Source organism: Streptomyces sp. NPDC026206, from assembly GCF_040638465.1.
GTDB lineage: Bacteria > Actinomycetota > Actinomycetes > Streptomycetales > Streptomycetaceae > Streptomyces.
Genome location: NZ_JBEZYL010000004.1, coordinates 177,164 through 234,068, shown reverse-complemented (window position 1 = coordinate 234,068; position 56,905 = coordinate 177,164). Strand labels below are relative to the sequence as shown.

Below are 56,905 nucleotides of genomic sequence, written 5' to 3'. Positions count from 1 at the left end.
CGACGGCGGGCCCGAGGGGGTAGGTGCGGTTCGCGGGCCACGGCAGCCGCCGGCGCAGGTCGCGCATCGCCTCGTGCTCGTCGGCGCCGCGCACCATGTCGGTGTCCGTCCAGCTCAGGTACGCGACGCCGACCCGTACGCCCTTGTGGGCGACCTCGGCGCGCAGGCTGTGCGCGTACGCCTCGACGCCCGCCTTGGACGCGCAGTACGCGCTCATCATGGGCGCCGGGGTGATCGCGGCGAGGGAGGCGATCTGGAGCAGGTAGCCCCGGCTGCCGGTCAGTGCGGGCAGGAAGGCGCGGCCGGTGACGGCGCTGCCGATGAGGTTGACCTCGATGACGCGCCGCCACGCGTCCGGGTCGGAGCCGGCCAGGGGGCCGCCGGTGGCGACGCCGGCGTTGGCGACGACGATGTCCACCTTGCCGAACCGCGCCTCGACCTCGCCCGCCACGCGGGTCATCTCCTCGTGGTCGGTGACGTCGGCGTCCCAGCAGGCGGCATCCGTGCGCAGCGCGCCGGCGACGCGACGCAGTTCGCCGGGCTCCAGCCCCACCAGGGCCACGCCCGCCCCGCGGGCGGCCAGTTCGCGGGCCAGCGACTCCCCCACCCCGCGTGCGGCTCCCGTGACGACGGCGACCTGGCCGTCGAGGGGGGTGCGGGATCTCATCGCACGGCCTCCGCCCGCGCGGCCGTCCGGCGTGTGTGGCCCGGCGGGCGCAGCACCTGGTACTCGCAGAGGTCGACGCGCCGGGTCACCTTGCGGAACTCGGCCGTGGTGCCGGGCCAGGCGGTGGTGTTGCGGCCGGCCGCGTCCAGGTACCAGCTGTCGCAGCCGGTGTTCCAGACGGTGCGGGACATGCGCTGCTGGAGTTTGCGGTTCCAGGCGCGTACGGCGGAGGGGCGGGCGTCGAGCGCGGCCCTGCCGCCGAGGGTGCCGAGCTGGCGCATGAAGTCGGCGAGGTAGTTCAGCTGGGCCTCGATGATGAGGATCATCGAGCTGTTCCCCAGGCCGGTGTTGGGGCCGATGACGGTGAGGAAGTTGGGGAAGCCGGCGGCGCTGGCGCCGCGCAGGGCCGCCATGCCGTCCTTCCACTCCTCCGCCAGCGTCGTGCCGCCGGCGCCGGTGACCCGCTGGGCGATCGGCATGTCGGTGACCCGGAACCCGGTGCCGAAGACGATCGCGTCGGCCTCCGTCTGCGTGCCGTCGGTGGCCACGAGCGTGGAGCCGCGCACCTCGGCGAGGCCGGAGGCGACGAGGTCCACGTTGGGGCGGGTGAGGGCCGGGTAGTAGTCGTTGGACAGCAGGATGCGCTTGCAACCGATGCGGTAGTCCGGCAGGAGCTTGGCGCGCAGCGCCGGGTCCTTGACGGCCCTGCGCATGTGGGCGGCGGCGAGGCGCTCCACGAGTTCGAGCCGGTCCGGCCGTTTCGTGAAGAGGCCGACCTGCAGCTCCCGTACGCCCCACAGCAGTGCGCGGCGCAGCGCCCGGGTCGCGGGCAGGCGGGTGTGCAGCCACTGCTCGGGGCCGGTGATGCGGCGGTCGGCGCGTGGCAGCACCCAGGCCGGGGTGCGCTGGAAGAGGGTGAGGCGGGAGACCTCGGGCTGGATGGCGGGCACGATCTGGATGGCGGAGGCGCCGGTGCCGACCATGGCGACACGCTTGCCGCGCAGGTCGTAGCCGTGGTCCCAGCGGGCGGAGTGGAAGACCTTGCCGGGGAAGGCGTCCAGTCCGGGCACGTCGGGGACCCTCGGGTCGGAGAGCGGCCCGGTGGCGGAGACGACCACGTCGGCGGTGTAGGTCCCGCGGGCGGTGACGACCTCCCAGTGCAGCTGGTCGGCGTCCCATCGCAGGTCGCGCACCTCGGAGTTCAGGCGCAGGTGCGGCCGCAGGCCGAAGGTGTCGGTGAGGTGCTCCAGATAGGCGCGGATGTGCGGCTGGCCGGAGAAGTTGCGCGGCCAGGCGGGGTTGGGGGCGAAGGAGAAGGAGTAGAGGTGGGAGGGCACATCGCAGGCGCAGCCGGGGTAGGTGTTGTCCCGCCAGGTGCCGCCGACGGCGTCGGCGCGCTCCAGGACGACGAAGTCGGTGATGCCCTCGCGGCGCAGCCGCACGGCCGCCCCCAGGCCGCCGAAGCCCGATCCGATCACCGCCACCCGTACATGCCGTCTCCGTACGTCCTCGTCCATGCCGCCTCCCGGGAATCCGCGTGCCGACCGCGCCAGTGATCACTGGCACGATGGGAGCGTACGACAGGCTGCCCTGGGGGCGATAGAGGCACGGGGCAAGGAAGTTACCGCCGTTCACACGTAGGCTTCCGGCGTGGCGAACGACGAGAGGGCACCCGGCGGCGGCAGCGGGGAGCGCGAGTACCGGATGGCGGAGCTGGCCGAGGAGGCCGGCATCACCGTCCGCACGCTGCGCTTCTACCGGGAACGCAAGCTCATACCGCCACCGCGCCGCGAGGGCCGCATCGCCTGGTACGGCGAGCACCACCTCGCCCGGCTGCGCACCATCGCGGCCCTGCTGGAGCGGGGCCACACCCTCGGCGGCATCGCCGAGCTGCTGGCCGCTTTCGAGTGCGGGCGTGACGTGGGCGAACTCCTGGGGCTGGCGGGCGCCACCATCACCACTCCCTGGTCCGAGGAGACAGCGGTCCGCCTCACCCCCGAGGAACTCGCCGACCGCTTCAAGGGCGAAGTCACCCCGGAGAACCTCACCGCCGCTCTCGACGTCGGCTACCTCGCCGCGGACGGCGACGAGATCGTCCACGTCAGCCGCCGCCTTCTGGACGCGTCCACGGCTCTGGTGCAGGGCGGGGTGCCGCTGTCGGCCGTGCTGGCCGCCGGCCGCGAGGTCCGCGCCCACGCGGAAGCGATGGCGGAGACCTTCTCGGGGCTGATCCGCGACCACGTCCCGGCGGACGCGGTGGAGCGGCTGCAGCCGCTCGCGAAGGCGGTGGTGGACGCGGAGTTCGCGATGGCGATGGACCGCGCTACGCGCGGCGCCCTCAGTCCCCCGCCGGGCTGAAATTCCAGCCCGTCCGGCGCTTTCGAGGACCGGGGTCCGGGGCGGAGCCCCGGTCACGGCGCCGCAGAGGCCCCCGGGACCGGCACCACGCCCACCGCCTCCGCGGGCCCGGCCTTCTGCCGAGCGGGCGCAGCCGGCCGACGGACCAGCGCCAGTGCCACCACCCCGCCCACGACCCCGAGCACCCCGGAGACGACGAAGACATCCCGCAGCCCCACCGCGAACGCCTCCCGCACCACGTGCTCGACCACCTCGCGCCGCCCCGCGTCCGCCCGCCCGATCACCGCGGCGGCCTGGCCCCCGGCCAGAGCGTCGGCCGACACCCCGCCGCCCTGACCGACCTGACCGCCGGAGCCCCGCAGGGACCCGCTCATCCCCGCGTGGAAGACCACGCCCAGCACCGCGATGCCCAGCGCGTTGCCCAGCTGCCGGGCGGTGTTGACCGCGCCGCTGGCCATGCCGCTCCGCTCGGGCGGTACCGACGCCATGGCCGTGGCCGCCAGTGCGGGCGTGGCGAGCCCGACGCCGATGCCGGTCACCGCGAGGCCCGGGGCCAGCGCCGTCCACGTCGACTCCGCCCCCACGAAGGCCTGCAGCAGCGCGCCCACGCCGATCAGCGACAGCCCCAGTCCCACGGTCAGCCGCGGCGAGGCGCCGTGCAGGAAGCGCCCGGCCAGCGAGGCGACCACGAACGCGGCCACGCTCATGGGCAGGCTGGTGAGCCCGGACGTCACCGGCCCCATGCCCCGCACGGACTGCAACCACAGCGATGCGTAGGCCAGATACGAGAACGCGGCGACGGAGAGCAGCACGGCGGCGACCATGAGCCCCGAGAACGACGCCTGCCGGAACAGGGAGAGGTCCAGCATGGGCTGCCTGCCGCGCAGTTCGACGGCGAGGAACACGAGCAGCGCCAGCGCCGCCAGGCCGAACAGGCCGAGTGTGGTGCCCGAGGTCCACCCGTGATCCTCGCCCTTGATCAGGGCATAGGTCGCCGCGCCGGCCGCGAGCGTGAAGGCCGCCATGCCGGGCAGGTCGACGCCCCGGGTCCGGGAGGTGCGGGAGCGGGCGATGTACTTCCCTGTCATGGCGATGGCGAGCACGCTGATGGGGAGGTTGACGAAGAAGATCCAGCGCCAGTCGAGGTGCTGGGTCAGCAGGCCGCCCATCACCGGCCCGGCCGCCGAGGCGGCGCCGCTGACGGCGCCCCAGGCGCCGAAGGCGATCCCCCGGTCCCGGCCCTGGTAGAGGCCGGCGATCAGGGCGGTCGTCGTCGCGAGCATCGCCGCCCCGCCGATTCCCTGCACGCCCCGGAAGGCGATCAGGGCCGCCGGGCCGGTCGCCAGCCCGCAGGCCAGCGAGGCGAGCGCGAACAGCACCAGCCCCGCCACGTACACCCGGCGGTGCCCGATCCGGTCGGCGAGGGAGCCGACGCCCAGCAGCAGCGCGGCGAGCGCCAGCGCGTAGATGTCCATGACCCATTGCAGGTCCGCGAACGAGGTGTGCAGGCCCCGGGCCATGTCGGGCAGTGCGACCACGACGATGGTGACGTCCACCAGCAGCATGAACGTCCCCAGGCATACCGCGACGAGCGGCAGCCACTTACGCATCGGAAGAACCTCCGGATCGACAGAGTGGGGTGGGCGCACCCCGGCTCGGTCGAACGTCACATCACACGACCGGATACCCGAAACCAGCGGCGGTCCGGCGGCGGTTTTCCCTCATAAACCTGCGTGCAATGATGGAAACCATGGACAACGACGACCAGGAGCTCGATCTCCTGGACCGCAGGCTGGTCCAGGCCCTGATGCTCGACGGCCGGGCCCCCTTCAGCCGCCTGGCCACCGTCCTGGAGGTCACCGACCAGACGGTGGTGCGCCGCTATCGCCGGCTGCGCGGCGCGGGCATGCTCCGGGTCCTCGGGCTGCCGGTGGGCCACCGGGTCGGCCTGTTCGAGTCGCGGCTGCGCATCCAGTGCGCCCCGGGCGCCGCCATGCCCATCGCGGACGCGCTGGCCCGCCGCCCCGACACCGCCTGGGTCAAGATCTACTCCAGCGGCACCGAGGTCGGCTGCATGATCCGCTCCCGCAGCCGGGACGAGCGCGACGCGCTCCTGCTCCAGAAGCTGCCGCGCACCCAGCACGTCACCGCGGTCTCCGCGCACAACCTGCTGCACAGCTACAGCGGTTACCCGGGCCGCTGGCTGGGGGCCGGCGCGCTGAGCGACGACCAGGTCCGGCAGCTGGAGCACCCGCCGCCCACCGGCGAGGGCCGCGTCCGGCTCGACGACGAGGACCACGCCCTGCTGGCCGCGCTCGCCCGGGACGGCCGCGCGGGCTACCCCGAACTCGCCAGGGCGGCCGGGCGGTCGGAGTCCACCGTCCGGCGCCGCATGGACCACCTGCGCGAGAGCGGGGCGCTCTACTTCGACGTGGAGATCCTGCCGGTCCACTTCGGCTTCGAGGCCGAGGCGTCCCTGACCGCGACGGTCGCCCCGTCCGACCTGGCCGAGGTCGGCCGCACGCTCGCCGGCCACCCGGAAGTCGCCTGGGCGGCAGCGACGACCGGCTGCTCCAACCTGGCCGCCACGGTGCTCTGCCGCGACCTCAACGACCTGTACACCTACATGACCGAGCGCCTCGGTGCCCTCAAGGCGGTGCGCCAGCTGGAGGTCGTACCGGTGCTCCGGCCCGTCAAACGAGCCGGCCTGCTCACCGACGGCAACCGCCTGTACGACCCCCCGCCGGGGCCGCGGAGCTGACGCCGGTGGTCACCGCGGCACGACGTCCACCCGCGCCTTCGCCAGGGGTCACCCCATGAGACACGGTCGGCTGAGAGTTCCAGGCGCTGGGCCTGACGGCGGGGCGCAGGACTCCCGGCCCTCTGCGGCGCCGCGGTCTGGCTCGCTGTCCACGGCGCACCCGGCCACTACCAGACCCCTGCCCCTCCGCCGGTCATACCGGTTGGCACCTCCTGGCGCAGGGGCGGGCCCCAAACGGCCCCTCTGGTCGCCTTCGTGACGGTCAGCGGCCGGACGGGCCGCTGAGGCTTGAGCGGCCCCGTCCACGCTCTGCATGGGTGGGGCCGCACTCTCCCGCCCGCTACGCCCCGAAGACCGCCGTCACCGGCGCGTGATCGCTCCACCGCTCCGCGTGCGTCGCCGCCCGCTCCACACGGGCCTTCAGCGCCCGCCGCGCCAGGCCTTCGGTGGCGACGAGGTAGTCGATGCGCCAGCCGGAGTCGTTGTCGAAGGCGCGGCCCCGGTAGGACCACCAGGAGTACGGGCCCTCGACGCCCGGGTGGAGGGCGCGGACCACGTCCACGTACTCCGCGAAGACCTTGGTGAGCCACTCCCGCTCCTCGGGGAGGAAGCCGGCGCTCTTGCGGTTGGCCTTCCAGTTCTTCAGGTCCGCCTCGGTGTGGGCGATGTTCCAGTCGCCGCACACGAGCACCTCGCGGCCGTCCGCCGCAGCGCGGGCCTTCAGGCCCACCAGGTACGGCAGGAACTCCGCCATGAAGCGTTCCTTCTCGTCCTGGCGCTCCGTGCCCACCTCGCCCGAGGGGAGGTAGAGGCTGGCGACCGTGACGCCCGGCAGGTCGATCTCGGCGTAGCGGCCGCTGCCGTCGAATTCCGCCGAGCCGAAGCCGGTCCGCACCGCGTCCGGCTCGCGCCGGGAGTACAGGGAGACGCCCGCGCGGCCCTTCGCCGCCGCCGGCGCGTGCACGACGTGCCAGCCCTGCGGCTCGCGCACCTCGTCGGGCAGCTGGTGGGGCTCGGCGCGTACTTCCTGGAGGCAGACGACGTCGGCCTCGGTCTGCGCGAGCCACTCCACGAAGCCCTTCTTCGCGGCAGCACGCAGTCCGTTCACATTTGCGGTGGTTACGGTCAGCATCCGGGCACGATAACCGACTTCCGACGCCCCCTGCCGACCGGCCACCGGGCGCCCGTACGATCCATGGAATGGAGATCGTGCCGCTCGCCTACGACCATCCCGACGCCGTAAAGCTCAATGACCAGGTGCAATCGGAGTACGCCGAGCGGTACGGCGAAGGCGATCTCACCCCCATGGACCCGGCGCAGTTCGCCCCGCCGCGTGGCCTGTATCTCATCGCCTACGACGCCGGCGGGGCGCCCGTGGCCACCGGCGGCTGGCGGGCGATGGAGAGCAATGGGGAGGGGTACGCGGACGGGGACGCGGAGCTGAAGCGGATGTACGTGGCCCCCCAGGCGCGTGGCCTGGGGCTGGCGCGGCGGATCCTGGCGGCGCTGGAGGACAGCGCCCGCGAGGCCGGCCGGATACGCATGGTGCTGGAGACGGGCAACAAGCAGCCCGAGGCCATCGCCCTGTACACCTCCAGCGGATACGTGCCGGCCGTGCCGAAGTTCGGCCTGTACCGCACGTACGACAGCAGCCGGTGCTTCAGCAAGCCGCTGGGCGGCTGACCCGGCGCTACGTGTGCCGGTGGGACCCGGCGCTGTGTGTGCCGGTGGGATCGTCCGGCGCTACGTGTGCCTCGTGGGACCCGGCGCTACGTGTGCCCGTGACCGGCCGCGATCGCGGCCTCCACCTCCGCCCGCACCCGCTCCGCCGGGTAGCGCCGCACCTCACCGAACGGCTCCAGGATGCGGTCGATCATCTCCGGGCTCTCCTCGCGCACCTCGGCCATGAGGACCGTGCTGCCCGGCGGCACCTCGGCCGCCAGCATCTCCAGGGCCGCGTTCGAGGCGGTGGCCGCGCGGGCGTCGTGGACACCGCCGAGCAGGCCGCCCGCCCCGAAGCCGACGAGGACCCCGAGCGGGCCGCCGAGGATGCCCAGCAGGCCGCCGAGCAGGCCGCCCATGGCGAAGGCGGGCGCCGCGCCCGTGTTGTCGGCCGCGTCGGGGAAGTCCAGGGCGCCCTCCGCGTCCCGTGCGATCACCGCGCCCTCGCACAGCGTGATGTCGCCGTCGGCGTGCGCCTGGCGCAGGGTGTCCAGGGCCCGGTGGCCCTTGCGCGGGCTGTCGGCATTGAGAAACAGGACGTTGTCGTTCACAGCTTCCACTCTTGGGCCTGTTCCCCGTCTCCGCACGTCAGTCGCCGCCCTCCGGCGGAGCCTCCCGCACCGAGTCGCTCAGGTCCAGCGTCGCCAGCGCGCCCCCGTCCGCCGGGTTCGCGAAGGCCAGCCGCGCGCCCAGCACCCGCGCCTGCCCGGCGGCGATCGTCAGCCCCAGGCCGAGGCCGGCGTTCGAGCCCGTACGGAAGCGCTGCGGGCCGCCCGACAGCAGCTGCGCCGGGAAGCCGGGCCCGTGGTCGCGGATCCGTACGACCCCGGCGTCGACCTCTGCGACGACCGGCGCGCAGCCGTGCCGGAAGGCGTTGGTGACGAGGTTGGCGAGTATCCGCTCCACGCGGCGGGCGTCCGTCTCGACCAGGCAGTCGCGCACGATCCGCACCTGCGCCGCCTCGCGGCCGTGAGCGGCCGCCGCGCGCACCGCCCGCCCGGCCAGCTCGCCCAGCGCCCGCAGTTCCGTGACGGCCCGCTCCGTGTCGGTGTCCAGGCGGGCCACCTCCAGGACGTCCTCCATCAGGGCCCGCACCCGCTGCGCCCGCTCGCGCACCATCTCGGCGGGGCGGCCCGCGGGCAGCAGTCCGGCCGCGGCGACCAGCCCGGCGACGGGGGTGCGCAGCTCGTGGGCGATGTTGGCGGTGACCTCGCGCTCGGCCTGCAGGCGGGCGGCGAGGGCGTCGGCCATGGTGTTGACGGCGTGGATCAGGCGGGCGATCTCGTCCTTGCCGCCCCGGGCCCTGAGCCGGGCGGTGACGTCGCCGTCGGCGATGCGCTCGGCGGTCCGGGCGGAGGCGTTCAGGCGGCGCCCGGCCACGGTCGCGCATCCCACGCCCACGATCCCGGCCAGGGCCGTGCCGAACCCGCCGGCCAGCCACAGGTCCTCGTCGAGCTCCCGCAGGTTGCGGGTCTGGCGGAGGTAGGAGTGCTTGAGGACGACCGTGTCCTCGCGCACCCGCACCGCCGCCCACAGGATCGGGGCGCGGCCGGACCGGTCCAGGTAGGTGGCGCGCTGTCCCTTCTCGGCGGCCCGGCGCAGGGGCTCGGGCAGGCGGTAGGGGTTGAGGATCACGCGGGGGCGGTCGATGCCCGCGGCATGGTCCTCGGCCGCCGTGACGAGCCGCTGGTCGAGGCTCTCGCGCGCGGTCTCCAGCTGGTTGACGGCCGTGCGGTGGTGCACCACGAGACCGATGAGAACGGCGACCAGTGCGGCGGTGGCGGTGATCGCCACTCCGATCTTCGTACGCAGACCCATCGGCTCAGGACTCCTCGGCGGCTAACGCTGGGGGACGAAGAGCCGCAGGTCGCGCAGCTCCCTGTGCTGCTCCGGCGGGAGGCCCCCGGCGACGACGGTGGCTCTGCCGTAGTAGGCGGAACGATCCTGCCGGATCACGCCGCTGAGGGTGACCGTGGCCTTGTACGGCTTGTCCCGGCAGGCCTGCCCGCACCAGCCGCCGGCCACCTCGCCGGTGGCCTCGGCGGTCGGCCCGCCCCAGGACCGCCAGCGCAGGCCGCTCAGGCGGACGGAGTCGCCGATCACGAGCGACGCCGGGCCCCGCAGCGGCGGCCTGTCCGGCCCCTCGGCGACGTAGACCGGGGCCGCGGTGGGCGTGGGGGTGTGGGCGGGGCCGGCAACCTTGAGCCCGCCGGGATCGGCGCACCCGCAGAGCAGCCCGCAGAGCAGCCCGGCGGCGAGGGCCGCGGCGCCGAGCGTCGCGTGGAGTGGTCGCACGGGAATCCTCATGCCGATGGGACGGAGACGGGCGGTGACGCGGGACGGGCGGGACGAGCGGGCGGGATGAGCGGGACGAGCGGTGACGCCGGGCGAGCGGGTCGTACGGGGCGAGCGGGTCGTACTCGTTGTGCGAGCAGGTCGTACTCGTTGTGCAAGCGGGTCGTACGGATTGCACGGGCGGGTCGTACGGATTTGCGCGGGCGAGGCGTACTCGTACAGGTTGCGCGAGTGGGTCGTACGGACTGCGCGGACGAGCGGGCACCGAGGGCCGGTCGGGCGCCGGCGGCCGTGCGGGCGGGGCCGGCCGGAAGAGCGTGCGGGGCAGGCAGGACGGGAGGACGGGCAGACGGGCAGACGGGCAGACGGGCAGGACGGGCAGGACGGGCAGGACGGGCGGACTTAGCAGGTCGGGACCGGCCCGTGGAGCCATTCGTGCCAAATGTAACCGGCGTGGCTGGTTCACCGCCCGTGCCCTTGACCGATTCCCGTCGCCGGCTCATAGGATCTCCGCGCTCAAGTGGTCCAGTCCAGCCCGTCGCCACAGCGCCACGGCCCCGGAGGTCACTCATGCACATCGCCCGTCGTACGCTCCTCGGCGCCCTCGCCGGGTCCGCCGCACTCGGCGCGGTGGGCGTGCCCCCCGCGGGGGCCGCGGGGGGCGCCCCGGCAGCGGGCGGCGGCGCGGCCGCCGCGGCCCTGGCCCGGCTGCTGCCCCGCCACCACGCCCAGGTCACCTTCCGCACGATCCCCCGGCGGGGCGGCAGCGACGTCTTCCGGGTGTCCGGTGGGGCCGGCCGGATCACTGTCGAGGGCACCACTGCGGCCGTACAGCTCACCGGCTTCCACCGGTACCTGCGCCACGTCGCCCACGCCCACTTCTCGTGGAGCGGCGAACAGACCGCCCTGCCCGGCCGACTCCCGGCCGTCGGTGCCCCGCTCACCGGCACGGCCAACGCCGTCCACCGCTTCGCGCTCAACGACACCAACGACGGCTACACCGGCCCGTACCACGACTGGGACTACTGGGAACACGAGATCGACGTCCTCGCCCTGCACGGCTTCAACGAAGTGCTGGTGTACGCGGGCGCCGACGCCGTCTATCACCGCACATTCGTTCAACACGGTTACACCGACGCGGAAGTCCGCCACTGGGTTCCCGGCCCCGCCCACCAGCCGTGGTGGCTCATGCAGAACATGGCCTCCTACGGCGGTCCCGTCTCCCGCGAGCTCCTCGACCGCCGCACCGCGCTGGCGAGGAAGATCGTGCGACGGCTGCGCGAGCTCGGCATGACGCCCGTCCTGCCCGGCTACTACGGCACCGTGCCGCCCGGCTTCGCCGAGCGCAACAAGGGCGCCCGCACCATCGCGCAGGGCGACTGGGGCGGCTTCCCCCGCCCCGACTGGCTCGACCCGCGCACCCCGCACTTCGCCGCGGTCGCCCGCACCTTCTACCGGACGCAGCAGGAGCTGTACGGCGCCACCTCCATGTACAAGATGGACCTCCTGCACGAGGGCGGCACCCCCGGCGACGTACCGGTCGGCGACGCCGCCCGGGCCGTGGAGAAGGCGCTGCGCACCGCTCATCCGGGCGCGGTCTGGGCCATCCTCGGCTGGCAGCAGAACCCCAAGCGGGAGATCGTCGACGCGGTCGACCGCTCCCGGATGCTCATCCTCGACGGCCTCTCCGACCGCAAGCCCGCCATCACCGACCGCGAGGCGGACTGGGGCGGCACCCCCTACGCCTTCGGCACCATCTGGAACTTCGGCGGCCACACCGCGCTGGGAGCCAACGCCCCCGACTGGGCCGAGCTGTACCACCGTTGGAGAACGAAGCCCGGCAGCGCCCTGCGGGGCATCGCCGCCATGCCGGAGGCCGCCGACAACAACCCCGCGGCCCTCGCCCTCTTCTCCGACCTGGCCTGGACGGACGGCCCGGTCGACCTCGATGCCTGGTTCGAGCGGTGGCCCGTCAGCCGCTACGGCGCCCCCGACACGGGCGCCGCGCGCGCCTGGGACGCCCTGCGCCGCACCGCCTACGGCACGACCCGCGCCGACGGCTGGAGCGAACAGGCCGACGGCCTCTTCGGCGCCCGCCCGGACCTGGCCGTCAACCGCGGTGCCACCTGGTCGCCCCGCAAACTGCGCTACGAAGCCGCCGAGTTCGACAGGGCCCTGCCCGCGCTACTGGCCGTCGCTCCCGCCCTGCGCGGCAGCTCCGCCTACCGCTACGACCTCCTCGACGTCGCCCGACAGTGCGTGGCCAACCGCAGCCGGCTGCTGCTGCCGCGCATCAAGGCGGCCCATGACGCCGGGGACCGCGCCCGCTTCGGCGAGCTCACGCGGCAGTGGCTGGACTGGACCGACCTGCTGGAGCAGGTCGCCGCCACGGACGAACGGCACCTGCTGGGCCGCTGGATCGCCGCCGCCCGCGCCTGGGGCTCCTCGGACGCCGAACGCGACCGGCTGCAGGCCGACGCCGTGTCGCTGCTGACGGTGTGGGGCCCGCGCGCCTCGGCCGACAACGGCAAGCTGCACGACTACGCCAACCGCGAGTGGTCCGGCCTGGTCGGGGGCCTCTACCGGCTGCGCTGGAAGACCTACTTCACCGAACTGGACGCGGCCCTGGCCGAGGGTCGCAAACCCAGGCCGGTCGACTGGTACGCCCTGGAAGACCGCTGGACCCGCCGGCCCCCGGCCACCCACACCAGCCCCACGGGCGACATCGTCCGACTGGCCCGCACGATCGCATCAAGGCTGTAGAACGACAATCGTCGGGTGGGCTGGATTCTCCAGCCCACCCGACGATCAACTCCACCCCACCCACCGGGCCGCATCAGCCCGCCCGGCGAACACATTCGCCTTGCCCGGCGGGCCACATCCAGCCCGTCTGGGGCACCTCCCAGCGGTAGCTGGGGGAGATTGAGGACGAGAAACGGTGAAAGGGCGGGTCAGGGGCTCAACTACAGCTACAGCTACCGCTTCTTGGGCGGAACCGAAACGGCCCCCTCACCCCCGGCCAGCTTCCACTCCCGGTGCAGAATGTCCAACGGCAACCGCTTCTCGAACAACGGCGTACCGAAGATCTTCAGCTGCGCCTGCAGCGCCCCGGTCAGGTCCACCCCGCCGTACGCCGCCCACTTCCCGGAAGCGGAAGCGGAGCCGTCCGTCGCGGCGGTCGCACTGCCCTCGCCCTCGGCCCGCAGGTACGGCGAGAGATTCGCGCTCACACCCACCGCACCGTACAGACCCACCGACGCCTCGGCGCCCAGCGCGGCTTTGACCTTGCCCGAGGCGGTCGCCGTGGCGCGCACCGGGCTGGCGGTCATGTCGGCCTTGCTGACGGGCGTCCAGCCCTTGCCCCAGGTGTACGCGCCGCCGACCTTGAAGTCGCCCTTCAGGTCCTGCTTGACGTCGACGCTCAGCTTTCCCTCGGCGTCGACCTGCAGGTAGCAGGTGAGGTCGAGGTTGACGACGACCGGCACCGGGCCGACCTGGATGACCGGGTCGGCGTGCAGCTTGGCCAACGGCACCCGCAGCGGCTTGTCCGCGGTGGTGGCGGCCGCCTGGCCCTTGAGCTCCCAGGCCGAGGCCCAGTCGCCGGACAGCGCCAGCGACGCGGTGCCGGGTCCGCGGCCGGAGCCGAAGCCCTTGCCGTCGTAGGAGAAGTCGACCTCGGGGGCCAGCTGGACGAAGCCCCGGGCGGATGCCTCGGCCTGGACCGGGGAGTCCTTGGGCGTGGGTATGGAGGCACCGACGTCGAGCCGCAGGGTGCCCAGGGGCACCTTGGCGCCCTGCGGGCCCACGTGGACGCCGCCGGGCTTGGCCCAGGAGACCTTCACGCCCTGGACGAGCGGGTCCACCGTGACGGCGGACGGGTCGACGGGCACCTTGCCCTTGGCCTCGGAGTCCCCGAGCAGCGCGTCGAGGGTGGCCGGGGAGGTGTTGACCTCGGTGCCCTGCTCGGTCTTGCCGAGCACCTGGGTGACCTTGGCGAGGACACCGTGGGGAGCGCCGGGGGCCGGCGCGCTGGCGATGACGTCACCGACGGCCACGTTCGTCTGCTCGCCGGACGAGGGCGAGGAGGACGACGAAGACGACGAAGACGCCGGGGACTTGGACGGCTGGGGCGCGACCCCCTTGGGCTTCTTCGAGGCCTTCGTGGCCTCGGAGATGACGGCCCGTCCGCTGCGCTGGTCGAACGAGGCGACCTTCAGCGACGACTTGGCCGCCTTGGGGCCCGTGCCCTTGCCGGGCTGGGCCACGGCGCTCGGCGCGGGTGCCCCCGCCGGGGCCGCGGCCACCGCGAGCTGGGGCGAGACGCCGGCGGCGGCTGTTGCGGCCACCGGCTCGGCGTCACCGCCCTTGCCCGCGGCGGAGGGACTGGCACCGGAACAGCCGGTGACAGCGAGCAGGGACGCTGCAGTCAGTACAGGTAAAACGGCATACCTGGTGGTATTGCGCAAAGTTGGGTCCTCGGGAGCGTGAGGTGGGGGCTGCGACAGGGGAGTTGACACCTGACGCTGCATCACACGGCAACGGGAAGAGCGGTGACCGCCCCTCGCGGGATCACCCGAGGTAGCGATCGGCATGATCGTGTCATGGCCGCACATATCCGCAGAACCGTTTCACCGGCCCGGGAAACATGATCTGGATCACAAAATGATCAGTGGTCCGTACCAGCGTCGGCCCACCCTCGGACCGGCCGTCCGATCACACTTGAGCGGAGGCATCGGCGCTCACCCTAAATGTACAAAAAGTACAGAACGTAGGATGGCCCGCATGGCTTATGAGATTCCAGTGACGCAAGCCCGGTCCGAGCTCGCCGACCTGATCAACCGTGTCGTCTACGGCGGGGAGCGAGTGATCGTGACCCGGCACGGCAAGCCCCTCATCGCCCTCGTGTCGGCCGCCGAGCTGAAGCAGTTGGAGTCCGCCGCACAGGAAGCGCCGGAGCGGGCGATCGGCACCGCGTCCTTCCTCACGGAGGTCCCGTCCTCCGGCGGCGAACAGAGCCGGTTCGGTCTCGTCGCCGAGTACGGCGCACCGAGCGGGCCTTACGGGTCCTGACGAACTCGCGCACGCCCCGGCGGGCTGTGGCGACGCAAACCCCCGGCAGGAACGCGGCGTCGCCCGAACCGGTCCTCCCGTCGGCGCGCGGACCCGAACACCCGCAAACGAAAAGATCCCGCCCGATCAAGATGATCGGACGGGATCTCATCAACTCTCCCTGAGCGAACTCAAGAACAGTTATTGCTGTGGACCTGAGGGGATTCGAACCCCTGACCCCCTCGATGCGAACGAGGTGCGCTACCGGACTGCGCCACAGGCCCTTGCAACGAGTGAAACTCTAGCATCCCCATCGGGGCGCCCGGAAATCCGCTCCCCCGCCCATGCGCGCTGGTCGGCGCGGTGCGGCGGGCGGGCGGGGGTCACTCGTTGGCGGCGCGGGGGCGGTCGTCGTCGGCGTACTGGTCGAACAGCGGGGTGTGGCCGCGCTCGCGGGGGCGACGACGGTAGCGGGGGGCGCGGCGCTCCTCGGCGGCGGGCCTGCGGTCGGCGGCCGGCCCGGCGGTGCTCGACCTGGCGGAGCTCCAGGTGTCCGGGCCACCGAGGTCGGCGCCGTCGCCGGCGCGCGGGGCGACCGGCGCGGAGACGTACGTCGGCAGCGGTACGGGCACGGGCTCCCAGCCCTCGCCCGCACCCCGGTCGCGCTGCTGGTCGACCCACTCCGCGTGGTCGGTCTGCTCGACCAGGGCGCGGCGGCCCGCACTGTGGGGCGACGGGTCGCCCGCACCGGAGGGCTGGCGGTGGATCACGGTGTCAGCGGCGGCGTCCGTCTCCGGAGCCGCCTCGTGAGGGCGGGGCCGGCCCTCACGGAGCCGCTGGGCCGCGAGCTCCGCACGGCGCTGGTCCATGGTGAAGGCGAACCGGCGCCGCTCCTGGATCCGCAGGTGGAAGATGTACGCGCTGAGCAGCCCCGCCGGGACGGCGGGGACCCACAGGAGCGCGAGGCCGCCCACGCCCGCGACGATCGCGCCGACGCTGAAGGCGAGGAAGAGCAGCACCGTGGTCCGGCGCCGGCGGGCGAGGACCTTCGAGCGCCGGGCGCGCTCGGCGGCCGTCTGCGCGGACACCGGCCCGGACGCGGAGGACCCGGACGCGGACGGCCCGGACGCGGAGCCAGCGCCCACACCGGCCGCCTGCCCGGACCCCGCGGCCGCCGCCTGCCCGGACCCCGCCGCCGCTCCCGGCGCCGACCCGGAGGCGGGCATGCCGAAGGAGCGGCCGTCGACCGCTTCGGTCGTGACGTCCGGCTCGGGCGCGCGGGGCTCCGGCTCCGGCTCCGCGGATTCCGCGGAGGCCGGCCCGTCGGCGGGGGCGCGCCCCTCGAGGTCCTTGGCGTAACGGCGCTCCATGCCCGCCCGCCCGGACAACAACCGGATGGCCGTGCTGAAGCGTTCCGTCGGACGCGCTTCATTGAGCTCGTCCTGCCTACGGAGCCACATCGGCACCAAGTAGGCGGCCCAGGCCCCGACGATGACTGCGTAGATCAGGCCGCTGCTGCTCACCCCTCCAACGGTAGAGGGGCCCGCCCGGCGGATTCCGCCAATTGGCGCGGTGTGTCGCACGATCCGGCTGATATCTCGAACTTTTTTTGTGATTGTTGATACCGGAAGTCGACGAATACCGTCAATTGACAGCTAAATTCGAACGTTCATTTTATTTCTGCGGAGCGCCCGCCCCGGCCCCCGTTCCGTCGACGGGCCGGGACCGGCGCCAGCGGGCCAGCAGCCCCTCCGGGACCTCCTCGGCGGTCAGCGCGTAGACGAGGTGATCGCGCCAGGCACCGTCGATGTGCAGATAGCGCGGGCGCAGGCCCTCCTCGCGGAAGCCGAGCTTCTCCACCACCCGCCGGCTGGGCAGGTTCTCGGGCCGGATGCAGACCTCGATGCGGTGCAGCCCGACGGTGAGGAAGCAGTGGTCGGACACCAGCGCGACGGCCGTCGGCATGACACCGCGGCCGGCGACGGCCTCGTCCACCCAGTAACCGATGTGGGCCGAGCACATCGAGCCCCAGGTGATGCCCGCCACGGTCAGCTGGCCCACCAGCTGGCCCCGGTACTCGATCACGAACGGCAGCATCCGCCCGGCGTGCGCCTCGGCCCGCAGGTGGCGGACCATCTGCCGGTAGGTGGGGCGCTGGGCGGGCGGGCTGCCGGGCGGCGGCGGAGGGACGGTCGCCTCCCAGGGGCGCAGCCAGTCGCGGTTGCGCCGGTTGACCTCGCGCCAGGCGCGCTGGTCGCGCAGCCTTATCGGGCGCAGGGTGATGTCGCCGTCCGCCAGCTCGACGGGCCAGATGTTCATGCCGGGCTTCGCGGGTGGTCGCCGCCGTGCAGCTGGTCCACGGCGTGGACCAGCAGCCGTTCGAGGACGGCCAGGCCGTCGCGCACCCCTCCCGTGGAGCCGGGCAGGTTGATGATCAGCGTTCGCCCGGCCACTCCGGCCAGCCCCCGGGAGAGCGCGGCCGTGGGGACCTTCGCGAGGCCCTCGGCGCGGATGGCCTCGGGGATGCCGGGGATGTCGTGGTCGAGGACGCGGCGGGTGGCGTCGGGGGTGCGGTCGGTGGGCGAGATGCCGGTGCCGCCGGTGGTGACGACGACGTCGTACGCGGCCGCGACCCCCTCGCGCAGGGCGGCCTCCACGGGGTCGCCGTCGGGGACGACGCGCGGGCCGTCCACGGTGAAGCCCAGCCGGGCCAGGCCCTCGGCGAGGAGGGGGCCGCCCTTGTCCTCGTAGACCCCGGCGGCGGCCCGGTTGGACGCCGTCACGACGAGCGCCCGGTAGGCCTTCGCCGTCGCCTCCGGCTCCCGGCCGTCCGCGGGCGCGGCGTCCGGCCCGGGGCTCACGCGGAGCCCCCCTGCGGGGCGGAGCGCACGTAGTCGCCGGACTTGCCGCCGGTCTTCTCCTCGACCCGGATGTCGGTGATGACCGCGTTCTTGTCGACGGCCTTGATCATGTCGACCACGGTCAGGGCGGCGACGCCGACGGCGGTGAGGGCCTCCATCTCCACGCCCGTACGGTCCGTCGTGCGCACCGTGGCGAGGATCTCGACGGCGTCGTCGGCGACGCTCAGGTCGACCGTGACCCCGGACAGGGCGAGCGGGTGGCACAGCGGGATCAGCTCGGGCGTGCGCTTGGCGCCCATGATGCCGGCGATGCGGGCGGTGGCGAGGGCGTCGCCCTTGGGCAGGCCCTCGCCGCGCAGGAGTTCCACGACGCGCGGTGCGACGAGCACCCGGCCGCTGGCGCGGGCGGTGCGGGCGGTGATCTCCTTGGCCGAGACGTCGACCATGCGGGCCGCGCCCGCGTCGTCGAGGTGGGTGAGGTGCTCCTGGGCGCTGCTCATCGTTCTCCCGGTACGGTCCCTGTGGGCAGCCACCGTACCCGGCGGGGCGGCCGGTCAGTCGAGAAGTATGACGTCCAGTTCGGTGCCCGGGGCGACGGACGTGGTGTCCTCGGGGACGACGATCAGCGCGTTGGCGTCGGCGAGGGCCTTGACCAGGTGGGAGCCCGCGCCGCCGACCGTGGTGACGGTCCCGTCCGCGTAGTGGCCGCGCAGGTACTGGCGCCGGCCCTTGGGCGAGGTCTCGACGCCCTCCGTGCACACCGCCCGCACGGTCTCGCGGTCGCTGAAGGGCTCCAGCCCGGCCAGGGCACGCAGGGCGGGCCGTACGAACAGCTCGAAGGAGACGTAGGAGCTGACGGGGTTGCCGGGCAGGGCGAAGAGCGGGGTGCGGTCGGGGCCGATGCGGCCGAAGCCCTGGGGCTTGCCGGGCTGCATGGCCAGCCGGCGGAAGGAGACGCTGCCCTCCTCGCCGGTCAGGCCGGAGAGGGTCTCCTTGACCACGTCGTAGGCGCCGACGCTCACGCCGCCGCTGGTGACGAGGGCGTCGGCGCGGATGAGCTGGTCCTCCAGCGTCGCGCGCAGCGTGTGGGGGTCGTCCTCGACGGCGCCGACGCGGTAGGCGATGGCTCCGGCGTCGCGGGCGCAGGCGGTGAGCATGAAGCTGTTGGAGTCGTGGATCCGCCCGGCGGTGAGGGTCTCGCCGGGCGGGACGAGCTCGCTGCCGGTCGACAGGACGACCACGCGCGGGCGGGGGCGCACCTTCACGGTGGCGCGGCCGATGGCGGCCAGCAGGCCGATCCGGGACGGCCCGAGGACGGTGCCGGCGGTCAGCGCGATCTCGCCGGCGCCGACGTCGCTGCCGCGGGGGCGGATGTGGGCGCGGGCGGCCGCGGGGCGGTGGACCCGGACCTCGCCGGAGACCTCGCCGCCGGCGGCCATGGTGGTGGCGGGGCCGCCGCCCGTGCCGCCGTCGGTCCACTCGACGGGGACGACGGTCTCGGCGCCGGGCGGCAGCGGAGCGCCGGTCATGATGCGGACGGCCTCGCCGGGGCCGACGGCGGGCGGCTCGCCCTGGCCCGCCGCGACGTCGCCGACGACGGTGAGCACCGCGGGGAACTCCTCGCTCGCGCCCTTGACGTCGGCGACCCGGACGGCATAGCCGTCCATGGAGCTGTTGTCGAAGGGGGGCAGGGCCGCGGGGACGGTGATGTCCTCCACCAGCACACAGCCCTGGGCGTCCAGGAGTTGCAGTTCGATCGGCTCCAACGGGCGGATCTTCCCGAGGATGTCGTCGAGGTGCTCGTCCACCGACCAGAGGCGGTCTTCCCTGGCGGCCGTGCCGGCGGTACTGCTCAAAGCGCTACATCTCCTCGGTGACGTAACTTCGAAGCCAGGCCCGGAAGTCCGGTCCCAGGTCTTCACGTTCGCATGCGAGTCTGACAATGGCACGCAGATAGTCGCCGCGGTCACCGGTGTCATAGCGGCGGCCCTTGAAGACCACGCCGTGCACGGGCCCGCCGAGGCCCGGCTCGGCCGCCAGCGCCTGGAGGGCGTCGGTGAGCTGGATCTCGCCGCCGCGGCCGGGCTCGGTCTCGCGGAGCACATCGAAGATCGCCGGGTCGAGGACGTACCGGCCGATCACGGCGTAGTTGCTGGGCGCCTCGTCGGGGTCGGGCTTCTCCACCAGGCCGGTGACCTGGACGATGTCCTCGGTCTCGGTGGGCTTGACGGCCGCGCAGCCGTAGAGCCCGATCTGGGCGTGGTCGACCTCCATGAGCGCGATCACGCTGCCGCCGTTCCTGCGCTGGATGTCGACCATGCGCGACAGCAGCGGGTCGCGGGAGTCGATCAGGTCGTCGCCCAGCAGTACGGCGAAGGGCTCGTCGCCGACGTGCGGGGCGGCGCACAGGACGGCGTGCCCCAGGCCGCGGGGGTCGCCCTGGCGGACGTAGTGCATCGTCGCCAGATCGCTGGACTCCTGCACCTTGGCGAGCCGGGAGTCGTCGCCCTTGCGGCGCAGGGCCTCCTCGAGCTCGTAATTGCGGTCGAAGTGATCTTCCAGCGGGCGCTTGTTCCGACCAGTGATCATCAAGACGTCCGACAGCCCCGCGTGGGCCGCCTCCTCGACCACGTACTGGATCGCGGGCTTGTCGACGACCGGCAGCATCTCCTTGGGCGTGGCCTTGGTCGCGGGGAGGAAGCGCGTTCCGAGCCCGGCGGCAGGGATGACAGCCTTGCTGATCCGAGGGCGCGATTGAGTCATGGGCCGAACACTATCCGTTGAGATCGGGCGGAAGATGTGACTCCGCCGAGTATGACCCGAGAAAAGGAGTTTGTACGAACAATGATCCACTCCGACGGTACTCCCGGTCCTGCCGACGGTAGCAAAGCCACGTTGCGGCGGTCCCTGCTGGCGGTGAGAGCCGGGTTGACCAAGAATGACATCCGGGCGTCGGAGGCCGCGCTGGGGCGCCGGGCGCTGGAGCTGCCGGAGCTCTCGGGAGCCGGAACGGTGGCCGCCTACGTCTCGGTCGGCAGCGAGCCGGGCACCCGTGCGCTGCTGGACGCGCTGCGCGCGCGGGGCGTACGGGTCCTGCTGCCGGTCCTGCTGCCCGACAACGATCTCGACTGGGGCCTGTACCGCGGCGCCGGCCACCTCGTGCGGGCCGCCAGGGGCCTGCTGGAGCCGGACGGCGAGCGGCTGGGCCCCGACGCCGTCACGGAGGCGGACGCCGTGCTGCTGCCGGGCCTGGCCGTGGACGGGCGCGGGCTCCGGCTGGGGCGCGGCGGTGGCTCGTACGACCGGGTGCTGGCCCGCCTGGACCGGGCGGGGGCCGATCCGGCGCGAGTGGTGCTGCTCTACGACGACGAGGTGGTCGCGCGGGTCCCGGAGGAACCGCACGACCACCCCGTGCACGCGGTGGTCACCCCTGGCGGGGTGCGCCGTTTCGCCCAGCGGCCTGGGCCTGACGGCTTGCGGCCGTAGGCCTCACGGCTTGAGCCGTAGGCCTTACGGCTTGAGCGTCAGGACGGCGTCCTTCGACTTCTCGACGGCGGCCGGGCTGAAAGCCCACGGCAGCAGCTCGCCCTTGGCCCACTTGTCGGTCTGGTCGTAGTAGTGGGCGTTGTAGGCGTGGCCGGAGGCACCGGTGAGGTTGATCCAGCGGGACTTGTCGAGGTCGTCGAGGTTGACGACCATCCGCATGGACGGCACCCAGATCACGTCGTAGCCGCCCGCGGCGTTCCAGCCGGCGGCGTTGACGGCCGCCTCGCCGCCCGCGAGGTTCCAGGGCCCGCGGTTGAGCATCCACTTGACGACGCCCGGGCCCTCCTTGCCGAGGGTCTGGTTCTTCAGGGTCAGCTGGTGCAGGCGGCCCCAGCTCCACTGCGTGACGTCCTTGCCCAGCTTGGAGGTCAGCTCCCAGCGGGCGTCCGCCATGGCCCGGGCCAGCAGCTCGTCGCGGTTGCGGGTGCGCTCGTCCGGGTTGGAGCGGGAGCCGTTGGTCTTCCACCACTCGCTGTCGGGCTTGCCGAGGATGTTGCGGACGACCTCGAACCAGCGGTCGCCGCCGTCGGGCTGGGCGTTGTCGGGCTCACGCTCGCCGCACTCGACGACGAGGCGGGAGTTGCCGTCCAGGTCGTCCTGGGGGCGGGCGCCGTCGACCGGGCGCACCCGCAGGCACTGCCCCTTGGCCCGCAGCTCCTTGGGGAGCTTGTTGCCGAAGGCCAGCTTGAGGGTGTTGCGCCAGACCGCGTTGAAGTACGCGGCGGCCGCCGAGTCGGCCTCCTGGTTGTAGTCCCAGTCCTTCAGCAGTTTCTGCGCCTCGCGGACGTACTTCGTCTCGCGCTCGTTGGCACCCTTGACGTCGATCTTGAGCAGGTAGGGCGTGAGCAGCTTGGCGATCTCGCTGCTGTTGTCCAGCTGCATCTTCTGCATGTCGTCCGTCGAGATCTTCCCGCCGTCCTTGATCTTCGACTCGATGAGGTCGTTGATCCGCTGGCTGCGGGCGCCGTAGCCCCAGTCCTGCGTCAGGAGGTAGGGGTACTTCTTGTCGGCGACGGCCTGGTTGGCGGTGACGATGTAGCCGCGCTTGGGGTTGTAGTCGTACGGCAGCGCGGACTGCGGCACCCAGCCGGTCCACTGGTAGGCGGGGTCCCAGCCGGGGGCCGGGAGGCGGCCGTCGGCCACGGGGGCCTCGGCCTTGCCGTCCGCCTTGCTCTCGTCCTTGGCGTCGATCTTCCCGTCGCCGTTGACGTCGGCCTTGGCGGTGCCGGTCCGGCCCGCCTGGCCCGCCTGCTCCTCGTCCTTGTCGGCGGCCTTGCCGCGGACCGGGATGCGGCCGGGGGCCTGGTAGCCGATGTTGCCCTTGGTGTCGGCGTAGATCAGGTTCTGCGAGGGGACCTCGAAGTCGGCCGCGGCCTTGCGGAAGGACGCGAAGTCGTTCGCCCGGTTCAGCGCGAACAGGCCGTCCATGGTCTTGCCCGCGTCCAGCGCCGTCCAGCGCAGCGCGACCGCGTAGCCCTCGCCGCGGTCGGGTGCCGGGTCCTTCACGGGCGCCTTCCCGCCGACCTTGACGAGCTCGTCGTTGCGGTCGGAGACGATCGGGCCGTTGTTGGTCTCGCGGACGGTGATCTCACGGCTCTTCTCGCCCGCGACCTTGATGGTCTCCTTGCGGGTGGTGAAGGACTGCTGCTTGCCGTCGTAGAGGTAGGAGTCGGCGGTGACCTTCTCCAGGTAGAGGTCGGAGACGTCGGCTCCGAGGTTGGTCATGCCCCAGGCGATGTCCTGGTTGTGGCCGATGACCACGCCCGGCATGCCGGAGAAGGTGTAGCCGGCCACGTCGAACGGGCACTGCGCGCTGGTCTTGTTGCAGTGCAGGCCCATCTGGTACCAGAGCGAGGGCATCTGCGGCGCGAGGTGCGGGTCGTTGGCCAGCAGCGGCTTGCCGGTGGTCGTGTACTGGCCGGAGACGACCCAGGAGTTGGAGCCGATGCCGTTGCCGCTGGGGCCGAGCAGCGCCGGGATCCTCTCCAGGCTGCTCGACAGCGAGGCCAGGCTGGAGCGCAGGCCGGAGGACGCGCCGGCGCCGCCCGTGACGGTGCCCGCGCCGGAGCCGGACTGGATGCCGCCGGCCGCGGCGCCCTTGGGGTCGTAGGTCTTGCCGGTGGCGTCGACCGAGCCGCCCTCGACGATCGGCTTGTTCCGGTCGTACGGGTACGCCGGGTACAGCTCCTCGATCTGCTTCGCGTTCAGCCGCGAGGCGGCCAGCGAACGGTCGATCTCGTCCTGCATGTTGCCGCGCAGGTCCCAGGCCATGGCCTTGAGCCAGGCGACGGAGTCGACCGGGGTCCAGGCCTCGGGCTCGTAGTCGTTCTCGAACTCCAGGGCCGCGTACTCGACGGACAGCGACTTGCCCTTGTGGTCCTTCAGGTAGGCGTTGACACCGTCGGAGTAGGCCTGCAGGTACTTCTTGGTGCCTGCCGACAACTTGGTGTCGTACTCCTGCTGCGCGACCTTGCGCCAGCCCATGGTGCGCAGGAAGGCGTCGGTCTCCACCTGGCCGGAACCGAACATCTCGGAGAGCCGTCCGGCCGTCAGATGCCTGCGGACATCCATCTCCCAGAACCGGTCCTGCGCCTGCACGAAGCCCTGGGCGCGGAAGAGGTCCTCGGCACTGTCCGCGTAGATCTGCGGAATGCCGTGGTTGTCGCGCGCGACCTTCACCTCTCCGGAGAGGCCCTTCAGCTGCAGGCTGCCTTCCGTCTTCGGGAAGGAGGCGCGGACGGTACTGACGCTCCAGTACGCGCCGAAGGCGACGCCCGCCACGAGCAGCAGCACGAGGGTGATCACGAGCAGGCGGGCGCGTCGCCCCTTCTTCTTCTTGGCGGGGCCGGTCTTGTTGGCGGGCATCGCTGTCCTTAGAGGGGCAGGGTGGTCCTGAAATGCTGGAAGCAACCATAGGCGCAGGGCGATGAGCGCCCGGACGCGGTGCCTTACAGGAGACACCGCCGCGACGATGCGGCGTCAAGAACCCGTAAAATATTAGATGAGCAAATTAACTTCCCGTCGGCTGAAGAGCCGCCCTGCCGACGGGAGGGCTCCGGCGGGCACCTGCCGGGGAGGCGCCGAGGATCAGGAGGAACGTTTCGGTCATACCGTGAAGACACCGACGACGCACCGCCCGTGGAAGACCTCGTGAAGGGACCGGCCCCTGACTGTCCACCACCTCAACGAACTCCTGCTGATCTGCTCGCTCGTTCTGCTCGTCGCGGTGGCGGCGGTACGGGTCTCCTCGCGCAGCGGGCTGCCCAGTCTGCTCATCTATCTCGGCATCGGTGTCGCCATCGGGCAGGACGGCATCGGCGTCTCCTTCAATGACGTCGGCCTCACCCAGGTCATCGGTTACGCCGCACTGGTCGTGATCCTCGCCGAGGGCGGTCTCGGCACGAAATGGCAGGAAATCAAGCCGGCCCTGCCGGCCGCGGCCGTGCTCTCCACCTTCGGCGTCGCGGTGAGCGTGGGCGTCACGGCGGCGGCCGCGCACTATCTCGCCGGCGTCGACTGGCGCCAGGCCCTGATCATCGGCGCCGTGGTGTCCTCCACGGACGCGGCTGCCGTCTTCTCCGTGCTGCGCAACGTCCCGCTGCCCTCCCGTCTGACGGGCGTCCTGGAGGCCGAGTCCGGCTTCAACGACGCCCCCGTCGTCATCCTCGTCATCGCCTTCTCGGCCGCCGGCCCGGTCGACGACTGGTACGTGCTCCTGGGCAGGATCGCGCTGGAACTGGCCATCGGGGCGGCCGTCGGTCTCACCATCGGCCTGCTGGGCGCGTACGGGCTGCGGCATGTGGCGCTGCCCGCCTCCGGCCTCTACCCGATCGCCGTGATGGCCATCGCCGTCACCGCCTACGCGGGCGGCGCGCTCGCCCACGGATCCGGCTTCCTGGCCGTCTACCTGGCCGCGCTGATCCTCGGCAACGCCAAGCTGCCGCACTGGCCGGCCACCCGGGGCTTCGCCGAGGGGCTGGGCTGGATCGCGCAGATCGGCATGTTCGTCCTGCTCGGCCTGCTGATCACCCCGCACGAGCTGGGCGACGACATCGTGCCGGCGCTCGTGGTGGGCCTGGTGCTGACGATGGTGGCCCGGCCGGTTTCGGTGTTCTTGAGCACGGCGCCCTTCCGCACGCCCTGGCAGGAGAAGACGCTGCTGTCGTGGGCCGGGCTGCGCGGCGCGGTGCCGATCGTGCTGGCCACCATCCCGATGGTGGCCGGCGTCTCGGACAGCCGCCGGATCTTCAACATCGTCTTCGTGCTGGTGATCGTCTACACGCTGGTGCAGGGGCCGACCCTGCCCTGGCTGGCCAGGCGGCTGCGGCTGGGCGAGAACGAGCCGGAGGACCTGGGCATCGAGTCGGCGCCGCTGGAGCGGTTGCGCGGGCACCTGCTGTCGGTGGCCATCCCGGAGGGCTCCAGGATGCACGGCGTGGAGGTCTCGGAGCTGCGGCTGCCGGGCGGGGCCGCCGTGACCCTGGTCGTACGGGACGGCTCCAGCTTCGTGCCGTCGCCCACGACCGTCCTGCGGCACGGCGACGAGCTGCTGGTGGTCGCCACCGACCCGGTGCGCGACGCCACCGAGCGGCGGCTGCGGGCGGTCGGCGAGGGCGGAAAGCTGGCGGGCTGGCTGGGTACGGCCACCACCGCCGGGGCACCGGGCGGCGCGGGCGCAAAGAAGGCAGCAAAGGGAACTGCAAAGAGGGGTCTGGTAAAGAGGAAGTAGGTTAAGTAAGCTATTCGCTCATGTAGTGAAGATTTTCGCTACGTAGCGTTCGTTTACGAACCTTACCGACATACCGAACCAACTCTGCCTGATGCAGGGCTGGCGCGACCGCACGGCGGCCGCGGTCGCGCAACACCAGGCGGCCGGATAGGCATCTACCACGGTCCTGCGCGAGAGGACAGCTCTCGGCGCGCTCCGTGCGGCGACCCCGTCCGGGACGTGCTACCAGGCGGCGGAAAGGCCCGGCCGTGGCATCCACGGTCAACGACTCTGCCGGGGCCCGTCCCGGTTACGGCAGCCTGCTGCGTACCCGCGGCGCGCTGTCGTTCCTGCTCCCCGGCTTTCTGGCCCGGCAGCCCTTCGCGATGCTGACCATCGGCATCCTGCTGCTGGTCAACCACACCACCGGCTCGTACGGCACCGCGGGCACCGTCTCCGCGACGGCGGGCGTGGCGATGGCCCTGTTCGCCCCGCAGAGCGGCAAGCTCGCGGACCGCTTCGGACAGGCCGCAGTCCTGATCCCCGGCGTGATCGTGCACGCCGCCGCGATCTCGCTGCTGACTGTGCTCGCACTGTCGGACGCGCCCCTGTGGGCGCTGCTCGCGGCGGCCGTGCCCGCCGGTGCCTCGACCCCGCAGATCGGGCCGATGGTGCGGGCGCGCTGGGCGGCCCGGCTGGACGGTTCACCGCTCATGTCCACGGCGGCCGCGTTCGAGTCGGTCACCGATGAGTTCACCTTCGTGATCGGCCCGGTGCTGGCGACGGCGCTGTGCGCCGGTGTCCACCCGGCCGCGGGCCTGGTCGCGGAGGCCGCGCTGACGCTGATCGGCGGCCTGGTCTTCGCCACGCAGCGGCGCACCCAGCCGGAGCCGAGCCGCAGTGCGGCGGGCGACGCGGCCGGCGGCAAGCGCGTCTCGGCCCTGTCAGTGCCGGGCGTGCGCGTCCTGGCGGTCTCCATGCTCGGCATCGGTACGGTCTTCGGCGGCATGCAGGTGTCGATGACCGCCTTCACCAAGGAACTGGGCGAGCCGGGCCTGAACGGTCTGATGTACGGCGTCTTCGCGGCCGGAAACATGATCGCGGGCATTGTCTGCGGCGCCGTCGCCTGGAAGGTCAGCCCCCAGCGCCGGCTGCTGATCGCCTACCCGCTGCTGGCCCTGGCCACCACCCCGCTGTGGGCGGCGCACGCACTGCCGCTGCTGGGCGGGGTCGGCCTGATCGTCGGCCTGTGCATCGCGCCCGCGCTGATCACGGGCTACACGCTGGTCGAGAAGCTGGTCCCGGCGGGCGCCCGCACGGAGGCCTTCACCTGGCTCACCGGTGCGGTCGGCCTGGGCCAGGCGGCGGGTGCGACCGTGGGCGGCCGGCTGATCGACACCCACAGCGCGAGCACCGGTTTCCTGGTGCCGCTGGGCGGTACGGCGCTGGCCCTGGTGGTCCTGCTGGCGATGCGGCGGGCGCTCACCCCGAAGGGCGAATCGGTCGTCGCAGCACGTGGGGTCGGTCACCGTGAGCCCGTCTCGGTGGACTGACGGACCGGAATACTGCACTATGGATCGTCGTTAGCACTCAACGAGTGAGAGTGCCAGGAGGAGCAAGTGCCGACTTACCAGTACCAGTGCACCGCGTGCGGGGAAGGCCTCGAGGCGGTGCAGAAGTTCACCGATGACGCCTTGACCGTATGCCCGCAGTGCGACGGACGCCTGAAGAAGGTGTTTTCTGCGGTCGGCATCGTCTTCAAGGGCTCCGGCTTCTACCGGAACGACAGCCGTGGCTCGTCGTCCAGCAGCAGCCCGGCGGCGAAGCCGGCGTCCACGACGTCGTCCTCGTCCTCGTCGTCCTCCTCGGGCGGCTCCTCCGCCGCGGCGAGCTCCACGAGCACATCGTCGTCGAGCACGAGCAGCAGCTCGGCCGCCTGACGCGACCCCGTACACACCGGCAGCCCGCCGCCTCCCCGCGAGGCGGCGGGCTCCGTCGTACGCGGAAGCGGGCTCCGGTACGGGTCCGGTACGGGCTGCGGCGGGGCGGCTAGGGTGACCGCATGGCCGACATGATCAGCACAGCGGTGCCAGCGGTGCCAGCGAAGACGGCGGAGATAGGCGTCATCGGCGGGTCGGGGTTCTACTCCTTCCTGGACGATGTGACCGAGGTCACCGTGAAGACGCCCTACGGAGCCCCGAGCGACTCCCTCTTCCTCGGTGAGCTGGCCGGACGCAAGGTCGCCTTCCTGCCCCGCCACGGCCGCGACCACCGCCTGCCGCCGCACCGCATCAACTACCGGGCCAACCTCTGGGCACTGCGCTCGGTCGGCGCGCGGCAGGTGCTGGGCCCGTGCGCGGTGGGCGGACTGCGGGAGGAGTACGGGCCGGGCACGCTGCTCGTGCCGGACCAGCTGGTGGACCGCACGAAATCCCGCACGCAGACCTTCTTCGACGGGGAGCCGCTGCCGGACGGCACCGTTCCCAACGTTGTGCACATGACCTTCGCCGACCCCTACTGCCCCGCCGGGCGCGCGGTGGCGGTGGCGGCGGCGCGCGGTCGGGGCTGGGAGCCGGTGGACGGCGGAACGATGGTCGTCATCGAGGGGCCGCGCTTCTCGACCAGGGCGGAGTCGCGCTGGCACGCGGCCCAGGGCTGGTCGGTGGTCGGCATGACCGGGCACCCGGAGGCCGTGCTGGCCCGGGAGCTGGGGCTCTGCTACACCTCGATGTCGCTGGTCACGGACCTCGATGCGGGGGCCGAGACGGGCGAGGGCGTATCGCACGAGGAGGTGCTGCGGGTCTTCGGGGAGAACGTGGGCCGCCTGCGCGAGGTGCTCTTCGACGCGGTGGGCGCGCTGCCGAAGACGGCGGACCGGGCCTGCCTGTGCACCCGCGCGCATGACGGGTGGGACCTGGGGATCGAGCTGGCGTAGCTACGCCAGCCTCCTCGACCCGCCGCATCCCACGTGCGGGGGACGAGGTTTTCCACAACGCGGGAGTAGTCCACAGGGCTCAGCGGGATGGGGCGGAAACGGGGATCGTGAGGGACGTCCGGTTCGGGGCTCCTCACGACAGGCGGTGGTTCCTGTGGCTCTCGCGGCCTTCCCTCCTTCCTCCCCTTTCCCTCCTTCCTCCACATTCCCTTCCCCCTTCCCTTCCCCCTTCCCCTCCCCTTCTCCCGGCGCGGTCGCTTCCGCGCCGCCCTGGGCTCCTCCGGGGTGCCGGGTGCCGATGTTCGCGCCGGTGTGTGCGGGGCGGGGCGGACGCTACGGCCGGCGGCGACGACGGCCGCTGGCGGCCGGGGTGCTGGCGGCCGCGGGAGTGGTGGCCCTGTGCTCGTCCGTGGTCGCGCATTGGCGCCTGGGCTGATCGTGTTTCGCGAGTGGACAGATCAGCCAGACTCTCTCGTATGTTATGGAATCGACTATTCCGTCACAGGTGCGCACAGAGAGAGGCTGTTCGGTGAGCGAGAAGAAGACAGGGGTCCTTGGAGGCTTCAAGGCATTCCTGATGCGGGGCAACGTCCTGGACCTCGCGGTCGCCGTCGTCATCGGCGCGGCGTTCACCAACATCGTGAACTCTGTGGTGAAAGGCGTCATCAACCCGGTCGTCGGCGCCTTCGGCACCAAGGACCTCGACCACTACGCGGCCTGTCTGAAGGGTCCCTGCGCCAGGAACGCCGCGACGGGCGAGGTGACCCGGGGTGTCTACATCCAGTGGGGCGCCGTGCTCAGCGCCACGCTCACCTTCGTGATCACGGCGGCGGTCGTCTACTTCTTGATGCTGCTGCCGATGAAGCGCTGGCAGGACCGCCAGGCCGCCAAGGCACCGGCGGAGAACAAGCCCGCCGAGCCGACCGAGATCGAGCTGCTCGCGCAGATCCGCGACACCCTGATCGAGCAGCGCCGCGGCCCCGGCTCGGACTCCGTGCCGGCGCCGCGCTAGACCGTCTCAGATGTGGTGGGGCGGCTTCTCGTCCAGGAAGCGTGCCAGATCGGCGGCGCTGTCGCTGCCGCCGGAGGCCGGGCGGTCGCCCCAGCCACGGTCCGTGTCGTCCGAGGACTGCTGCGCCAGCGGATCGTCGAAGATCAGCGCGGTGGCCGGGTCACGCCGGGGCGCGCGGGGTTCGGGGGCGGTACTCATGCCTCCAGGGTACGGGCGCGCCGGACGGCTCGGCCTTCGTACCGACCCTCGTACCGGCCGTCGCACCGGCCCTCGTATCAACCTGCTCGGCCTGCTCAGTCCGCTCAGCCTTCTCAGTCTGCGTAGAGCTCCCGGTAGGAGGGGAAGACGCCGCCGGGGCCGTCGACGCTCTCCGCCGCCAGCAGCGCCTTGACCACGGACCGGGTCAGAACGTCCGCGCCGGCGGCCAGGATCTCGTTGACGGCTCCCGCCGCGAAGTCGGCGCTGCCGGGGAGGTGGTCCTCCTCGGGCAGCGGGCGTGCGCCGGTGGCCAGCGCGAAGACGGTGTCGCCGTCCGTGAGCAGGTGTACGGGCCGCACGGCGCGGGCCAGGCCGTCGTGCGCGGTACCGGCGAGCTTCTGCGCCTGGGCGCGGGTCAGGGCGGCGTCGGTGGCGACGACGGCGATGGTGGTGTTGAGCGGGGGCCGTGCGGACGCGGCCCAGCGCTCGGCCGACTCCCGGCGCGCGGCGTCCAGGGCCCGCTGGGCGGCGAGGTGGCGCTCCGGCTCGGGGTAGGTGACGCGTCCGCCCTCGTACAGGCGCCCGTACAGCACGCCCGTCGACGGGTCGGCGACGGCGCCCGCCGCGTTGACGGCGGCGAGGGCCGCGACGGTCACGCCGGAGGGCAGGACGACGCCGGCGGTGCCGATGCCTCCCTTGAGGCCGCCGGCCACCGCTCCGGTGCCGGCTCCGACGTTGCCTTGCGCCACGGGTGCGCCGACGGGCGTACGGGCCGCCGCCTCGGCTGCCTCCCGGCCCAGTGCGGCGTCCGGTCGGGCCCGCCAGTCACCGCCGCGGCCCAGGTCGAAGAGCGCGGCCGCCGGCACGACGGGCACCACCTGGGCGGGGTCCGGCCCCACCCGGAAGCCGCGGCCGTTCTCCTCCAGCCAGGCCATCACCCCGGACGCGGCGTCCAGCCCGAAGGCACTGCCACCGGTGAGCACGACGGCCTCGACGCGCTGCACGAGATTGCGCGGGTCCAGCGCGTCCGTCTCCCGCGTCCCCGGCCCGCCGCCGCGTACGTCCACGGCCGCGACCGCCCCGCCCCGCTCGGTGAGGATCACGGTCGTCCCCGTCAGCGCACCGTCCCCGGTCCACTGGGCGTGCCCCACGCGCAGCCCGGCCACATCGGTCAGCGCATCCATCGGTTTACGCGCATCAGTCATGCCGCAATGCGTATCACGCGTTGCCGCCCGCCTGTTGCCGCTTCAGGACGGCTCGCTTCCCCTCCCGTTCCCCCCGCTCCTGCCGTTCGCCCCGCCGTCCCCGGCCTCCTGCCGCCCCGCCGACAGCGTGACGCCCAGTGCCACCGTCACCGCCCCCACCAGACCGACCAGCAGCACGGCCGTGCCGCCCGCGAACGTGCAGGCCAGCACCGCCACCGCGGCGAAGGGCAGGACCGACTGCTGGGCCAGGCCCCGCTTGTGGTGGCGGGAGTGGATCAGCCACACGGAGAACATGAACAGCGCGGCGGGGACGGTGACGCAGGCCGACGCGGCGAAGGCCGAGATGTGGGCCTTGCCGGTGGTCTCCTCGACCGCCACTTCGAGGCCCGCGCCGATGGCGGCCGCCGAACCGAAGACCAGGTAATGGCCGTAACCCCACAGGAACGCCTGGCGATTGGAGACGAGGTGGCGATGGACGGGAACCGCGAAGTAGATCCAGTAGGCGGCGAAGATGAGCAGCAGCCCGCCCCCGGCGATCGGCAGCAGGGTGCCCAGCGCCTCCTGCTCGTCCCCCGCGGACTGGATGGCCACCGTGGCGGCCGCGACCGTCTCGCCGAGCACGATGATGGTGAACAGGCCGTACCGCTCGGCGATGTGGTGCGGGTGCCAGGCGGTCGGCCGGCCGAGCTCGGCGAGTGCGGGCACTGCCATCTCCACGATCGCCATCAGCAGGAAGACCCATGGCTTGGCGTGATCGGGCAGGAGCAGCACGCCCAGCCAGCCGATCTGGCACCCGCACACGCCGGTCGCGTACCGCAGCGCCGTTCTGCGTTCCGCTCCGTGCGAGGCGTGTGCGGCGCGCAGCCACTGGGAGACCAGCGCCAGTCGCATCACCAGGTAGCCGAACCAGACCACCGAGAAGTTGCTGTCATTGAACGCCCGGGGAATGCCCGCGGCCAGGATCAGCACCCCCGCGATCTGAACCAGCGTCACCACCCGGTACAGCACGTCGTCGGTGTCGTAGGCCGAGGAGAACCAGGTGAAGTTGACCCACGCCCACCAGATGGCGAAGAACATCATCAGGTAGCCGGGGATCCCGTGGCCGGGGTGCCCCTCGGCCAGCGAGTGCACCAGTTGCCTGCCCGCCTGTGCCACCGCGACCACGAAACACAGGTCGAAGAAGAGCTCCAGCGGGGTCGCCGCCCGGTGTTCCTCGCCGCGTCCGCGCTCGGTCATCCGGCGCAGCAGTCCGGGGGGCGGCCGGCCCGGGGGCGAGTCCTCGCTCATGGGGCGATTGTCACCGCTGCCCCCGCGTGCCGCGCGCTGGGCGCCGCCGCTGCCGGCCGGCGCTGCGGGGCCGTACCGGCCGGTGACCGCCACCGCCGGACGGGCTCGATCACCGTGCGCGGACCGGTGGGCGCGGTCACCGTGCGCGGACCGGCGGCGAAAGCCCGTCGGCCCCCGCCTGCGGGACAGGCGGGGGCCGACGGGACCGGCAGTGCCGGTGTCACGACCGGCTCGTACGGGCGGTTCTCAGTGCGCGGCCACCGGCTCCTGCGCCGGTTCCTGCACGGGCTCGGCCGGTGCGTCCTCCGGTGCCGCCGTTCCGGCGGCGGCCTTGCGCGGCAGGGCGAACATCAGCGCCAGCACCACGGCCAGCACCGCGGCGACCCACCACATGCCGTGCCGGAAGGCGTCCGCGAAGGCCTGCCCGGCGTGGTGCTGGGCGACCGCCTGCTCGTCCAGCACGTCGAAGAAGGCGACCGACACCAGGCCGAGCCCCACCGCGTTGCCGAGCTGCTGTGTGGTGTTGATCAGCCCCGACGCGGAGCCGGAGTGCTCGAGCGGCACCCTGGCGATGACCGTCTCGGTGAGCGGGGCGACGATGAGGCCCATGCCGACACCCATGACGATCAGCGGGAGCGCCATCTGCCAGGGCTGGATGCCGTTGCCGAAGTGGCGGGACTCCCAGATGTAGAGCACGACGCCGGCCATCATCGACACCGCACCGGCCTGCAGGACCTTGCGCCCGAAGCGCGGTACGAGCTTCTGCACCGAGATGCCGGCAGCCACCGACACCCCGATCGAGAACGGGATGCCGGTCAGGCCGGCCCGCAGCGGGCTCCAGCCCAGGCCGAGCTGCATGTACAGGGTCCAGATCATGAAGAAGATGCCGCAGGCGATGCCGAACGCGACCTCGACGCCGATGCCGGCCGCGAAGCTCTTGACCTTGAACAGCGACAGCTCGACCAGCGGCGACCCGTCCTTGCGGGTCTTGTGACGCTCGTACGCCACGAAGGCGGCGAAGACGAGCACGCTGCCGGCCATGCACAGGTGGCCCCACAGCGGCCAGCCGTGCTCGCGTCCCTGGGTCAGCGGGTAGAGGAACATCAGCAGGCCGCCCGTCGCCAGCACGACGCCCACCAGGTCCAGCTTCAGCGCCTGCGGCGCCCTGGACTCGGAGATGTACTTGCGGCCGAGGATCAGGCCCGCGATGCCGACCGGCAGATTGACCAGGAAGATGGGCCGCCATTCCAGCCCGAACAGGTTCCACTGCGTGAGCAGCGCGCCCAGGATCGGTCCCGAGACGGCCCCCAGGCCCACGATCGCGCCGAACATGCCGAAGACCTTGCCGCGCTCGTGCGCGGGGAACGTGGCGTGGACGATCGCCAGCACCTGCGGCACCATCAGGGCCGCGGCGCCGCCCTGCAGGACGCGGGCGGCGACGAGCAGATGCGGGTCGCCCGCGATGCCGCAGAGCATCGAGGCGAGCGTGAAGCCGCTCATGCCCAGCAGGAAGACCCGCCTGCGCCCGTATATGTCACCGAGCCGCCCGCCCGTGATCAGCCCGGCCGCGAACGCGAGGGCGTAGCCCTCGGTGATCCACTGCAGGACGCTGAAGGAGGCGCCGATGTCCTTCTTGATGCTCGGCATGGCGATGTTGACGATCGTGACGTCGACGAGGTCCATGAACGACGCGGTCATCACCACGGCGAGCGCCAGCCAGCGGCGGCGGTCGGCGGCGCCCTCGAGGGGCGGATCGGTGGTCGCGGTGGTGGTCACAGGGATATTGCCTTCCTGGTGGTTCGCCGGGTCGTACGGAACGCTAACCCGCGTATAGGTCAGGATGTGTCCTAGTTGGCTGCCACCCTGGACACATGACCGACACCCCGGCACGGCTGCTGAATCTGCTGTCGCTCCTCCAGACACCTCGCGAATGGCCCGGCAGCGAGCTCGCCGAGCGGCTCGGTGTCAGTCCGCGCACGATCCGGCGGGACATCGAGCGGCTCCGCGACCTCGGCTACCCCGTACAGGCAACGATGGGAGCGGACGGTGGGTACCGGCTGGCGGCCGGAGCGGCCCTGCCCCCGCTCGTCCTCGACGACGAGGAGGCGGTCGCCATCGCGGTCGGCCTGCGGGCGGGCGCGGGCCATGCCGTCGAGGGTATCGAGGAGGCGTCCGTACGGGCCCTGGCCAAGCTGGAGCAGGTCCTGCCCGCGCGGCTGCGGCACCGCGTCGCCGCGTTGCAGGCCGCCATGGTGCCGCTCACCGGCGGCGACGGCACGACCGTCGACCCGCGCACGCTGACCGTCATCGCCTCGGCCGCCACCGGCCACGAGCGGCTGCGGTTCGCCTACCGCAAGGGTGACGGCACGGAGATGAAGCGGCTGGTCGAGCCGCACCGGCTCATCAGTACGGGGCGCCGCTGGTACCTGGTGGCGTACGACATCGACCGCGACGACTGGCGCACGTTCCGGGTCGACCGGGTCAGTGAGCCGTTCGCGACGGGCGCGCGCTTCGCTGAGCGCGAGCTGCCGGTGGCGGACGCGGCGGAGTTCCTGAAGCGGTCCATGGCCCGGCTGCAGCCGACGTACCGCCTCCTGGCCACGTTCCGGGCACCGGTGGAGTTCGTGACCGCCCGGCTGCCGAACTGGCTGGGCACGCCCGTGCGGGTCGACGACGACACCTGCCGGCTGGACGTCACCACGTCCGACTCGCTGGAGTGGGTGGCCTTCCGGCTCGCCCTGGTCGACTGCGCATTCGAAGTGCAGGAACCGGCGGAGCTGATCGACCACCTGCGCGAACTGGGCACCCGCATCACCGGCGCGGCGGGCCGGAACCCGCGGTAGCCGGGCACAGCGAAGAGCGGGAGGTGCCGGGCCGGAACCCGCCCGGACATGGGCGGACCCCGACGCAAGGGGGGGAATGCGCCGGGGCCCGGTCTATGGGGGTTACGACTAGGTTATGCCCAATTAGGCCGCTGCGTCGAAACCAGTGTCATGGGCCATCTTCTTCAGCTCCAGAAGCGCGTGCTTCTCGATCTGCCGGATGCGCTCGCGCGTCAGGCCGTGCTGCTTGCCGACCTCGGTGAGCGTGCGCTCCCGCCCGTCCTCGATGCCGTAGCGCGCCTTGATGATCGACGCGGTGCGGTGGTCGAGGCGGCTGATGAGGCCCTCCAGCTCCTCGCTGCGCAGCAGCGCGATGACCGACTGCTCCGGGGACACGGCGGAGGTGTCCTCCAGCAGGTCACCGAACTGGGTCTCGCCCTCGTCGTCCACGTGCATGTTCAGGCTCACCGGGTCACGGGCCCAGTCGAGCACATCACCGACGCGCTCGGGCGTGGTGCCCAGCTCGGCGGCGATCTCCGCGTGCTCGGGCTCGCGGCCGTTCTCCCGGTTGAACTCGCGCTGCACCCGGCGGATGCGGCCGAGCTCCTCGACCAGGTGGACGGGAAGCCGGATCGTACGGGACTGGTCGGCTATCGACCGCGTGATGGCCTGGCGGATCCACCACGTCGCATACGTGGAGAACTTGAATCCCTTGGTGTAGTCGAACTTCTCCACCGCACGTACGAGGCCGGCGTTGCCCTCCTGGATCAGGTCCAGGAGCGGCAGGCCGCTGCGCGGGTAGCGGCGGGCGACGGCGACGACGAGGCGCAGGTTGGACTTGATGAAGACGTCCTTGGCCCTGGCACCCTCGGCGGCCAGCGCCTCGAGCTCCTCGCGGGAGGCCTCGCCGGCCTTGTCACCGCCGTCCTCGAGGCCGTCGAGTATCTGCCGGGCGTAGACGCCCGCCTCGATGGTCTGCGACAGCTCGACCTCCTTGGCGGCGTCGAGCAGGGGTGTGCGCGCGATCTCGTCGAGGTACATGCCGACCAGGTCGCGATCGGCGATCTCCCCGCCTGTGGCGCGAACACTGCTTGCCTCGCCAGCGCCCTTGGAGGCGGTCTGACGACGGGCGACGGCACGGGTTGCCATGCGTGCTCCCTTGCGATGAGACGGTCGCGGGACGGACCGGACACCCGTGGGCGTCCCATCCGAAGTAAAGAACGGCCGGAATCCGGACAGAATTCCCCTGAGGCGTCTTCTTTTTTGTGATCATGCAGTACCCTGTCCGGCCCGCAGAGGGTGGCGCGTCGCCGAAGCCTGGGGGAAGCGCAGGTCAGGACGGTCGCCACAGCCGGACCGGCGGTTCTGACGGCGCTCCGTGAGCGCCAGGCCCGTGAGACCGCCATCACGTCCGCCACGTTCGGCGTCACCCCGTTCACACCGGTTGAGCGTGTGCCCCGAGGCTGCTCTTCTACTCCAAGGACGTGCCCGCACCGGCGTGTGGTTGCCAGGAGCCTTCCGGAAAGCACGGCAAGCACGGAAGACATGTAAGGCGTGGAAGGCGTGCAACACGTGGAAGGCGTGATCGAGTTGCCCGGGGTGTGGGGCGGGTGTGCCCTGGGGGATGGGGGTGAGTGAGAGGAGCCGCGCCATGCCCACGCACTCGATGCTGCCCGGGCGCCACCACGCCCACGAAGGCCCCGGCCCGGTCCCCCGGACCGGGTACGTCCGCCACGGGGAACGTACCGCCCGCTCGGAGTGGGCCGTCCCCGTCGCCGGGGGCGTCGTCCTCGGCCTCTACACCGTCTTCCTCGCCCACGAGAACGGCTTCTCCGAGCTCTCCGGGTGGCTGCTGGGGCTCGTGGCCGCCCTCGCCTCCACGGCCCTGGGCTACGTGCTCGTCCGCGAGCGCCACCGGATGATGATCGAGGCGCGCGCGGTGGCCTTCGGGGCGCTCTTCGGCGCGAGCATGGGGTTCCTGCGCAGCCTGGTGCAGGTGTCGGTGCTGCGCGCGGCGGGAACGGGGCTCGTCTTCGGGCTGTGCATGGCCGTGGTGGCGTACTACGTCTTCTACTGGCACGAGCGCTGACCCGAGCACCGAGCAGACGACCCGGCACGAGAGGCCGGGGAGGGGCCCGGCCCAACCGGCCGCCTCGTCCCCGGGCGCCGGGCCCGCACCGGATCCGGATCGCTAGCCGGCCGGATCGCTAGCCGAACTGCACCGAGCGCTTCGCCAGGCCCATCCAGAAGCCGTCGATGACACTGCGCCCGCTGCCCAGCTCACCCTCGGCGGCGCCCAGGGTGACGAAGAGCGGCGCGAAGTGCTCGGTGCGCGGGTGGGCCAGACGGGCCGCCGGAGACTTGTTCCCGAAGTCCAGCAGCGCGTCGACGTCCTGGGCCTCCAGCGCCTCGCGCCCCCACGCGTCGAACTCGGCCGACCATCCGGGCGGCCCGGAGCCCTCGTGCCGCAGCGCGGCCAGGTTGTGGGTGAAGAAGCCGCTGCCGACGATCAGTACGCCCTCGTCGCGCAGCGGCGCGAGCCGGCGTCCGGTCTCCAGCAGCCGCTGCGGGTCGAGCGTGGGCAACGACATCTGCAGCACGGGTATGCCGGCGCCGGGGTACATCTCCACGAGCGGTACGTACGCACCGTGATCGAGCCCCCGGTCCGGCATGTCCTGTACGGGCGTGCCGGCGCCCCGCAGCATCCCGCGGACCCGCGCGGCGAGGTCAGGGGCGCCCGGTGCCGCGTACCGGACCCGGTAGTAGTGCTCCGGGAATCCCCAGAAGTCGTGCACGAGCGGGACGGTCCGGGTAGCGCCCAGGGCGAGCGGGGCCTCCTCCCAGTGCGCGGAGATCACGAGGATCGCCGTCGGGCGGGGCAGGTCCGCCGCCCAGGCGGCGAGCTGTCCGGGCCACAGCGGGTCGTCCGCAAGGGGTGGTGCGCCGTGGGAGAGGTAGAGGGCGGGCATGCGCCCTCCGGGCTTGGCTGCGCGGGCCTGCATCGGGGGCCTCCTCGGGGTGCGGCTGTACGTCCTGGACCGGACACTGCTTGAAGTCTCAAGCTCTATGCTCGGACCCGACCCTAGACCTGATTTATTTAAATTTCAATCAATGGCCTGGCGGAAGCGCGGCCTCCGGCGAGTGGAACAGTGGATGCCATGACGAACCGACCCTCGGAGAACGCGGTAGCCGCGGAGGCCCGGGAGGCTGCTGCCGGACCCCGCTGGCTCACCGAAGCAGAGCAGGACACCTGGCAGGCGTACCGGCACGCCTACACGCTCCTGGAGGACCAGCTGGACCGGCAGCTGCAGCGCGACGCCGGGATGCCGCACATCTACTACGGGCTCCTGGTCCAGCTCTCCGAGGCGCCGCACCGCCGGATGCGGATGACCGAGCTCGCCCAGCACGCCAAGATCACCCGCTCCCGGCTCTCGCACGCGATCGCCCGGCTGGAGAAGAACGGCTGGGTGCGGCGCGAGGAGTGCCCGTCCGACAAGCGCGGGCAGCTGGCCATCCTCACGGACGACGGCCTGGAGATGCTGCGCAGGTCCGCGCCGGGCCATGTGGCGGCCGTGCGGGCGGCGGTCTTCGACCGCCTCACGCCGGAGCAGGCCGCCCAGTTCGGCGAGGCGTGCCGGATCATCGCGACGGGCCTGCAGCCGGCCGGCGCGGATCTGCCCTGGCTGCGCTGAGCGGGAGGACCGCCGCCACACGCAGGTGGGCCCCCGCCGGTGACGGCGGGGGCCCACAAGCTCACGGGTGGCGCAGCGAAGGCCTCAGTGGGCCATCACCGGAACGAAGTCCTCGGCGTCCTCCGCGTCACCGGAAGCGGCGGCCGGGCCGCCCTGGTGACCGGCGGTGATGCAGACGACCGCGATCAGCGCGGCCAGCGTCAGGATGCCGGCCGCCCACCACACCGCGGTGGAGTAGCCGTGCACCATCGACTGGAAGGTGAGCAGCTTCTGGTCCGCGCCGGGCGCCATGTGGGACTTGAAGTAGTCGGTGGTGGCGCTGGCGGCGATGGTGTTGAGCAGCGCGGTGCCGATGGCGCCGCCGACCTGCTGCGAGGTGTTGACCATCGCCGAGGCGACACCGGCGTCACGGGCCTGGACACCGTGCGTGGACAGGCTCATGGCCGGCATGAAGGCCGTACCCATGCCCAGGCCCATCAGCAGCAGACCGGGCAGGATCACGAAGGTGTACGAGGTGTCCAGGTCGATCTGGGTGAGCAGCACCATGCCGACGGCCGCGAGCAGGAAGCCCGGACCCATCAGCCAGCGGGCCGGCACCCGGGTCATCAGCCGGGCACCGATCTGCGTGGAACCGGTGATCATCGTGGCGATCATCGGCAGGAACGCGAGGCCGGTCTTGACCGGCGAGTATCCCCTGACGACCTGCAAGTAGAAGGTCAGGAAGAGGAACAGGCCGAACATGGCGATGGCGGCGAGGGCCAGGGAGACGTAGACGCCACCGCGGTTGCGGTCGGTGAGCACGCGCAGCGGCAGCAGCGGGGCCTTGACCTTCTTCTCGACGACCACGAAGGCCAGCAGCAGCACGGCGGCGGCGGCGAACAGGCCGATGGTGCTGCCGGACGTCCAGCCGTCGGACTCGGCGCGGGTGAAGCCGTAGACGAGCGAGACCAGGCCGAGGGTGGCCAGGATGACGCCGGGGATGTCCAGCTTCGAGGGGTTGCGGCCCTCGGCGGGCTCGCGGATCACGAGGACCGCACCGACCGCGGCGACGACGGCGAAGGGAATGTTCACGAAGAACGTCCAGCGCCAGTTGAGGTACTCGGTGAACAGACCGCCGAGGATGAGCCCGACGCCACCGCCGGCACCGGCGATGGCGCCGAAGATGCCGAACGCCTTGGCGCGCTCCTTCGCTTCGGTGAACAGCACGGCGAGCAGCGACAGGGCCGCCGGCGCGAGCAGCGCGCCGAAGGCGCCCTGCAGGGCGCGGGCGCCCAGCAGCATGCCGGTGTTGACCGCGGCACCACCGAGGGCGGAGGCCGCCGCGAAGCCGATCAGGCCGATCACGAACGCACGCTTGCGGCCCCACAGGTCGGATACGCGACCGCCGAAGAGCAGCAGCCCGCCGAAGGCGAGGGCGTAGGCCGTGATGACCCACTGCCGGTTGCCGTCCGAGATGCCGAGGTCGGTCTGGGCGGAGGGCAGCGCGATGTTCACGATGGTCGCGTCCAGCACGACCATGAGCTGGGCCAGGGCGATGAATATGAGCGCTTTCCAGCGCCTGGGGTCGGGTTGCGTGGTGAGATCTGGCATGCGTGGGCCTACCTAGCGGTGCGGAGGGTGTGGACTACCGGTGGGACAAGTCGTCGGCGGAGGAGTGGAACTTGCGTCGCAGGTCCTCCAAAGTCGCGGGTGATCCGGGAAGTTGTGACCGGGCCGGCGCCATCAGGCCGTCCAGGAAGAGCTGGAGGTGCCGGTGCACGAACTGGTCGAAGTCCATGCAGCCGGTGTCCGGCAGCGGCCTGGTGAGCTGAGTGATGGCGACCATCAGGTCACCGATGGCGATGTCGGGGCGCAGCTGCCCGCAGTCGCGGGCAGCGGCCATCAGCGCCTCGATCGCGCTTTCCAGCCGGTCGCGTGCCTCGACGTGGTCGGGATGGTCCTTGTCGATGCCTTCGGCGCCATCGGCGAGCAGGGGGCAGAGCGCCCCGATCCGCTCGTCCGCCGCGGCATGGACAAAGCGCCTCAGCGCCAGGAAAGCATCGGGCTCCTCGGCTCGTACTGTCTCGGCCTGGTCCGCGATGCGGGCCATGACGGAGAGGGTGACGTGATGGATCAGTTCACGGCGGTCCGCGAAGTGCCGGTACAGCGTGGCATTTCCGACCCCGGCGCGTCGAGCGATTTCATCGAGCGAGGATTCGGCCCCGTGTTCGACGAGCGCCTCGCGGGCGGCCGCGAGGATGCGCTCGCGATTGCGCAGGGCGTCGGCGCGCAGTCGGGGTTGGGGTGCTGTCACCACGACCGGCCCTCCTTTCCGTGAAGCTGATCCGTGAGGTCTGACAGACGGGGAGAGATTCCCCGTTTGACAGGAACGCTCAGTTAAACGGGGAGAACCTCCCCGGATATTTCACGTCGGCACGTGAGGTGGCTCACGCCTCCCGGAGGGTGTCCCGGGGCCGCCATCTGCCGCAGTCCACAGCGCGCGAGGGCGGCTCACGGGAAGAGGGTGAACAAGAGAGCGGCCCGTGGCAGGCGGCCGCGCCCGCCCTGGAGGTCACCGGCATGAAACCCCTGGCCATCGTCGCCGTGGCGGCCACGACACTCGCCCTGACCGCGCCGGCACCGACCTCCCGGGCCGGGGAGTCCGAGGCCGCGCCCCACGGCCACACCGCCGGCCTCCCCCGCCTCGGCAGGAGCCCCTCCGGCCCGTGCGCGCTGCGCACCGTCACCGGCAACGTCTCCGAGGGCTCGCGCACCCCGCGCGGCTACGCCAGGTCCAGTGGCACGGTGCGGGCCGTCACCTTCTTCATCGACTTCCCCGACGCCCCCGCCCGCATCTCCCCGCGGAAGCGGTACGCCGAGTTCTTCCCGGCCGTCTCGGACTACTACCGCACCAGCTCCTACGGGCGCCTGGACTACCGCTCCACGCCCGTACCGCGCTGGATCCGCATGTCACGCCCGTACCGCTCGTACGGCATCAGGCGCGGCACCGACTTCGACCCCTACCGCGACGACGGCTACCACGCCATCGCCAAGGAGATCGTCGACGCCACCGACGACACGGTCGACTTCGGCCGCTACGACCTGATCAACATCCTGGCCGTCCCCGAGGCGGGCCCGCCCGCCACCCAGGACGTCCGCTCGGTCACCTTCGCCGGCTCGTCCACGGGGCTGAACACCCGCGACGGGGTGCCCATCAGGAACGTGTCCTTCATCTGGAGCCGCCAGACCGGCGACAGCCCCTTCCGCGTGCTCAGTCACGAGAACGCCCACAGCTTCGGCCTCCCCGACCTCTACTACACGGGCCGCGGCCGCGCGGTGACGACGCCCGTGGGTCACTGGGACCCCATGGACGAGGACTGGGGCCCCTCCAACGACTTCCTGGCCTGGCACAAGTGGAAGCTGGGCTGGCTGACACCCTCCCAGGTCCGGTGCATGCCTCGCGTGGGCGTCCGCACCTTCACCCTGACCCCCACCTCGGTCGCCGACGGCGTCAAGCTCGTCGTCGTCCCCCTCTCTCCCACCCGCGCCGTCACGCTCGAGGCCCGCGCCCCCGGCCCCCTCGACCACGCCGTCTGCCGCCCCGGCGTCCTGGTCAGCACCGTCGCCACCGACCTGGCCTCCGGCGCCGGCCCCGTCCGCACCTCGGACGCCACCCCCGCCAGCTCCGGCTGCTACACCAAGGACCCCAACGTCACCTCCTCCCTCACCGACGCCCCCTACCGCACCGGCCAGCGCTGCTCTGCCGCCGGCGTCACCGTCGACGTCCTGGGCCGGACCCCGTCCGGCGCCTGGCGCGTGACCGTCACCCGCCGCCCTGCCCCCACCGGCGGACCACCCGCTACACTGACGGCTGCCCCGCCTCCGTAGCTCAGGGGATAGAGCACCGCTCTCCTAAAGCGGGTGTCGGCAGTTCGAATCTGCCCGGGGGCACGCCTGGTCGGACGTGGTTCCGACCGCGGTTGCCGGCCTTCAGCCGGAACAGACGGCCCCGGACCTCATGTCCGGGGCCGTTCGCGTGCGCGCGGGCGGCCGCCGACTGGCCAATTCCAGTCCCTTGTCCGCCCCTTTGGAGTCGTCTAGCCTCCGAGACGACGTCGGGCAGCCCCGCTGCCCGGCCCGGCTCTCCCGGACCCCGAGGGCAGCAAGCCCGCGAGGGCGGCCGGAGACGCGATGGCAACGCACGCCTCCCGGCCCCGCCCTTCCCGGCCTGTCCTGCCAGGGGTCTCTTCCCGCGTGCCCCGGTCGGCCAGGAAGGGCGGACCGCGCCGGAGGCGGGGAAAGGAGCCCCGCCTCCGGCGCCCGGTCGCCGCCGGTTTCCGGTTCTCCTCCCGGCGGCGGCCGTCCTTGCCGCGGCTTCTTGCGGGCACCGCTACGAAGCACAGTGCAACGGCCCCCACAACTTGGCAAGCCTGTCCTTCCGGTCCCGCGCGGGACCGTACCGCCGGAAGCCGTCCGGTCCGACGGGCGGCTCGTGCGGTGCCCCGGTCAGGCGGGCGGACGCTGCCGTCCGCCGGCCAGGGCATCCGTCACCGTGGCGACCGGCTGGAAATCCGCGGTCAGCCCCGCGGCCTTCAGCAGGTGCAGATGCCAGGCCCGGGTGCAGACCATACGGAACGAGCCGCCGCGCTCCACGGCCCGACGGCGGGCCCGGCAGAGCAGGGTGAGCGCGGCACAGTCCATGAAGCGCACCGGCCGCAGGTCCACCACCACGCGGCAGCCCACCGACGACGTTGCGGAGTCGACATGCATTCTGATCTCCGGGGCGGCGACCAGGTCGACATCGCCGTGGAACTCCACCACGGCGAAACCGCCCAGAAGATAGCTGCGCGCGTTGGGACACTCCGCGGGGAGGACTCCGCAGAAGTGGACGGCCGTCCAGGGGCCGGGTCGCCGGTGATCGATGCCCATTGGCGGTTCCGATGCATGTGGCCCCGCAGCAAGCGGGAGCGGGAGAACGGACAGCCACCGGGGGCTGGGGCGACACCGGATAACCATAGGAACACAGGGCGTGCAGAATCGCTCCAGCGCATCCAGATTCACCCGTGCGAGTGATTTTGGCCGTAATGCCTGCGGCCGGGCCCACCTCCGCGGTCAGGCGACCCCTGGAACGACGGACAGACCAGTCACATCACCGTCGACGATCTGACGGGCGAGCTCGGAGATGCGCAGGTGGTTGGTGCGGGCGTGGGCCCGGATGGCCGCGAAGGCGTGGTCGGGCGAGGTCCGCAGGCGCTCCGCGAGGATGCCCTTGGCCTGCTCGATGACGATACGGCTGGTGAGGGCGGCCTGGAGCTGGGTCCGTTCGGTCTGGGTCTGCTCCAGGGTGCGCTGTTGCAGGATTCCGATCGTGGCGATGTCGGCCAGCGCCTGGGCCAGGGCCGCATCCTCGACGCCCAGCGTCGTCCGGTCGGTGTGGAAGAGGTTCAGCGCCCCTACGACGTGCTGGCGCAGCCGCAGCGGGAGCGCGTGGGTGGTGGCATAGCCGCTCCTGCCCGCGCGGTCCACGAACAGGGGCCAGTGCCTGGCGACCGCGGAACTGGTGAGGTCGATGTTGAGGCGGGCGACGCCTTGGGTGTAGCAGTCCACGCAGGGCCCTTGGTCGTGCTGTAGCGCGAAGAGTTCCAGCAGCCGGGTGTTCTCGTCGGATGCGGCGATCATCTGCAGATCACCATGGGAGTCCGCGAGCAGGATTCCGGCAGCCGAGACGTCCAGCAGCTCCACGCAGCGGGCGGACAGTTTCTGGAGGAAGTCGATGATGTCGAAGTCGTCGACGAGGGTGTCCGCCATCTCGACGAATACCTCGGCGACCTGCTGTTGGCGGGACATTCTCCTCATCCCCTGCTCTCTTCGGGCTCAGACGGCCCGCTCGTAGAGTCGTTGAACCGCAGTCGGCGGGACACGATGTCCTGGGCCAGTTCGACGATCGGCTGATTGCGGCTGAACGCCGTGGCCCGCAGGCGCAGCAGCGCCGCCGCCAGCGACACCGTCAGCTGCACACTGACCATGCCCGTCGCCTGGTGCACCACGGCCTGCTGCCACCCGTGCGGCGGGAGGGCGACCCCCGGCCGGCCGTCCCGCCGCCCCTCGCCGTCGAGGAACAGCGTGGTGAGCGCCGAGGCGAGAGCCAGGGCGTCGGTCGTCTCCTCCGCGGACAGCGGACCGGGCCGGGCGCGCAGTGCGGTCAGCACACCCACCTGGATGGCGCCTATACCCAGCGGGAAGCAGAACACGGCTCCCACCGGCAGCCCGGCCACGGCCGGCAGCAGCAGCGGCCACCGCTCCACCGGGACCGCGACGAGGCCCGGCACGAGCACCGCGTTGCCGCTGCGCATCGCGTCGCACTCGGGGCCCTCGCCGAAGGTGCGCTGCATCTCCGCGAACTGTGTGCCGGTGCTGCCGGAGGACCACAGCTGCTCCGTATGGCCGGCGTCGAGTACCACGGAGACCGTCACGTCGTCGGTGCCCAGGGCCGCGGCGAACGTCGTGGCCGGGTCACCGCGTCCGGAGGCGTACAGCGAACGCAGGACTTCTGCCATCCGGTCGCTGATCATGATTTCGCTCCGCCCTCCGGGGTCGTCAAGCGTTCCCGGACGCGGTTGGGTACCGCACCCACCACCCTAGTCCTTCGATACGGGGAGGCTATGGCCAAGAGATTGTCACCAAGGGGAATGTCATCGACCTCGGACTCCTGGGGTGCTTTCCGGTCACACCCCGTCCGGCCCGCGAGTCATGTCCCACAGGCCCCGATGGCAACTCTTCGCGCACTGTGCAATCTGCTGATCATTTTGTCTGCCCGCCCATTAAGGTTGAACCTCACCGCTGGTCACGGAGCCAGTACGTATGTGGTTCCGGGACGCCGGGGTGTCTCCGGGGGAGGGAACACAGCCGCCATGAGTCGTCGCTCCAGTGGACTGATCGGGATATGGGCCGAGGCGCAGCGGCAGCAGCAGCGGCAGGCGGAGGCCCGGCAGCGGGCGGCGGCGCAGCAGGCCCGGGAGCAGGAGCGCCAGCAGCGGGCGTACGTGCGCGAGCGGGCGCGGCAGGACCGCGAACAGCGGCAGGCGTACCGGGCGGCGCGGGAGGCGGAGGCGCGGCGGCGGACGGACGAGCTGGACGCCCGGGTCGCGGCGCTGGAGGGGCTGCTCGCCGCGGGGTGCCGGGCGCCGGGATTCACCGCGGGGGCGCTCGCGCGGTCCGAGCAGCTGCAGCCGTTCGACCCGGGGCACCTCGGGCAGCCCGTGGTGATGCCGGACCCGGAGCGGTACCGGGGGTTCGGCAACAGGGCGCAGTACGAACGTGACCGGCACGCCGCGCTGGCGGCCGAGGGGCAGCGCCTGGACCGGCTGGCCGCGTACCGGCAGCAGTATGACCAGTGGGCCGCCGCGACGCTCGCGGAGATACGGCAGCACAACGCCGGCGTCGCCGAGACGGTGGCCGCACTGCGCGACGGTGATCCGGACGCGGTCGTGGACTACTTCTCCGCCGCGCTGTACGCCTCCGGCGCGTGGCCGGAGGACTTCCCCCACCAGATATCCGCCGCCTACGACCCCGCCGCCCGGCAGCTGGTGCTGAACTGGGAGCTGCCGGGGTTCGGCATCGTCCCGGCGGTGAAGTCCGTGCGGTACATGCCGACCGCCGACGAGGAGAAGGAGACCGCGCGGCCGGTCACCCAGCGGCGCGGCGTCTACCGCGACGTGCTGGCGCAGTGTGTGCTGCTGGCGGTGCGCGAGGTGTTCGCGGCGGACGGGTTCGGGGCGCTGGAGTCCGTGGCCCTCAACGGTTTCGTCGACGAGCACGACCCGGTCACCGGGCGGCTCACCCACATCTTCCTCGCCTCCGTCTCCGTTCCCCGCACCGTCTTCGCGCGGTTCCACCTCGAGCAGGTGAGCGCGGTCGAGTGCCTCACCGAGGGGCTCGGCGGCCTGCTGTCGGCGCGCCCCGACCAGCTGGCCGCCGTACGGCCGGGCCGGCAGCCCGACGACGTGGGGCGGGGGGTCGTCTCGCACGGCGGGGGCGACGACCCGGATCTCTTCGAGATGGACCCCGTCGCGTTCGAGGCGCTGGTCGCGGAGCTCTTCCGGGCCCGTGGGATGCAGGCCGTGATGACGCAGCGCTCCAACGACGGCGGCGTGGACGTCGAGGCGCTGGACCCGGACCCGATCAGCGGCGGGCGGATCATCGTGCAGGTGAAGCGGTACCGCAAGACGGTGCCGCCGACCGCCGTCCGCGATCTGTACGGCACGGTGCAGGGCGCCGGGGCCAACAAGGGCGTGTTGGTGACGACTTCCGGCTTCGGGCCCGGTTCGTACGCCTTCGCCAACGGGAAGCCGCTGACCCTGGTGTCCGGCGAGGAGCTGGTGGAGCTGCTGGCGCAGCACGGGCTGCGGGGGCGCCTGGGAGGCGGTGACGGCGCGGGCGGCCATACGAGCGCCCGTCCCGGGCCGAACGCTCCCGCAGCCCCGGCCGCCGCCGGCCAGCAGCGTGACCACAGCGTGCTGGGCATGTCCTGGTCCGGCCACGTCGCCCTGGACGTCTGCGCGCTGGTCTGCACGGGGTCGCGTGTCCTCAGCGACGATCACTTCGTCTTCTACAACAACCGGCAGACCCCCGACGGGGCCGTGCGCTCGGTCGACCCCTCCCCCGCAGACAAGGCCGCCCTGCACGTGACCTTCGAAGCGCTGCCCGCCCCCGCCGACCGGCTCGTGCTGGTCGCGGCCATAGACCCGGCCGTCAATCCGCACTCCGATCTTTCGGAGTTCACCGACGCCCGCATCCGCCTGTCCGACGCCTCGGGCAGCGAGCTCGGGCGGCTGGAGGTCTCCGACGGGCGGCCGGGCGAGACGGCGCTCGTGCTGGGTTCGTTCCGCAGGCGGGAGAGCGGCGACTGGGACTTCGTGATCGGCGGCAAGGGGTACACGGGCGGGCTGGAGGCGCTGGTGCAGGAGTACGGCATCGAAGTCGCTTGATCCACCCGGGTTTGTCGTTGGCGGCTCGTAGACTTCTGGAATGGCCGACCCCACAGTGATCAGCGATGCCGACGGCGATGCGAGCGATGCCCTGAGCTGCCTGCGCCGCGTCTTCGGGTACGACGCCTTCCGCGGCGAACAGGAAGAGATCATCGAGCATGTCGTCGCCGGCGGCGACGCGCTCGTCCTCATGCCCACCGGTGGCGGCAAGTCGCTGTGCTACCAGATCCCGGCGCTCGTGCGGCCGGGCGTCGGGGTCGTCGTCTCACCGCTGATCGCGCTCATGCAGGACCAGGTCGACGCGCTGCGCGCGCTCGGCGTGCGGGCCGGCTTCCTGAACTCCACGCAGGACCTCGACGAACGCCGCATGGTGGAGGCCGAGTTCCTCGCGGGCGAGCTGGACCTGCTCTACCTGGCGCCGGAGCGGCTGCGGGTGGAGGCGACGCTGCGGCTGCTCGACCGGGGCAAGATCTCCCTCTTCGCCATCGACGAAGCGCACTGCGTGGCCCAGTGGGGGCACGACTTCCGGCCCGACTACCTCGCCCTGTCGGCGCTGCACGAGCGCTGGCCGGACGTGCCGCGCATCGCGCTGACCGCGACCGCCACCGACGCGACGCGCACCGAGATCGCGGGCCGGCTGAACCTGCGCGAGGCCCGGCAGTTCGTCGCGAGCTTCGACCGCCCGAACATCCAGTACCGCGTCGCGCCGAAGAACGACCCGAAGAAGCAGTTGCTGGAGCTGCTGCGCAGCGAGCACGCGGGCGACGCGGGCATCGTCTACTGCCTCTCCCGCAGAGGCGTGGAGGACACCGCCGCGTTCCTGTCCCAGAACGGCATCGAGGCGCTTCCGTACCACGCCGGCCTCGACGCCCGCACGCGCGCCGCCAACCAGTCGCGCTTCCTGCGCGAGGACGGCATCGTCATGGTCGCCACGATCGCCTTCGGCATGGGCATCGACAAGCCCGACGTGCGCTTCGTGGCCCACCTGGACCTGCCGAAGTCCGTCGAGGGCTACTACCAGGAGACCGGCCGCGCCGGGCGCGACGGGCTGCCGTCGACGGCCTGGCTGGCGTACGGGCTCCAGGACGTGGTCCAGCAGCGCAAGATGATCGACGGCTCGGAGGGCGACGACGCGCACCGCCGCCGGCTCGCCACCCACCTGGACGCGATGCTGGCCCTGTGCGAGGCGGTGGAGTGCCGCCGGGGACAGCTGCTCGCCTACTTCGGACAGCGGCAGCAGGAGACCGCATGCGGCAATTGCGACACCTGCCTGACGCCGCCGGTCACCTGGGACGGCACGGTCGCCGCCCAGAAGTTCCTGTCCACGGTCCTGCGGCTGGCCCGGGAGAGGCGGCAGAAGTTCGGCGCGGGCCAGATCATCGACATTCTGCTCGGCAAGAAGACCGCGAAGGTCATCCAGCACGACCATGACGGCCTCACCGTCTTCGGCATCGGCACGGACCTGAGCGTCGCCGAATGGCGCGGCGTGGTGCGGCAGTTGCTGTCCCAGGGGCTGCTGGCCGTCGAGGGTGAGTACGGCACGCTCGTGCTCACCGACGCCAGCGGTGACGTGCTGGGCTCCCGCCGCCAGGTGCTGCTGCGCCGCGAGCCGGAGAAGCCGGCCCGCGCGGCGAAGGCCGCGAAGGCGGGCGGTGGCGGCGGTGCGTCCAGGCGCGGCGCTCCCGTCGACCTGCCGCAGGCCGCGGTGCCGGTCTTCGAGGCGCTGCGCGCCTGGCGTGCGGCGACCGCGAAGGAGCAGGGCGTGCCCGCCTACGTGATCTTCCACGACGCGACGCTGCGCGAGATCGCCACGGCCCGGCCCTCCTCGCTCGACGAGCTGTCCACGATCAACGGGGTCGGCGAGAACAAGCTGGTCAAGTACGGGCAGCCCATGCTCGACGTGCTCGCGGAGCTGCCCGGCCCCCGGCAGGAGGAGCAGCCCGCGGTGCCGGACCCGGCGGCTCCGGCCGCCGTGCCGGACCTGCCGGCGCCCCGGGCCGGGGCGGAGCGGGCCAAGGTGCTCCAGGCCGCCGCGCCGGCGGGAGCCGCCGGGGACGAGCCGCCGTGGGCGGAGGAGCCCTCCTGGGACGAGGAGCCGCCCTGGGACGAGGAGCACTAGCCGCCCGTCACCTGCGGCGTGCGCCGTACGGACGCCAGGTGCGCGTAGACCACGACGTTGCCCAGGTAGGCGTCCGCCTCCTGGGAGAAACCGCCACCACAGGTGATCACCCGCAGCTCGGCCCGCCTGGTGGCGCCGTACACCTTCGCCGAGGGGAAGCGGTCCCGGTCGTACACCTCGATGGCATCGATCGTGAAGACGCCGGTACGGCTGTCAGCGCGGGCCACCTCCACGGCGTCGCCCTTCTTCAGGGCGCCGAGGTTGTAGAAGACCGCCGGTCCGCTCGCCGTGTCGACGTGACCGGCCAGGACGGCGGTGCCGGCGGCGCCGGGTGCGGTGCCGCCCGCGTACCAGCCGGCGAGGTTCTTGTCCTCTTCCGGGGGGCTGGCGAGGCTGCGGTCGGGCAGCAGCCCGAGGGGCGCCACCGGCGCGTCGACCCCGATGGCGGCGATCCGTACGCGGGTGGGGGCGGCGGGCGGCAGGGGCGGGATGGAGCGTTCGCGCCCGGGCCCGGACAGCAGGGGTTCACCGGGCGTGGGGAACGCCTCAGCCTCGGAGGGCTGCGGGGGCGGCGCCTGGTCCTTCGCGCCGTGCTCGATGAGCCAGCTGCCCGTCAGCACCGCGACAGCGAGGACCGCGGCGAGGACCGTCTTGTGACGCGACTCCCGCGCCTGGTGCGCGAGGTGCGCCGGGTGGGGCCGCGGTGCTCCACGGGCACCGCGCAGACAGGCACTCCGCAGGTGGGCGCTCCCCCGCTCCGGCAGGTCCCGCCCCGCGCCCGGGCCGTTCCCGGTCCCTGGGCGCAGGGCGCGCGTCCGGGGACCGAGGGGCGGACCGGCCGGCACGGGGACGGTCCTCGGTCAGATCCGGTTGCCGCCGCCACGGCGGCGCAGGAACCAGGTGCCGGCGACCGCGACGGTGGCCAGCACGGCCGCGCCGGCCACGATCTCGGCCGTGCCCGACTCCTCGCTCGTACCGCCGACGCCGGTCTTCATGCCGCCCACGGGGGGCGAAGCCGGCATGCTCGGCATGGCGGAGGCGGAGGCGGAGGCGGAAGCCGGGGCCGAGGCCGGGGCAGCGCCGGAGGAGACGACCAGGTCGCCCGTGGCCTCCTTGCCGTTGTCGCACTTGGCCCCGATGCCGTAGGTGCCGGGCTTGGCCGAGTCGGGCACCTTGAACTGGCCGATCACGACCTCCTTGTGCGTGCCGGGCCTGAGGTCGAACGACGCCGGGCCGCCCACGGCGCTGGCGTCACCCGTGCCACGGCCGCCGGAGCCGCAGGCCGTGGTGTTCACCGTGACCATGTCGCCCGGCCGGACGGTGCTCGGGCTGATCTCCAGCTTTCCGAAGCTGTCGGCGAGCGCGGGAACGTACGCCAGCCCCAGCGCAGCTATGGCCAGGGCGGCCCCGGTGAGCACTCGTGCAGTACGCATGCTTCCTCCGTGAGCGCGGTCGCGGCACGCCGATGCACCGCGGCAGGAGTCGGAATTCCGCGCTCCTCTTCTGCTGAGCGAAACCGGGTTCCGGAAGGCCCGCACCCTGACAGCCCTTCAGATCCAGGGCTCCGGGCAGGCCGGCGCGGGGCCGAATAAGCAGGTCATCGCGGGTGGCGCGACAACTCCGTACGGCCGCAGGGGAGAAGTGGCAAATGGGTGACCGGCCGACTACTCCTGGTCACCCGTTCGACGTCTTCGGTCGGCTGAGCCCTCCCCTGCCGGCTGCCTCAGCGTGCCAGGTCGTCCGGGCAGCCCGTGCCGCGCGGCAGCTTGTACGGGGCCGCGATCCGGTACGTACCGGCGTGCGGGGCGCGCAGCAGCGTCCAGTCGTCCTCCGGCTCGCCATCCTTCGGCGGCTGGACCTGCTTGGTCAGGCAGCCATTGACGTTGACGGGCGGCTCTCCGGCCGACCCCGCCTTCGGCGGCTGCACGGCCTTGCCGGCCTTGTCGACCAGGCCCAGCCACGGCGAGTACGGGATGCGGATCAGCACCGGCCCGGCCTGCTGCACCGTGATCGTCAGCTCGCCGGCGTCCGCGTGCTCCACGACCGCCGGCGGCTCGGCCAGCGGGGTGGGGTCCTTCACCTCGTACAGCCGCCAGTTGGCGTCCGACCACACCTCGCGCAGATACGGCAGGCCCTGGCCGACCAGCCTGGCCTCGTCGACCGCGGCGTTGTCCGGCTCGCCCGTCGGCAGCACCACGTAGTGCACGGCCCAGCGGTTGAGCCAGGCCTGGTAGCTGGCCGGGGTGAGCATGCCCTCCTCGTAGAAGAGCGGGTTGCGCTTGAGGTCCGCCTGCCGGTTCCAGCCGCGCGCGAGGTTGACGTACGGGGCCAGGGCGGAGGCCTCGCGGTGGCTGCGCGCCGGTACGACCTCGACCCGGCCGCGCGCGGCGTCCACCCGCTGCAGCCGGTCCACCAGGGGCGCCAGCGCCCGCGCCCAGGAGGCCGCCGGGGTGGTGTGCACGATGTCGCTGATGGAGACGGCGGCCTGCCAGACCGTGCAGGTCAGCACGGCGAGCACGGTCGCCGTCCAGGCCCGGCCCCGCTTCAGCAGCTCGGCGCGGGGCGGCACCTTCGTCTCCGTCAGTGCGGCGACCAGCACCACACCGCCGAAGACCATGCCGAGCCGGGAGATGTTCGTACCGATCTGCGAGGGGATCAGCCAGACCAGGAGCACCCCCAGCGCGTAGAGGGCGGAGCCGATCCGCACCGTCCGCCACGACGACGGCGTCAGCGTCATCCCGAAGACGCCGGCGAGCAGGGGCAGGATCACCGAGGCGAACGCCATCGGCTGCTGACCGGAGAACGGGAACAGCCACGCCGACAGCGCGACGACCAGCACGGGGGGCACGCCCAGCGCGTACGCGGCCGGACGGCGCCTGCCCAGCCAGAGCGCGGCCGCCACGATGCCCACGTACAGGCCCGCGACCGGGCTGGACGCCGTCGCCAGCGCCGCCATGGCCCCGGCCAGCACGGCCCGCGCCCACCGGAACCTGCGCTCCGAACGCCACCGCACCGGCCACGCGAAGATCGCGGCCGCCGCCGCCAGCCCGAACATCATGCCCAGCCCGAACGTCACCCGGCCCGAGATGGCGTTGCACGCCAGCGCGAACGCGCCGTACAGGGCCGGCCACAGCGGCCGCCGCACCACCCGGCTGCGGACGAGGAGAAGAGCGATCAGCCCCGCCGACAGGGTGCCCGCGACCATCATCGTGGTGCGCACACCGAGCAGGGCCATCAGATACGGGGAGATCACGCTGTACGAGACGGGGTGCATCCCGCCGTACCAGGCGAGGTTGTAGGCGGACGCCGGGTGCTGGAGCGCGAACTCCGCCCACGCGTCCTGCGCGGCCAGGTCGCCGCCGCTGTTGGCGAACAGACACACCCACAGCACGTGCAGCACCGCCGCCACGAAGAGCGTGACCGGCACGGTCCCGGTGAGCGCACGGAGCCGACCGCCGCGCCGGTGGCCCGGCACGACCGCCCACGAGGGCCGTCGCCACGCCGGCTTCACGGCGCCGGGTGCGGCGCTCGCGGCAGGTCCTGCCGGTTCGTTGCCGGGTTCTGCGCGTTCGCTGCCGGGTCCTGCCGGTTCGTTGCCGGGCCGTGCCGGTTCGTTGCCAGGTCCTGCTGGTTCGCTGCCGGGTCCTGCCGGTTCGTTGCCAGGCCGTGCCGGTTCGTTGCCAGGCCCTGCCGGTTCGTTGCCGGGATCTCCCGACTTCCCGGCACGCGCCGGCCCCACGGTGCTCACTGCGACTCTCCCCGTCTTCCCCCTAGGTCTTCTCCCCCATCTTCACGCATGCCGGGCCCGCGGCGAGCAAACCCCGCGAACCCAACACGCTGCCCGCACGCCGCCGCGGCCGCGAAGCGGCCCCCGGTCCGTACCCACTCGCACGGACCAGGAGCCCAGCCCCAGGCGCTCTTCCGGCTGCCGGCCGGGCCTCAGCCCAGGCGGCCCAGCTTCGCCCCGAACGAGGGCTCGGCCAGGGCGGTCTTCAGCGCCACCGGCACCTTGACCGCGTCCGCGCCGGTGCCCACGGTCAGCTCACCGACCTCGGTCCCGGCCTTCGCCGAGTGCGGGATCTTGTGACCGTTGGCGGACAGCGCGAACTTTGAAGCGAAACCGGCCCAGCCGATCGCCTTGACGTCCTTGATCGCGACGACCGGCGTCTTCCCGCCGAGGCCGTCGTCGACGGAGCCGACGACGTCGCCCTTCTTCACCACGACAGCCGAGGTGAGGGAGTCCTGGATGGCCCGCGTCTGCTTGTAGCTGTTCTCCAGCACCATCCGCAGGCTGTTCTCGGCGTTGATGTCGATGCCCTTGAAGTGCTGGTCCATGGTGGCGCCGACGATCAGCCGCTCCTGGCCGTCGATCGTCCGCTTCGCCGCCCACATCAGCGCGCCACCGGCCGGCTTGCTGGAGCCGGTCTTGACGCCCAGGACACCGGTGCCCTTCGTCAGCAGTTTGTCGTTGTTGTTGTAGATCGGCTCGGCAAGACCGGAGATCTTGGCGTTGGGCTTGCCGACGATCTCGCGGATGACCTCGTTCCTGATCACTACCTCGGCCAGCTTCACCTGGTCGGTGGCGGTGCTCCGGGTCGTGTCCATCAGACCGCTGGGGTCCGTGTACGTCGTGTTCGTCATGCCGAGGTCCTTGGCGGCCGCGTTCATCTTCTTGACGAACTCGTCCTCGGACTTCGCGTCCCAGCGCGCCAGCTGGCGGGCGATGTTGTTACCGGAGGGGATGAGCAGCATCTGCAGCATGTCGTACTGCGAGAAGGTCTGCCCCTCGCTCACGATCAGCCGCGACTCGTCCTTCGACTGCGACTCCTTGGCCGCCTGCGCGTCGATGACGAGGTCCGTGCCCTTCTCCCCCTTCTTCAGGGGGTGGTCCTTCAGGATCACGTACGCGGTCATCACTTTGGCGACGCTCGCCGTGGGCACCGGCTTCTGCGAGCCCGACGTCCCCACGTCCCCCGCGCCCAGCACCTTGGCCGCGGACTGGCCCTCCGCCGGCCAGGCGAAGTCGGGCCGGCCGCCCTCGAAGGTGAAGGCCTTCTTCGCACCGAGCGCGAGCTTCGGATCGGGCAGCGGCCGGAAGGATTGAACGACCACGAAGATGATCCCGAGCAGCACGACGAGCGGCGTCCAGATCTTCACGCGGCGCATCGCCGTGCGCACCGGGGTCTCCGGCGGCGGCGGGGTGTTCGTCAGCTGCGCGAGCAGGTCGAGCGGGGCGGCGGGACGTCCGGGCCCCGCGTCGGCGCCGCTGCCGGCGCCTGCGCCTGCGCCTGCGCCTGCCTGCTGCCCGGGGAAGGGCGTCTGCTTGGTGCGCTCCGCCTCGGCCGGGGCCACGGGCGCCTTCGGGGGCGCGACCGAGACCGGAATGCCGGGCTTCGCGGGGGCGTCCGCCTTGGCGGCGGCGTCCGGCTTGGCGGCGGCGTTCGGCTTGGCGGCGGCGTTCGGCTTGGCGGCGGCGTTCGGCTTCGCCGCCGTATTCGGCTTCGCCGCCGCGGGCTTGGCCTGGGCGTCCTCCTTCAGCGGGACAAACTGGCTCTTGCGCTCCTGGCCCGCCTTCGCCCCGGTGGCCGGGGCAGGGGCCTTGAGCAGCTCGGTGGGCTGATCGGCCCCGGCCTCGGCGGCGGCTTCCGGCTCGGCCTTGTCACCAGTCTTGGGGCGTACGGCCTTGAAGACGGCGGTCGGCTGGTCGGCGGCGGGCTGCTTGCCCTCGGCGTCGGGCTTCCCGGCCTCCTCGGCCTCCTCCGCCTTCCGGGCAGGGGCATCGCCGGGGGCGTCGGCGCCATCGGCCTTGGGGCCTACCGCCTTGAAGACGGCGGTCGGCTGGTCGGCAACAGGCTTCCCGGCAGAGGCACCAGCACCATCAGCCTTGGGCGGCACCGCCTTGAACACAGCGGTCGGCTTGTCAGCGGCAGGCTTCGCACCCGCAGCGTCGGCCTTCTCAGCAGAAACAGCGCCAGAAGCCCCGCCCTCACCGGCCTTGGGACCTACCGCCTTGAACACGGCGGTCGGCTGGTCGGCAACAGGCTTCCCGGCAGAGGCACCAGCACCATCGGCCTTGGGCGGCACCGCCTTGAACGCAGCGGTCGGCTTGTCAGCAGCAAGCTTCGCACCCGCAGCCTCAGCCTTCTCGGCCTTCTCAGCAGAGACAGCGCCAGAAGCCCCGCCCTCACCGGCCTTGGGACGTACCGCCTTGAACGCGGCCGTCGACTTGTCGGCAACAGGCTTCACGCCCGCAGCGTCAGCCGAACCAGCAGACTTCTCGTCGTCGGCCGGGGCCGCGTCGTCCCCGGCGCCGCCCTCGCCTTCTTCGGCGCTCCGCACCCAGGCGGCCACAGCGGCCTTCAGCCGGGCGTCGCCCTTCTTGACCGCGCCCGAGCCGTTGCCCGCACCCGCACCCGCGCCCGCATCCGCGCCCGCGCCCTCGCCCGCGTCCCCCGCAGGCTCCGGCTTTGCATCCGCAGCGCGCTCGCCGGTGGCGGCGCTGTCGCGCTCGGCGTCGCCCTCGGCGTCGGCGGACGGCTCGGAGCCGGACTTCGCCTTCGCTCCGGCCTTCGCGTCCGCTTTCGCCTCAGCCTTGCCGGACTCGCCCTTGCCGGACTCGCCCTTGCCGGACTCGCCCTTGCCGGACTCGCCCTTGCCGGACTCGCCCTTGCCGGACTCGCCCTTGCCGGACTCGCCCTTGCA

At 72.2% G+C, this 56,905-nt stretch carries 47 protein-coding genes and 2 tRNA genes (1 of these 49 only partly in view); 18 read left to right on the top strand and 31 right to left on the bottom strand.

Going from position 1 to position 56,905, the window contains the following annotated elements; all coding sequences use genetic code 11:
- Together AB0F13_RS09515 and AB0F13_RS09510 are read right to left on the bottom strand one after the other, a co-directional pair.
- On the bottom strand, nt 1-667 hold the 5' portion of the coding sequence (locus AB0F13_RS09515; RefSeq protein WP_362077765.1) for an SDR family oxidoreductase. The gene continues 218 nt to the left of window position 1, outside the view; only the first 667 of its 885 coding nucleotides appear in the window; it begins with the start codon at nt 665-667; its stop codon lies beyond the left edge, outside the window.
- Complete coding sequence (locus AB0F13_RS09510; protein ID WP_362077762.1) at nt 664-2,184, bottom strand: NAD(P)/FAD-dependent oxidoreductase; 1,521 nt, start codon at nt 2,182-2,184, stop codon at nt 664-666. Before AB0F13_RS09510 ends, AB0F13_RS09515 begins: the two co-directional genes overlap by 4 nt.
- 187 nt (nt 2,185-2,371) lie before the next feature.
- Here AB0F13_RS09510 and AB0F13_RS09505 point away from each other — a divergent pair, with 187 nt between their 5' ends.
- The gene (locus AB0F13_RS09505) at nt 2,372-3,025 is read left to right on the top strand and encodes a MerR family transcriptional regulator (protein WP_362078076.1); all 654 of its coding nucleotides are present in this window, start codon (nt 2,372-2,374) and stop codon (nt 3,023-3,025) included.
- 53 nt (nt 3,026-3,078) lie between these two features.
- Here AB0F13_RS09505 and AB0F13_RS09500 read toward each other — a convergent pair whose 3' ends face one another.
- A complete protein-coding gene (locus AB0F13_RS09500) occupies nt 3,079-4,635 on the bottom strand; it encodes an MFS transporter (RefSeq protein WP_362077759.1) in 1,557 nt (518 codons plus the stop codon).
- Between the two features lie 140 nt (nt 4,636-4,775).
- Between AB0F13_RS09500 and AB0F13_RS09495 the strand changes: the two genes are divergently transcribed.
- Complete coding sequence (locus AB0F13_RS09495) at nt 4,776-5,786, top strand: AsnC family transcriptional regulator (RefSeq protein ID WP_362077756.1); 1,011 nt, start codon at nt 4,776-4,778, stop codon at nt 5,784-5,786.
- Nucleotides 5,787-6,126: 340 nt separating this feature from the next.
- On the opposite strand, the gene AB0F13_RS09490 is transcribed toward AB0F13_RS09495, so the two are convergent.
- On the bottom strand, nt 6,127-6,918 hold the full coding sequence (locus AB0F13_RS09490; RefSeq protein ID WP_362077753.1) for an exodeoxyribonuclease III: 792 nt from the start codon (nt 6,916-6,918) through the stop codon (nt 6,127-6,129).
- Between the two features lie 68 nt (nt 6,919-6,986).
- On the opposite strand from AB0F13_RS09490, the gene AB0F13_RS09485 reads away from it, so the two are divergent.
- On the top strand, nt 6,987-7,469 hold the full coding sequence (locus tag AB0F13_RS09485; protein ID WP_362077750.1) for a GNAT family N-acetyltransferase: 483 nt from the start codon (nt 6,987-6,989) through the stop codon (nt 7,467-7,469).
- Between the two features lie 86 nt (nt 7,470-7,555).
- Here AB0F13_RS09485 and AB0F13_RS09480 read toward each other — a convergent pair whose 3' ends face one another.
- The 3 genes from AB0F13_RS09480 to AB0F13_RS09470 are packed head-to-tail and all read right to left on the bottom strand — an operon-like array spanning nt 7,556 to nt 9,803.
- On the bottom strand, nt 7,556-8,059 hold the full coding sequence (locus AB0F13_RS09480) for a DUF1269 domain-containing protein (protein WP_362077748.1): 504 nt from the start codon (nt 8,057-8,059) through the stop codon (nt 7,556-7,558).
- A 37-nt stretch (nt 8,060-8,096) separates the two neighbouring features.
- Nucleotides 8,097-9,326, bottom strand: coding sequence for a HAMP domain-containing sensor histidine kinase (locus AB0F13_RS09475; RefSeq protein WP_362077745.1), 1,230 nt, complete (start codon nt 9,324-9,326; stop codon nt 8,097-8,099).
- Between the two features lie 21 nt (nt 9,327-9,347).
- Nucleotides 9,348-9,803 (bottom strand): hypothetical protein, encoded by a 456-nt coding sequence (locus AB0F13_RS09470; RefSeq protein ID WP_362077742.1) that lies wholly within the window; start codon nt 9,801-9,803, stop codon nt 9,348-9,350.
- Nucleotides 9,804-10,373: 570 nt separating this feature from the next.
- On the opposite strand from AB0F13_RS09470, the gene AB0F13_RS09465 reads away from it, so the two are divergent.
- Nucleotides 10,374-12,566 (top strand): alpha-N-acetylglucosaminidase, encoded by a 2,193-nt coding sequence (locus AB0F13_RS09465; RefSeq protein ID WP_362077740.1) that lies wholly within the window; start codon nt 10,374-10,376, stop codon nt 12,564-12,566.
- A gap of 212 nt (nt 12,567-12,778) precedes the next feature.
- On the opposite strand, the gene AB0F13_RS09460 is transcribed toward AB0F13_RS09465, so the two are convergent.
- The gene (locus tag AB0F13_RS09460; RefSeq protein ID WP_362077737.1) at nt 12,779-14,269 is read right to left on the bottom strand and encodes a hypothetical protein; all 1,491 of its coding nucleotides are present in this window, start codon (nt 14,267-14,269) and stop codon (nt 12,779-12,781) included.
- A 316-nt stretch (nt 14,270-14,585) separates the two neighbouring features.
- Here AB0F13_RS09460 and AB0F13_RS09455 point away from each other — a divergent pair, with 316 nt between their 5' ends.
- A complete protein-coding gene (locus AB0F13_RS09455) occupies nt 14,586-14,873 on the top strand; it encodes a type II toxin-antitoxin system Phd/YefM family antitoxin (RefSeq protein ID WP_362077734.1) in 288 nt (95 codons plus the stop codon).
- A 189-nt stretch (nt 14,874-15,062) separates the two neighbouring features.
- On the opposite strand, the gene AB0F13_RS09450 is transcribed toward AB0F13_RS09455, so the two are convergent.
- From AB0F13_RS09450 to galU, 7 genes are all read right to left on the bottom strand, one after another.
- A tRNA-Ala gene (locus AB0F13_RS09450) sits at nt 15,063-15,136 on the bottom strand.
- 99 nt (nt 15,137-15,235) lie between these two features.
- Nucleotides 15,236-16,375: a gephyrin-like molybdotransferase receptor GlpR gene (gene glpR, locus AB0F13_RS09445; RefSeq protein WP_362077731.1), complete on the bottom strand. Its 1,140-nt coding sequence runs from the start codon at nt 16,373-16,375 to the stop codon at nt 15,236-15,238.
- A gap of 151 nt (nt 16,376-16,526) precedes the next feature.
- Nucleotides 16,527-17,171 (bottom strand): GNAT family protein, encoded by a 645-nt coding sequence (locus tag AB0F13_RS09440; protein WP_362077728.1) that lies wholly within the window; start codon nt 17,169-17,171, stop codon nt 16,527-16,529.
- The gene (locus AB0F13_RS09435) at nt 17,168-17,713 is read right to left on the bottom strand and encodes a MogA/MoaB family molybdenum cofactor biosynthesis protein (RefSeq protein ID WP_362077725.1); all 546 of its coding nucleotides are present in this window, start codon (nt 17,711-17,713) and stop codon (nt 17,168-17,170) included. Before AB0F13_RS09435 ends, AB0F13_RS09440 begins: the two co-directional genes overlap by 4 nt.
- The gene (moaC, locus tag AB0F13_RS09430; protein WP_362077722.1) at nt 17,710-18,213 is read right to left on the bottom strand and encodes a cyclic pyranopterin monophosphate synthase MoaC; all 504 of its coding nucleotides are present in this window, start codon (nt 18,211-18,213) and stop codon (nt 17,710-17,712) included. The genes AB0F13_RS09435 and moaC overlap by 4 nt, the downstream gene beginning before the upstream one ends.
- Nucleotides 18,214-18,267: 54 nt before the next feature.
- Nucleotides 18,268-19,569, bottom strand: coding sequence for a gephyrin-like molybdotransferase Glp (gene glp, locus AB0F13_RS09425; RefSeq protein ID WP_362077719.1), 1,302 nt, complete (start codon nt 19,567-19,569; stop codon nt 18,268-18,270).
- Nucleotides 19,570-19,573: 4 nt separating this feature from the next.
- Nucleotides 19,574-20,476 (bottom strand): UTP--glucose-1-phosphate uridylyltransferase GalU, encoded by a 903-nt coding sequence (gene galU / locus AB0F13_RS09420; RefSeq protein ID WP_362077716.1) that lies wholly within the window; start codon nt 20,474-20,476, stop codon nt 19,574-19,576.
- A gap of 81 nt (nt 20,477-20,557) precedes the next feature.
- Between galU and AB0F13_RS09415 the strand changes: the two genes are divergently transcribed.
- Nucleotides 20,558-21,199 (top strand): 5-formyltetrahydrofolate cyclo-ligase, encoded by a 642-nt coding sequence (locus AB0F13_RS09415; RefSeq protein WP_362077713.1) that lies wholly within the window; start codon nt 20,558-20,560, stop codon nt 21,197-21,199.
- A gap of 24 nt (nt 21,200-21,223) precedes the next feature.
- Here the strand turns inward: AB0F13_RS09415 and AB0F13_RS09410 are convergent, their stop codons facing one another.
- Nucleotides 21,224-24,124 (bottom strand): penicillin acylase family protein, encoded by a 2,901-nt coding sequence (locus tag AB0F13_RS09410; RefSeq protein WP_362077710.1) that lies wholly within the window; start codon nt 24,122-24,124, stop codon nt 21,224-21,226.
- Nucleotides 24,125-24,425: 301 nt separating this feature from the next.
- Between AB0F13_RS09410 and AB0F13_RS09405 the strand changes: the two genes are divergently transcribed.
- The 5 genes from AB0F13_RS09405 to mscL all read left to right on the top strand — a co-directional run bounded on the left by AB0F13_RS09405 (nt 24,426) and on the right by mscL (nt 29,914).
- A complete protein-coding gene (locus tag AB0F13_RS09405; RefSeq protein WP_362078073.1) occupies nt 24,426-25,988 on the top strand; it encodes a potassium/proton antiporter in 1,563 nt (520 codons plus the stop codon).
- A 248-nt stretch (nt 25,989-26,236) separates the two neighbouring features.
- Nucleotides 26,237-27,520 (top strand): MFS transporter, encoded by a 1,284-nt coding sequence (locus AB0F13_RS09400; RefSeq protein WP_362077707.1) that lies wholly within the window; start codon nt 26,237-26,239, stop codon nt 27,518-27,520.
- A 66-nt stretch (nt 27,521-27,586) separates the two neighbouring features.
- Nucleotides 27,587-27,907 carry an FmdB family zinc ribbon protein gene (locus tag AB0F13_RS09395; protein ID WP_362077704.1) on the top strand — a complete coding sequence of 107 codons (321 nt, stop codon included), beginning with the start codon at nt 27,587-27,589 and terminating at the stop codon, nt 27,905-27,907.
- 122 nt (nt 27,908-28,029) lie between these two features.
- A complete protein-coding gene (locus tag AB0F13_RS09390) occupies nt 28,030-28,902 on the top strand; it encodes an S-methyl-5'-thioadenosine phosphorylase (RefSeq protein WP_362077701.1) in 873 nt (290 codons plus the stop codon).
- Nucleotides 28,903-29,431: 529 nt separating this feature from the next.
- Complete coding sequence (mscL, locus tag AB0F13_RS09385; protein ID WP_362077698.1) at nt 29,432-29,914, top strand: large conductance mechanosensitive channel protein MscL; 483 nt, start codon at nt 29,432-29,434, stop codon at nt 29,912-29,914.
- Between the two features lie 6 nt (nt 29,915-29,920).
- On the opposite strand, the gene AB0F13_RS09380 is transcribed toward mscL, so the two are convergent.
- From AB0F13_RS09380 to AB0F13_RS09365, 4 genes are all read right to left on the bottom strand, one after another.
- A complete protein-coding gene (locus AB0F13_RS09380; protein WP_362077695.1) occupies nt 29,921-30,112 on the bottom strand; it encodes a hypothetical protein in 192 nt (63 codons plus the stop codon).
- A 113-nt stretch (nt 30,113-30,225) separates the two neighbouring features.
- Nucleotides 30,226-31,317 carry a P1 family peptidase gene (locus AB0F13_RS09375; protein ID WP_362077692.1) on the bottom strand — a complete coding sequence of 364 codons (1,092 nt, stop codon included), beginning with the start codon at nt 31,315-31,317 and terminating at the stop codon, nt 30,226-30,228.
- A gap of 42 nt (nt 31,318-31,359) precedes the next feature.
- Nucleotides 31,360-32,604, bottom strand: a complete 1,245-nt coding sequence (locus tag AB0F13_RS09370) for a low temperature requirement protein A (RefSeq protein WP_362077690.1) — start codon at nt 32,602-32,604, stop codon at nt 31,360-31,362.
- A 246-nt stretch (nt 32,605-32,850) separates the two neighbouring features.
- Complete coding sequence (locus tag AB0F13_RS09365) at nt 32,851-34,380, bottom strand: MFS transporter (protein ID WP_362077687.1); 1,530 nt, start codon at nt 34,378-34,380, stop codon at nt 32,851-32,853.
- A 95-nt stretch (nt 34,381-34,475) separates the two neighbouring features.
- Between AB0F13_RS09365 and AB0F13_RS09360 the strand changes: the two genes are divergently transcribed.
- Nucleotides 34,476-35,447, top strand: coding sequence for a YafY family protein (locus tag AB0F13_RS09360; protein ID WP_362077684.1), 972 nt, complete (start codon nt 34,476-34,478; stop codon nt 35,445-35,447).
- Nucleotides 35,448-35,570: 123 nt separating this feature from the next.
- On the opposite strand, the gene AB0F13_RS09355 is transcribed toward AB0F13_RS09360, so the two are convergent.
- Nucleotides 35,571-36,575, bottom strand: a complete 1,005-nt coding sequence (locus AB0F13_RS09355; RefSeq protein ID WP_362077681.1) for a sigma-70 family RNA polymerase sigma factor — start codon at nt 36,573-36,575, stop codon at nt 35,571-35,573.
- A gap of 502 nt (nt 36,576-37,077) precedes the next feature.
- On the opposite strand from AB0F13_RS09355, the gene AB0F13_RS09350 reads away from it, so the two are divergent.
- The gene (locus tag AB0F13_RS09350) at nt 37,078-37,515 is read left to right on the top strand and encodes a hypothetical protein (protein WP_362077678.1); all 438 of its coding nucleotides are present in this window, start codon (nt 37,078-37,080) and stop codon (nt 37,513-37,515) included.
- A 118-nt stretch (nt 37,516-37,633) separates the two neighbouring features.
- Here AB0F13_RS09350 and AB0F13_RS09345 read toward each other — a convergent pair whose 3' ends face one another.
- Nucleotides 37,634-38,428: a class III extradiol ring-cleavage dioxygenase gene (locus tag AB0F13_RS09345; RefSeq protein WP_362077675.1), complete on the bottom strand. Its 795-nt coding sequence runs from the start codon at nt 38,426-38,428 to the stop codon at nt 37,634-37,636.
- A 156-nt stretch (nt 38,429-38,584) separates the two neighbouring features.
- Here AB0F13_RS09345 and AB0F13_RS09340 point away from each other — a divergent pair, with 156 nt between their 5' ends.
- Entirely contained in the window at nt 38,585-39,118 is a 534-nt protein-coding gene (locus tag AB0F13_RS09340) for a MarR family transcriptional regulator (RefSeq protein WP_362077672.1), read from the top strand.
- A gap of 84 nt (nt 39,119-39,202) precedes the next feature.
- Here the strand turns inward: AB0F13_RS09340 and AB0F13_RS09335 are convergent, their stop codons facing one another.
- Both AB0F13_RS09335 and AB0F13_RS09330 read right to left on the bottom strand, forming a co-directional pair.
- Entirely contained in the window at nt 39,203-40,708 is a 1,506-nt protein-coding gene (locus AB0F13_RS09335) for an MFS transporter (RefSeq protein ID WP_362077669.1), read from the bottom strand.
- 34 nt (nt 40,709-40,742) lie between these two features.
- Nucleotides 40,743-41,411 (bottom strand): helix-turn-helix domain-containing protein, encoded by a 669-nt coding sequence (locus AB0F13_RS09330; RefSeq protein WP_362078070.1) that lies wholly within the window; start codon nt 41,409-41,411, stop codon nt 40,743-40,745.
- Nucleotides 41,412-41,677: 266 nt separating this feature from the next.
- Here AB0F13_RS09330 and AB0F13_RS09325 point away from each other — a divergent pair, with 266 nt between their 5' ends.
- Both AB0F13_RS09325 and AB0F13_RS09320 read left to right on the top strand, forming a co-directional pair.
- The gene (locus AB0F13_RS09325; RefSeq protein WP_362077666.1) at nt 41,678-42,985 is read left to right on the top strand and encodes a M6 family metalloprotease domain-containing protein; all 1,308 of its coding nucleotides are present in this window, start codon (nt 41,678-41,680) and stop codon (nt 42,983-42,985) included.
- A tRNA-Arg gene (locus AB0F13_RS09320) sits at nt 42,976-43,048 on the top strand. The genes AB0F13_RS09325 and AB0F13_RS09320 overlap by 10 nt, the downstream gene beginning before the upstream one ends.
- 555 nt (nt 43,049-43,603) lie before the next feature.
- On the opposite strand, the gene AB0F13_RS09315 is transcribed toward AB0F13_RS09320, so the two are convergent.
- From AB0F13_RS09315 to AB0F13_RS09305, 3 genes are all read right to left on the bottom strand, one after another.
- Nucleotides 43,604-44,026, bottom strand: coding sequence for an STAS domain-containing protein (locus AB0F13_RS09315; protein ID WP_362077663.1), 423 nt, complete (start codon nt 44,024-44,026; stop codon nt 43,604-43,606).
- A 183-nt stretch (nt 44,027-44,209) separates the two neighbouring features.
- Nucleotides 44,210-44,944 (bottom strand): GAF and ANTAR domain-containing protein, encoded by a 735-nt coding sequence (locus AB0F13_RS09310; protein WP_362077660.1) that lies wholly within the window; start codon nt 44,942-44,944, stop codon nt 44,210-44,212.
- A 5-nt stretch (nt 44,945-44,949) separates the two neighbouring features.
- Nucleotides 44,950-45,669: a hypothetical protein gene (locus AB0F13_RS09305; RefSeq protein WP_362077657.1), complete on the bottom strand. Its 720-nt coding sequence runs from the start codon at nt 45,667-45,669 to the stop codon at nt 44,950-44,952.
- A gap of 339 nt (nt 45,670-46,008) precedes the next feature.
- Between AB0F13_RS09305 and AB0F13_RS09300 the strand changes: the two genes are divergently transcribed.
- Nucleotides 46,009-48,084: a restriction endonuclease gene (locus tag AB0F13_RS09300; protein WP_362077654.1), complete on the top strand. Its 2,076-nt coding sequence runs from the start codon at nt 46,009-46,011 to the stop codon at nt 48,082-48,084.
- Between the two features lie 40 nt (nt 48,085-48,124).
- The gene (gene recQ / locus AB0F13_RS09295) at nt 48,125-50,203 is read left to right on the top strand and encodes a DNA helicase RecQ (RefSeq protein WP_362077651.1); all 2,079 of its coding nucleotides are present in this window, start codon (nt 48,125-48,127) and stop codon (nt 50,201-50,203) included.
- Here the strand turns inward: recQ and AB0F13_RS09290 are convergent.
- From AB0F13_RS09290 to AB0F13_RS09275, 4 genes are all read right to left on the bottom strand, one after another.
- Nucleotides 50,200-50,823 (bottom strand): class F sortase, encoded by a 624-nt coding sequence (locus AB0F13_RS09290; protein WP_362078067.1) that lies wholly within the window; start codon nt 50,821-50,823, stop codon nt 50,200-50,202. The two genes, recQ and AB0F13_RS09290, sit on opposite strands and share 4 nt — an antisense overlap.
- 240 nt (nt 50,824-51,063) lie before the next feature.
- A complete protein-coding gene (locus AB0F13_RS09285; RefSeq protein ID WP_362077648.1) occupies nt 51,064-51,636 on the bottom strand; it encodes a hypothetical protein in 573 nt (190 codons plus the stop codon).
- Nucleotides 51,637-51,926: 290 nt separating this feature from the next.
- On the bottom strand, nt 51,927-53,630 hold the full coding sequence (locus tag AB0F13_RS09280) for an MFS transporter (protein WP_362077645.1): 1,704 nt from the start codon (nt 53,628-53,630) through the stop codon (nt 51,927-51,929).
- Between the two features lie 512 nt (nt 53,631-54,142).
- A partial coding sequence (locus AB0F13_RS09275; RefSeq protein WP_362077642.1) for a D-alanyl-D-alanine carboxypeptidase occupies nt 54,143-56,905 on the bottom strand: 2,763 nt, incomplete at its 5' end.

Excerpts from the sequence above, each read along its gene's own strand:
- AB0F13_RS09475 (WP_362077745.1), bottom strand. The coding sequence starts at position 9,326 with ATGGGTCTGCGTACGAAGATCGGAGTGGCGATCACCGCCACCGCCGCA.
- AB0F13_RS09440 (WP_362077728.1), bottom strand. The coding sequence starts at position 17,171 with ATGAACATCTGGCCCGTCGAGCTGGCGGACGGCGACATCACCCTGCGC.
- AB0F13_RS09335 (WP_362077669.1), bottom strand. The coding sequence starts at position 40,708 with ATGCCAGATCTCACCACGCAACCCGACCCCAGGCGCTGGAAAGCGCTC.
- AB0F13_RS09510 (WP_362077762.1), bottom strand. The coding sequence starts at position 2,184 with ATGGACGAGGACGTACGGAGACGGCATGTACGGGTGGCGGTGATCGGA.
- AB0F13_RS09415 (WP_362077713.1), top strand. The coding sequence starts at position 20,558 with ATGATCCACTCCGACGGTACTCCCGGTCCTGCCGACGGTAGCAAAGCC.
- AB0F13_RS09490 (WP_362077753.1), bottom strand. The coding sequence starts at position 6,918 with ATGCTGACCGTAACCACCGCAAATGTGAACGGACTGCGTGCTGCCGCG.
- AB0F13_RS09345 (WP_362077675.1), bottom strand. The coding sequence starts at position 38,428 with ATGCAGGCCCGCGCAGCCAAGCCCGGAGGGCGCATGCCCGCCCTCTAC.
- AB0F13_RS09455 (WP_362077734.1), top strand. The coding sequence starts at position 14,586 with ATGGCTTATGAGATTCCAGTGACGCAAGCCCGGTCCGAGCTCGCCGAC.
- AB0F13_RS09500 (WP_362077759.1), bottom strand. The coding sequence starts at position 4,635 with ATGCGTAAGTGGCTGCCGCTCGTCGCGGTATGCCTGGGGACGTTCATG.
- AB0F13_RS09505 (WP_362078076.1), top strand. The coding sequence starts at position 2,372 with ATGGCGGAGCTGGCCGAGGAGGCCGGCATCACCGTCCGCACGCTGCGC.
- galU (WP_362077716.1), bottom strand. The coding sequence starts at position 20,476 with ATGACTCAATCGCGCCCTCGGATCAGCAAGGCTGTCATCCCTGCCGCC.
- AB0F13_RS09300 (WP_362077654.1), top strand. The coding sequence starts at position 46,009 with ATGAGTCGTCGCTCCAGTGGACTGATCGGGATATGGGCCGAGGCGCAG.
- AB0F13_RS09370 (WP_362077690.1), bottom strand. The coding sequence starts at position 32,604 with ATGAGCGAGGACTCGCCCCCGGGCCGGCCGCCCCCCGGACTGCTGCGC.
- AB0F13_RS09285 (WP_362077648.1), bottom strand. The coding sequence starts at position 51,636 with ATGCGTACTGCACGAGTGCTCACCGGGGCCGCCCTGGCCATAGCTGCG.
- AB0F13_RS09355 (WP_362077681.1), bottom strand. The coding sequence starts at position 36,575 with ATGGCAACCCGTGCCGTCGCCCGTCGTCAGACCGCCTCCAAGGGCGCT.
- AB0F13_RS09485 (WP_362077750.1), top strand. The coding sequence starts at position 6,987 with ATGGAGATCGTGCCGCTCGCCTACGACCATCCCGACGCCGTAAAGCTC.
- AB0F13_RS09495 (WP_362077756.1), top strand. The coding sequence starts at position 4,776 with ATGGACAACGACGACCAGGAGCTCGATCTCCTGGACCGCAGGCTGGTC.
- AB0F13_RS09310 (WP_362077660.1), bottom strand. The coding sequence starts at position 44,944 with ATGTCCCGCCAACAGCAGGTCGCCGAGGTATTCGTCGAGATGGCGGAC.
- moaC (WP_362077722.1), bottom strand. The coding sequence starts at position 18,213 with ATGAGCAGCGCCCAGGAGCACCTCACCCACCTCGACGACGCGGGCGCG.
- AB0F13_RS09410 (WP_362077710.1), bottom strand. The coding sequence starts at position 24,124 with ATGCCCGCCAACAAGACCGGCCCCGCCAAGAAGAAGAAGGGGCGACGC.
- AB0F13_RS09390 (WP_362077701.1), top strand. The coding sequence starts at position 28,030 with ATGGCCGACATGATCAGCACAGCGGTGCCAGCGGTGCCAGCGAAGACG.
- AB0F13_RS09350 (WP_362077678.1), top strand. The coding sequence starts at position 37,078 with ATGCCCACGCACTCGATGCTGCCCGGGCGCCACCACGCCCACGAAGGC.
- AB0F13_RS09465 (WP_362077740.1), top strand. The coding sequence starts at position 10,374 with ATGCACATCGCCCGTCGTACGCTCCTCGGCGCCCTCGCCGGGTCCGCC.
- AB0F13_RS09380 (WP_362077695.1), bottom strand. The coding sequence starts at position 30,112 with ATGAGTACCGCCCCCGAACCCCGCGCGCCCCGGCGTGACCCGGCCACC.
- AB0F13_RS09340 (WP_362077672.1), top strand. The coding sequence starts at position 38,585 with ATGACGAACCGACCCTCGGAGAACGCGGTAGCCGCGGAGGCCCGGGAG.
- AB0F13_RS09360 (WP_362077684.1), top strand. The coding sequence starts at position 34,476 with ATGACCGACACCCCGGCACGGCTGCTGAATCTGCTGTCGCTCCTCCAG.
- AB0F13_RS09325 (WP_362077666.1), top strand. The coding sequence starts at position 41,678 with ATGAAACCCCTGGCCATCGTCGCCGTGGCGGCCACGACACTCGCCCTG.
- AB0F13_RS09375 (WP_362077692.1), bottom strand. The coding sequence starts at position 31,317 with ATGACTGATGCGCGTAAACCGATGGATGCGCTGACCGATGTGGCCGGG.
- AB0F13_RS09305 (WP_362077657.1), bottom strand. The coding sequence starts at position 45,669 with ATGATCAGCGACCGGATGGCAGAAGTCCTGCGTTCGCTGTACGCCTCC.
- AB0F13_RS09315 (WP_362077663.1), bottom strand. The coding sequence starts at position 44,026 with ATGGGCATCGATCACCGGCGACCCGGCCCCTGGACGGCCGTCCACTTC.
- recQ (WP_362077651.1), top strand. The coding sequence starts at position 48,125 with ATGGCCGACCCCACAGTGATCAGCGATGCCGACGGCGATGCGAGCGAT.